Origin of the sequence: Williamsia sp. DF01-3 (assembly GCF_023051145.1) — a bacterium.
In the GTDB taxonomy this organism is placed as follows: domain Bacteria; phylum Actinomycetota; class Actinomycetes; order Mycobacteriales; family Mycobacteriaceae; genus Williamsia.
In genome coordinates this window covers 3,733,220-3,790,208 of record NZ_JALKFS010000005.1, presented here as the reverse complement: position 1 = coordinate 3,790,208, position 56,989 = coordinate 3,733,220, and the positions used below count along the sequence as shown (strand labels likewise).

General features: G+C 62.8%; 59 protein-coding genes, 1 tRNA gene and 2 pseudogenes (2 of these 62 cut by a window edge). 33 read left to right on the top strand and 29 right to left on the bottom strand.

Annotation, left to right across the window (positions count from 1 at the left end; genetic code table 11):
• The 6 genes from MVA47_RS19930 to aceE form a co-directional block, all read right to left on the bottom strand.
• Positions 1–60, bottom strand: the 5' end (the start) of a protein-coding gene (locus tag MVA47_RS19930; protein WP_023953901.1) for an acyl-CoA carboxylase subunit beta. It extends 1,392 nt beyond the left edge of the window; 60 of the gene's 1,452 nt are visible here — the first part of the coding sequence; the start codon lies at positions 58–60; its stop codon lies beyond the left edge, outside the window.
• A 60-nt stretch (positions 61–120) separates the two neighbouring features.
• The gene (locus tag MVA47_RS19925) at positions 121–1,386 is read right to left on the bottom strand and encodes a KasA/KasB family beta-ketoacyl-ACP synthase (protein ID WP_030171718.1); all 1,266 of its coding nucleotides are present in this window, start codon (positions 1,384–1,386) and stop codon (positions 121–123) included.
• A 6-nt stretch (positions 1,387–1,392) separates the two neighbouring features.
• A complete protein-coding gene (acpM, locus tag MVA47_RS19920; protein WP_247209506.1) occupies positions 1,393–1,704 on the bottom strand; it encodes a meromycolate extension acyl carrier protein AcpM in 312 nt (103 codons plus the stop codon).
• Positions 1,705–1,835: 131 nt separating this feature from the next.
• On the bottom strand, positions 1,836–2,744 hold the full coding sequence (locus MVA47_RS19915) for an ACP S-malonyltransferase (protein WP_247209505.1): 909 nt from the start codon (positions 2,742–2,744) through the stop codon (positions 1,836–1,838).
• Positions 2,745–2,913: 169 nt separating this feature from the next.
• Positions 2,914–4,206: a CdaR family transcriptional regulator gene (locus tag MVA47_RS19910; protein ID WP_062799652.1), complete on the bottom strand. Its 1,293-nt coding sequence runs from the start codon at positions 4,204–4,206 to the stop codon at positions 2,914–2,916.
• A gap of 83 nt (positions 4,207–4,289) precedes the next feature.
• Positions 4,290–7,061: a pyruvate dehydrogenase (acetyl-transferring), homodimeric type gene (aceE, locus tag MVA47_RS19905; RefSeq protein ID WP_247209504.1), complete on the bottom strand. Its 2,772-nt coding sequence runs from the start codon at positions 7,059–7,061 to the stop codon at positions 4,290–4,292.
• 197 nt (positions 7,062–7,258) lie between these two features.
• Here aceE and MVA47_RS19900 point away from each other — a divergent pair, with 197 nt between their 5' ends.
• The 4 genes from MVA47_RS19900 to MVA47_RS19885 all read left to right on the top strand — a co-directional run bounded on the left by MVA47_RS19900 (position 7,259) and on the right by MVA47_RS19885 (position 8,973).
• The gene (locus tag MVA47_RS19900; protein ID WP_247209503.1) at positions 7,259–7,792 is read left to right on the top strand and encodes a hypothetical protein; all 534 of its coding nucleotides are present in this window, start codon (positions 7,259–7,261) and stop codon (positions 7,790–7,792) included.
• A 109-nt stretch (positions 7,793–7,901) separates the two neighbouring features.
• Positions 7,902–8,324: a DUF3052 domain-containing protein gene (locus MVA47_RS19895; protein WP_023953889.1), complete on the top strand. Its 423-nt coding sequence runs from the start codon at positions 7,902–7,904 to the stop codon at positions 8,322–8,324.
• Entirely contained in the window at positions 8,321–8,803 is a 483-nt protein-coding gene (locus MVA47_RS19890) for a peroxiredoxin (protein ID WP_247209501.1), read from the top strand. The genes MVA47_RS19895 and MVA47_RS19890 overlap by 4 nt, the downstream gene beginning before the upstream one ends.
• A 95-nt stretch (positions 8,804–8,898) precedes the next feature.
• Positions 8,899–8,973 (top strand) — tRNA-Val (locus MVA47_RS19885).
• Here the strand turns inward: MVA47_RS19885 and MVA47_RS27310 are convergent.
• A pseudogene (locus tag MVA47_RS27310) lies at positions 8,952–9,275 on the bottom strand (tyrosine-type recombinase/integrase); the annotation flags it as partial. The gene MVA47_RS19885 and the pseudogene MVA47_RS27310 overlap by 22 nt on opposite strands.
• Positions 9,276–9,927: 652 nt before the next feature.
• Positions 9,928–10,749: a hypothetical protein gene (locus MVA47_RS19880; protein ID WP_247209499.1), complete on the bottom strand. Its 822-nt coding sequence runs from the start codon at positions 10,747–10,749 to the stop codon at positions 9,928–9,930.
• Between the two features lie 1,409 nt (positions 10,750–12,158).
• Here MVA47_RS19880 and MVA47_RS19875 point away from each other — a divergent pair.
• Positions 12,159–12,356, top strand: a complete 198-nt coding sequence (locus MVA47_RS19875; protein ID WP_247209498.1) for a hypothetical protein — start codon at positions 12,159–12,161, stop codon at positions 12,354–12,356.
• Between the two features lie 256 nt (positions 12,357–12,612).
• The gene (locus MVA47_RS19870; RefSeq protein WP_247209495.1) at positions 12,613–13,035 is read left to right on the top strand and encodes a hypothetical protein; all 423 of its coding nucleotides are present in this window, start codon (positions 12,613–12,615) and stop codon (positions 13,033–13,035) included.
• 361 nt (positions 13,036–13,396) lie between these two features.
• Here the strand turns inward: MVA47_RS19870 and MVA47_RS19865 are convergent, their stop codons facing one another.
• A complete protein-coding gene (locus MVA47_RS19865; protein WP_247209494.1) occupies positions 13,397–13,534 on the bottom strand; it encodes a hypothetical protein in 138 nt (45 codons plus the stop codon).
• Between MVA47_RS19865 and MVA47_RS19860 the strand changes: the two genes are divergently transcribed.
• The 5 genes from MVA47_RS19860 to MVA47_RS19840 all read left to right on the top strand — a co-directional run bounded on the left by MVA47_RS19860 (position 13,533) and on the right by MVA47_RS19840 (position 16,069).
• Positions 13,533–13,748 carry a hypothetical protein gene (locus MVA47_RS19860; protein WP_247209493.1) on the top strand — a complete coding sequence of 72 codons (216 nt, stop codon included), beginning with the start codon at positions 13,533–13,535 and terminating at the stop codon, positions 13,746–13,748. The two genes, MVA47_RS19865 and MVA47_RS19860, sit on opposite strands and share 2 nt — an antisense overlap.
• On the top strand, positions 13,745–13,906 hold the full coding sequence (locus MVA47_RS19855) for a hypothetical protein (protein WP_247209491.1): 162 nt from the start codon (positions 13,745–13,747) through the stop codon (positions 13,904–13,906). Before MVA47_RS19860 ends, MVA47_RS19855 begins: the two co-directional genes overlap by 4 nt.
• A 104-nt stretch (positions 13,907–14,010) precedes the next feature.
• The gene (locus MVA47_RS19850; RefSeq protein ID WP_247209490.1) at positions 14,011–14,949 is read left to right on the top strand and encodes a nucleoside 2-deoxyribosyltransferase; all 939 of its coding nucleotides are present in this window, start codon (positions 14,011–14,013) and stop codon (positions 14,947–14,949) included.
• Between the two features lie 134 nt (positions 14,950–15,083).
• The gene (locus MVA47_RS19845; protein WP_247209489.1) at positions 15,084–15,422 is read left to right on the top strand and encodes a hypothetical protein; all 339 of its coding nucleotides are present in this window, start codon (positions 15,084–15,086) and stop codon (positions 15,420–15,422) included.
• 11 nt (positions 15,423–15,433) lie between these two features.
• Positions 15,434–16,069: a hypothetical protein gene (locus MVA47_RS19840; RefSeq protein WP_247209488.1), complete on the top strand. Its 636-nt coding sequence runs from the start codon at positions 15,434–15,436 to the stop codon at positions 16,067–16,069.
• 328 nt (positions 16,070–16,397) lie between these two features.
• Here the strand turns inward: MVA47_RS19840 and MVA47_RS19835 are convergent.
• Positions 16,398–17,542, bottom strand: a protein-coding gene (locus MVA47_RS19835; RefSeq protein WP_247207003.1) for an IS3 family transposase whose coding sequence is annotated in 2 segments (ribosomal slippage) — positions 16,398–17,275 and positions 17,275–17,542 — 1,146 coding nt in all. Because the reading frame shifts where the segments join, the coding sequence is not laid out codon by codon here.
• A gap of 98 nt (positions 17,543–17,640) precedes the next feature.
• Here MVA47_RS19835 and MVA47_RS19830 point away from each other — a divergent pair.
• From MVA47_RS19830 to MVA47_RS19805, 7 genes are all read left to right on the top strand, one after another.
• Positions 17,641–18,129 carry a hypothetical protein gene (locus MVA47_RS19830; protein WP_247209486.1) on the top strand — a complete coding sequence of 163 codons (489 nt, stop codon included), beginning with the start codon at positions 17,641–17,643 and terminating at the stop codon, positions 18,127–18,129.
• Positions 18,130–18,354: 225 nt separating this feature from the next.
• Positions 18,355–19,203, top strand: coding sequence for a hypothetical protein (locus MVA47_RS19825; RefSeq protein ID WP_247209484.1), 849 nt, complete (start codon positions 18,355–18,357; stop codon positions 19,201–19,203).
• A gap of 126 nt (positions 19,204–19,329) precedes the next feature.
• Complete coding sequence (locus MVA47_RS26800) at positions 19,330–19,461, top strand: hypothetical protein (RefSeq protein WP_281504823.1); 132 nt, start codon at positions 19,330–19,332, stop codon at positions 19,459–19,461.
• An 85-nt stretch (positions 19,462–19,546) separates the two neighbouring features.
• Positions 19,547–20,275, top strand: a complete 729-nt coding sequence (locus MVA47_RS19820; RefSeq protein WP_247209483.1) for a hypothetical protein — start codon at positions 19,547–19,549, stop codon at positions 20,273–20,275.
• A gap of 151 nt (positions 20,276–20,426) precedes the next feature.
• Positions 20,427–21,620, top strand: a complete 1,194-nt coding sequence (locus MVA47_RS19815) for a hypothetical protein (RefSeq protein ID WP_247209481.1) — start codon at positions 20,427–20,429, stop codon at positions 21,618–21,620.
• Between the two features lie 187 nt (positions 21,621–21,807).
• Positions 21,808–22,923 (top strand): hypothetical protein, encoded by a 1,116-nt coding sequence (locus MVA47_RS19810; protein WP_247209479.1) that lies wholly within the window; start codon positions 21,808–21,810, stop codon positions 22,921–22,923.
• Between the two features lie 233 nt (positions 22,924–23,156).
• Positions 23,157–23,447 carry a hypothetical protein gene (locus tag MVA47_RS19805; protein WP_247209478.1) on the top strand — a complete coding sequence of 97 codons (291 nt, stop codon included), beginning with the start codon at positions 23,157–23,159 and terminating at the stop codon, positions 23,445–23,447.
• A gap of 273 nt (positions 23,448–23,720) precedes the next feature.
• On the opposite strand, the gene MVA47_RS19800 is transcribed toward MVA47_RS19805, so the two are convergent.
• From MVA47_RS19800 to MVA47_RS19780, 5 genes are read right to left on the bottom strand one after another with little or no spacing between them, the layout of a single operon-like run.
• Positions 23,721–24,704: an ornithine cyclodeaminase family protein gene (locus MVA47_RS19800; RefSeq protein WP_247209476.1), complete on the bottom strand. Its 984-nt coding sequence runs from the start codon at positions 24,702–24,704 to the stop codon at positions 23,721–23,723.
• Between the two features lie 23 nt (positions 24,705–24,727).
• Entirely contained in the window at positions 24,728–25,654 is a 927-nt protein-coding gene (locus MVA47_RS19795) for an ABC transporter permease (protein WP_247209474.1), read from the bottom strand.
• Complete coding sequence (locus MVA47_RS19790) at positions 25,651–26,790, bottom strand: ABC transporter permease (RefSeq protein WP_247210937.1); 1,140 nt, start codon at positions 26,788–26,790, stop codon at positions 25,651–25,653. The genes MVA47_RS19795 and MVA47_RS19790 overlap by 4 nt, the downstream gene beginning before the upstream one ends.
• A complete protein-coding gene (locus tag MVA47_RS19785) occupies positions 26,790–28,310 on the bottom strand; it encodes an ABC transporter ATP-binding protein (RefSeq protein ID WP_247209472.1) in 1,521 nt (506 codons plus the stop codon). The genes MVA47_RS19790 and MVA47_RS19785 overlap by 1 nt, the downstream gene beginning before the upstream one ends.
• Positions 28,311–28,323: 13 nt before the next feature.
• On the bottom strand, positions 28,324–29,322 hold the full coding sequence (locus MVA47_RS19780) for a BMP family protein (protein ID WP_247209471.1): 999 nt from the start codon (positions 29,320–29,322) through the stop codon (positions 28,324–28,326).
• Positions 29,323–29,491: 169 nt separating this feature from the next.
• Here MVA47_RS19780 and MVA47_RS19775 point away from each other — a divergent pair, with 169 nt between their 5' ends.
• On the top strand, positions 29,492–30,229 hold the full coding sequence (locus MVA47_RS19775) for a GntR family transcriptional regulator (protein WP_247209470.1): 738 nt from the start codon (positions 29,492–29,494) through the stop codon (positions 30,227–30,229).
• A 49-nt stretch (positions 30,230–30,278) separates the two neighbouring features.
• Here MVA47_RS19775 and MVA47_RS19770 read toward each other — a convergent pair whose 3' ends face one another.
• The 5 genes from MVA47_RS19770 to MVA47_RS19750 all read right to left on the bottom strand — a co-directional run bounded on the left by MVA47_RS19770 (position 30,279) and on the right by MVA47_RS19750 (position 34,550).
• Positions 30,279–30,758 carry a nucleoside deaminase gene (locus tag MVA47_RS19770; protein ID WP_247209469.1) on the bottom strand — a complete coding sequence of 160 codons (480 nt, stop codon included), beginning with the start codon at positions 30,756–30,758 and terminating at the stop codon, positions 30,279–30,281.
• Positions 30,759–31,547: 789 nt separating this feature from the next.
• Positions 31,548–31,781, bottom strand: a complete 234-nt coding sequence (locus MVA47_RS19765) for a three-helix bundle dimerization domain-containing protein (protein WP_247209467.1) — start codon at positions 31,779–31,781, stop codon at positions 31,548–31,550.
• 102 nt (positions 31,782–31,883) lie between these two features.
• Positions 31,884–32,126 carry a hypothetical protein gene (locus MVA47_RS19760; protein ID WP_152537945.1) on the bottom strand — a complete coding sequence of 81 codons (243 nt, stop codon included), beginning with the start codon at positions 32,124–32,126 and terminating at the stop codon, positions 31,884–31,886.
• Between the two features lie 172 nt (positions 32,127–32,298).
• A complete protein-coding gene (locus tag MVA47_RS19755) occupies positions 32,299–32,991 on the bottom strand; it encodes a response regulator (RefSeq protein WP_023953864.1) in 693 nt (230 codons plus the stop codon).
• Positions 32,988–34,550: a sensor histidine kinase gene (locus MVA47_RS19750; protein ID WP_247209465.1), complete on the bottom strand. Its 1,563-nt coding sequence runs from the start codon at positions 34,548–34,550 to the stop codon at positions 32,988–32,990. The genes MVA47_RS19755 and MVA47_RS19750 overlap by 4 nt, the downstream gene beginning before the upstream one ends.
• A 111-nt stretch (positions 34,551–34,661) precedes the next feature.
• Between MVA47_RS19750 and MVA47_RS19745 the strand changes: the two genes are divergently transcribed.
• The 4 genes from MVA47_RS19745 (at position 34,662) to MVA47_RS19730 (ending at position 39,439) form a co-directional block, all read left to right on the top strand.
• Positions 34,662–36,068, top strand: a complete 1,407-nt coding sequence (locus MVA47_RS19745; protein ID WP_247209463.1) for a cation:dicarboxylate symporter family transporter — start codon at positions 34,662–34,664, stop codon at positions 36,066–36,068.
• 155 nt (positions 36,069–36,223) lie between these two features.
• The gene (locus tag MVA47_RS19740; protein ID WP_374474277.1) at positions 36,224–37,042 is read left to right on the top strand and encodes an ion channel; all 819 of its coding nucleotides are present in this window, start codon (positions 36,224–36,226) and stop codon (positions 37,040–37,042) included.
• Positions 37,043–37,195: 153 nt separating this feature from the next.
• Positions 37,196–38,713, top strand: coding sequence for a catalase (locus MVA47_RS19735; protein ID WP_247209461.1), 1,518 nt, complete (start codon positions 37,196–37,198; stop codon positions 38,711–38,713).
• A 3-nt stretch (positions 38,714–38,716) separates the two neighbouring features.
• Positions 38,717–39,439, top strand: a complete 723-nt coding sequence (locus tag MVA47_RS19730) for an HAD family hydrolase (protein ID WP_247209460.1) — start codon at positions 38,717–38,719, stop codon at positions 39,437–39,439.
• On the opposite strand, the gene MVA47_RS19725 is transcribed toward MVA47_RS19730, so the two are convergent.
• Positions 39,436–40,401: a YafY family protein gene (locus MVA47_RS19725; protein ID WP_247209455.1), complete on the bottom strand. Its 966-nt coding sequence runs from the start codon at positions 40,399–40,401 to the stop codon at positions 39,436–39,438. The two genes, MVA47_RS19730 and MVA47_RS19725, sit on opposite strands and share 4 nt — an antisense overlap.
• Before the next feature lie 99 nt (positions 40,402–40,500).
• Between MVA47_RS19725 and MVA47_RS19720 the strand changes: the two genes are divergently transcribed.
• Both MVA47_RS19720 and MVA47_RS19715 read left to right on the top strand, forming a co-directional pair.
• Positions 40,501–41,484 (top strand): ABC transporter ATP-binding protein, encoded by a 984-nt coding sequence (locus MVA47_RS19720; RefSeq protein ID WP_247209453.1) that lies wholly within the window; start codon positions 40,501–40,503, stop codon positions 41,482–41,484.
• Positions 41,485–41,532: 48 nt separating this feature from the next.
• Positions 41,533–42,299 (top strand): annotated as a pseudogene (locus tag MVA47_RS19715) (ABC transporter permease).
• Between the two features lie 80 nt (positions 42,300–42,379).
• Here MVA47_RS19715 and MVA47_RS19705 read toward each other — a convergent pair.
• Positions 42,380–43,636: a VWA domain-containing protein gene (locus MVA47_RS19705; RefSeq protein ID WP_247209447.1), complete on the bottom strand. Its 1,257-nt coding sequence runs from the start codon at positions 43,634–43,636 to the stop codon at positions 42,380–42,382.
• A gap of 81 nt (positions 43,637–43,717) precedes the next feature.
• Entirely contained in the window at positions 43,718–44,170 is a 453-nt protein-coding gene (locus tag MVA47_RS19700) for a DUF4262 domain-containing protein (RefSeq protein WP_247209445.1), read from the bottom strand.
• 126 nt (positions 44,171–44,296) lie between these two features.
• On the opposite strand from MVA47_RS19700, the gene MVA47_RS19695 reads away from it, so the two are divergent.
• Positions 44,297–45,154 carry an SDR family NAD(P)-dependent oxidoreductase gene (locus MVA47_RS19695; RefSeq protein WP_247209444.1) on the top strand — a complete coding sequence of 286 codons (858 nt, stop codon included), beginning with the start codon at positions 44,297–44,299 and terminating at the stop codon, positions 45,152–45,154.
• A 9-nt stretch (positions 45,155–45,163) separates the two neighbouring features.
• Positions 45,164–45,631 carry a MerR family transcriptional regulator gene (locus MVA47_RS19690; protein WP_247209442.1) on the top strand — a complete coding sequence of 156 codons (468 nt, stop codon included), beginning with the start codon at positions 45,164–45,166 and terminating at the stop codon, positions 45,629–45,631.
• Positions 45,632–45,653: 22 nt separating this feature from the next.
• On the opposite strand, the gene MVA47_RS19685 is transcribed toward MVA47_RS19690, so the two are convergent.
• Positions 45,654–46,496, bottom strand: a complete 843-nt coding sequence (locus MVA47_RS19685) for a spermidine synthase (RefSeq protein WP_247209441.1) — start codon at positions 46,494–46,496, stop codon at positions 45,654–45,656.
• Between the two features lie 6 nt (positions 46,497–46,502).
• The gene (locus tag MVA47_RS19680) at positions 46,503–47,867 is read right to left on the bottom strand and encodes a sulfite reductase subunit alpha (RefSeq protein WP_247209440.1); all 1,365 of its coding nucleotides are present in this window, start codon (positions 47,865–47,867) and stop codon (positions 46,503–46,505) included.
• 148 nt (positions 47,868–48,015) lie between these two features.
• On the opposite strand from MVA47_RS19680, the gene MVA47_RS19675 reads away from it, so the two are divergent.
• Positions 48,016–48,939, top strand: a complete 924-nt coding sequence (locus tag MVA47_RS19675) for a cobalamin biosynthesis protein (protein WP_247209439.1) — start codon at positions 48,016–48,018, stop codon at positions 48,937–48,939.
• Here MVA47_RS19675 and MVA47_RS19670 read toward each other — a convergent pair.
• Complete coding sequence (locus MVA47_RS19670) at positions 48,886–49,791, bottom strand: SURF1 family protein (protein WP_247209437.1); 906 nt, start codon at positions 49,789–49,791, stop codon at positions 48,886–48,888. The genes MVA47_RS19675 and MVA47_RS19670 overlap by 54 nt on opposite strands.
• Before the next feature lie 187 nt (positions 49,792–49,978).
• Here MVA47_RS19670 and MVA47_RS19665 point away from each other — a divergent pair, with 187 nt between their 5' ends.
• Entirely contained in the window at positions 49,979–51,022 is a 1,044-nt protein-coding gene (locus tag MVA47_RS19665; RefSeq protein WP_247209436.1) for a putative zinc-binding metallopeptidase, read from the top strand.
• A 15-nt stretch (positions 51,023–51,037) separates the two neighbouring features.
• Here MVA47_RS19665 and MVA47_RS19660 read toward each other — a convergent pair whose 3' ends face one another.
• Together MVA47_RS19660 and MVA47_RS19655 are read right to left on the bottom strand one after the other, a co-directional pair.
• The gene (locus tag MVA47_RS19660; RefSeq protein ID WP_247209434.1) at positions 51,038–51,502 is read right to left on the bottom strand and encodes a low molecular weight protein-tyrosine-phosphatase; all 465 of its coding nucleotides are present in this window, start codon (positions 51,500–51,502) and stop codon (positions 51,038–51,040) included.
• Complete coding sequence (locus MVA47_RS19655; RefSeq protein ID WP_374474275.1) at positions 51,495–52,199, bottom strand: HAD-IA family hydrolase; 705 nt, start codon at positions 52,197–52,199, stop codon at positions 51,495–51,497. The genes MVA47_RS19660 and MVA47_RS19655 overlap by 8 nt, the downstream gene beginning before the upstream one ends.
• A 30-nt stretch (positions 52,200–52,229) precedes the next feature.
• On the opposite strand from MVA47_RS19655, the gene cobC reads away from it, so the two are divergent.
• From cobC to MVA47_RS19635, 4 genes are all read left to right on the top strand, one after another.
• A complete protein-coding gene (cobC, locus tag MVA47_RS19650; protein ID WP_247209432.1) occupies positions 52,230–53,297 on the top strand; it encodes an Rv2231c family pyridoxal phosphate-dependent protein CobC in 1,068 nt (355 codons plus the stop codon).
• Positions 53,297–54,427 carry a Nif3-like dinuclear metal center hexameric protein gene (locus tag MVA47_RS19645; protein ID WP_247209430.1) on the top strand — a complete coding sequence of 377 codons (1,131 nt, stop codon included), beginning with the start codon at positions 53,297–53,299 and terminating at the stop codon, positions 54,425–54,427. The genes cobC and MVA47_RS19645 overlap by 1 nt, the downstream gene beginning before the upstream one ends.
• A 79-nt stretch (positions 54,428–54,506) precedes the next feature.
• Entirely contained in the window at positions 54,507–55,253 is a 747-nt protein-coding gene (locus MVA47_RS19640) for a zinc ribbon domain-containing protein (protein WP_247209423.1), read from the top strand.
• A 72-nt stretch (positions 55,254–55,325) separates the two neighbouring features.
• Complete coding sequence (locus MVA47_RS19635; protein WP_247209421.1) at positions 55,326–56,453, top strand: bifunctional RNase H/acid phosphatase; 1,128 nt, start codon at positions 55,326–55,328, stop codon at positions 56,451–56,453.
• 1 nt (position 56,454) lies between these two features.
• Here MVA47_RS19635 and MVA47_RS19630 read toward each other — a convergent pair whose 3' ends face one another.
• Positions 56,455–56,989, bottom strand: the end of a protein-coding gene (locus tag MVA47_RS19630) for an NAD(P)/FAD-dependent oxidoreductase (protein WP_247209419.1). It continues 779 nt past the right edge of the window; only the last 535 of its 1,314 coding nucleotides appear in the window; the start codon falls outside the window, past its right edge; its stop codon occupies positions 56,455–56,457.

The following is a 56,989-nucleotide window of genomic DNA, read 5'->3' as shown; positions in this document are numbered from 1 at the left end:
CAATGGATCTCGCGGATCGACCGACTCTTCGTGCTTGGTGATCGGGGCCATGGTGGTCATGGAATCTCCTTACAGGTAGATCTTCAAGCGCCCTGTCGTGAAGGAACAGGGGGCAACGGGTCAGTAGCGCCCAAAGGCGAGCGCGACATTGTGCCCACCGAATCCGAACGAGTTGTTGATGGCGTATTCGATCTGGCCGTAACGGGGTTCACCGTGAACCACGTCGAGGTTGATTTCCGGATCCTGATTGTCGAGGTTCAAGGTCGGAGGGATGACTCCCTCTTCGATGGCCTTGATCGTCAGAACCGATTCGAGTGCCCCCACGGCACCGATGGAGTGCCCGAGGGCAGACTTCGGTGCGTAGACCGCGGCATGATCGCCGACGGCCGCGTTGATCGCGAACGCTTCAGCCGTATCGCCCACCGAGGTGGACGTGGCGTGGGCGTTGACGTGGGTGATGTCCGATGCACTCAGCCCAGCTGTCGACATCGCGCGTTTCATTGCCCGCGCGGCGCCGGTTCCCTCCGGGTCGGGTGCGACCAGGTGGTAGCCGTCGGACGTGATGCCCGCACCGAGCACGCGCGCGTGGATGTGCGCGCCACGAGCACGGGCGTGGTCCTCACGCTCGATGACCATGAGTGCAGCGGCTTCGCCGAAGACGAAGCCGTCGCGGTCCTTGTCGAACGGGCGCGAGGCTGCGGCGGGGTCCTCGTTGCGGGTGCTCATCGCACGCATCATCGCGAAGCTCGCGATGGGCACCGAGTCGATGTGACCTTCGACGCCACCGGTGACGACGATGTCGGCGTCACCCATGACGATCTGACGCCACGCGTGAGCGATGGCCTCAGATCCCGAGGAGCAGGCGGAGATCGGCGTGATGACGCCGGCCTTGGCCCCGATCTCGAGGCCGACGACCGCGGCGGGCCCGTTGGGCATCGACATGGGTACAGCCAGCGGGGACACCTTGCGGTAGTTGCCCGTGGTCTTCATGACCCTGTCGGCCTCGATGAGAGCGTCGCCGCCACCGAGTCCGGTGCCGATGACAACACCGAGACGATCTTTCTCGACGTCGGGCTCGCCGGCATGCACCCAGAGACGCTTGCCCATCACGTAGGCGATCCGCTCGACGTAGGCCATGCGGCGGGCCTGGACCCGCGAGACCTCGTCGGTCGGATCTTTGACAAGCCGCCCACCGAACCGGACCGGGAGGTCGTACTCCTCGACCCAGTCGTCGGTGAGCGTTTTGATGCCACTCTCTCCGGCGAGAAGACCCTTCCACGTGGAATCGAGGTCTTCGCCGACGGAAGTGGTGGCAACCATCGATGTCACGACGACGTTCGGGAAATTCCCGCCGAGGGTGGAGTAATCGCGAAGAGAGTTAGTCACTGATAATCACTCACCGGTGGTCTTGTCGGCCTCGATCTTGGCGCGGATCGCGTCAGCGGCGTCGGAGTTCTCGGACTCGAGCTTCTGGATGTACGACACGGCGTCACCGACGGTGCGCAGTCCGGCCAGATCCTCGTCCGGGATCTTCACGCCGTACTTGTCTTCGGTCTGCACTGCGATCTCGACCATCGACAGCGAGTCGATGTCAAGGTCGTCGACGAACGACTTCTCCACAGTCACCTCAGAGGGCTCAATGCCGGTGACCTCCTCGATGATCTCAGCGAGTCCGGCAATGATTTCTTCCTGTGCGGCGGCCACTATGTGGCTCCCTTCTTCTTCGTATTGCGGGTGTCTTCCGGACGGCGTGCGAACGCCGCGTTGGACTGTGACGACCTACGTGCGTGGTCTGTCACTTTCCGGGGATGGAGACGCGAGGTGCGTCGCCACCGCTATCCAAGATCGGTGAGTCCCTCGAGGTCGTCGGGGGTCTTGAGGGCCCGGGTGGGAGTTCCCTTGAGTTCGCGCTTGGCGATTCCGGTGAGTGTGCCGGCGGGCGGCAACTCGATGAGCGCGGTGGTGGCTTTCTCGCGCATCGTGGCCGAGCACAGGTCCCACCGCACCGGGCTGGTGACCTGGGCGACCAGTTTGTCGAGCGCATCGCGCCCGGAGGTGACGGGCTGGCCGTCGGAATTGGAGAGCAGCGTCCTGTTCGGGTCTTGCGGGACGATGTCCGCGGCAGCTTGGGCCACCGCTTGCTGCGCAGACTCCATGTATTTGGTGTGGAAGGCGCCGGCGACCGCGAGCTTACGGATGCGCGCCTTCTCCGGCGGGTTGGCGATCAACTCGTCGATGGCCGCGACTGTGCCCGCAGCGACGATCTGTCCCGCCGCGTTGCGGTTGGCCGGAACCAGGTCGAGTTCTTCGAGACGGGCCAGGACGGCAGCTTCGTCGCCACCGAGCACCGCAGCCATGGTGGTGGGTTCGAGCGCACATGCTTGTGCCATCGCGGCGCCGCGAACAGCAGCCAGGGCCACGGCCTCATCGGCAGTCAGTACGCCGGCGATGGCGGCTGCGGCCAACTCGCCCACAGAGTGCCCGGCGACGAGAGCGTCGGCCGGCAGGGGAGAGCGTTTGGAGAGTTCGTCGAATGCGAGCAGTGCGGACACCACGACCAGCGGCTGGGTGACGGCGGTATCGGTGATCTCGTCGGCCGTCGCGGTGGTGCCGAGTCGTGCGATGTCGAGCTTCGTCATCTTCGACCAGGTCGAAACCTGGTCGCGGGCGCCGGGCAGCTCGAGCCAAGGGGTGAGCATACCGACGGTCTGGGAACCCTGTCCGGGCGCAAGCAAGGAGAGCACGTGACAAGAGAACACCCTATTGGCGTGTGGTGAGGGTGTCGGACGCGATGAACCTTGAGCAAGGCCTTTGTGGGGTTCCCACAAATGACCACATCAGCGTGCCTGCATCGTCACCACATCGATATGCGTTAGCCAAATGTGAAGTGATGCACAATTGTCACCTTGGTCCTCAGTGTCCTGTTGCCCGTGTGACTGAAGAGAAAACTGTGCGCATGTCGTGTCGAACTCGTGCCAATCTCCCGACAGTTGTGGCAACCCTAAGTACGTACGCATCTCGTGGGTTCATCGGATCGCGGCCAGTTATGTCCGAAATCCGCTTTAGTCGATATCTGACAGTATTTGGATGGACAAAGAGTTCGCGGGCGCAGGACTCCACCGACCCTCCGGAGTCGAGGTAGGCGTCCAACGTGACGGTCAAAGTGTCGCCGCCTTTGGTCAGCGGGGTGATCAGGGAGTCGTTGAGGGTGGTCATGGCGGTCTGATCGCCGAGCAATGCCCGCTCGGGCAGCAGCTCCCAGGAATGCACCGGCCGCGGAGCGCTGGGCCAGCCCGCCACTGCCTCGATACCGGCGAGGGCGTCGATGGCGCTGGTGTGCGCGGCCCCCAGATTGGGTGTTGTCGGGCCGATCACCACCGGGCCCTCGGCGAAAAGATTCAGCAGATCGATGACAAACGGCTCGCTCACGGCCACCGGCCCGCTGACTATGGCAACCAGCAGGCTGCCCTGGACTACGGACAGCGCCGCGCGGTCGTGCTGGCGTGCGGTGTTGTGCACCGCCAGGGGAACCGACACGTTGCGCTCGGGTGGCGGCATGCCCACCAGCACCGTCGCGGTGGCTTCGGTATCCCAATTCAGCGCGGCCGCCCGCGACAACAAGGTGGGTCCGGAGTCGCCGCGCACCACGGCGTCGACGACCAGTGCTTCGAGCCGCGAATCCCACGCACCGCGTGATTCGGCTGCGGATGCGTAGATGGATGCCGCCGCGAACCCGATCTCGCGCCCGTAGCGCAGCACCGATTCGGTGAGTGCACGGAGCTGGGCGTCGTTTCTGGCAAGAAGCGGCAGCCACTTCTCGAAGAACTCCATGGCCACCCGGACCATCTCGACGGTTTGCAGCAAGCTGATCCGCCGCGCCAGATCCTGCGGCACCACCTGGAACGCCTGCACCGTGAACTTCACGTTGCCTTCGGGATCCTGAAGCCACTCGACGAAGTTGACCACTGCGGTCTGCACGACCAGCTGCACACTGGCTCGCTGACCTGCCTCGAGGTCGGCGAAATACGGCAGTTGGTCTTGCATCGAGTGGACGGCCTCGGTGGCCAACCGACCGCTGTATTGCTTCACCCGGCGGAGCAGCGTGTCCGGCAGTGCGTCGTGCACGTTGGCCGGGGCGGGCACATGGGCACCCCTCGGCCCGAAGAGATCGCCGGCGGGTTGCTCGACCGCACGTGACTCGTCCATCTGACCAATCTATGTCAGCGGGACGGTTTCAGGTCGGACGCTGCCTGCAGGCGATCCCCTCGACGGGCGGAGTGGGACTCGGCCTAGGCGCCGGGACCCGGGTCGCTCGTCTGCTTCGGCGCTGCGAGTACGTCGTCGATCTTGTACTTCGCGGCGGCCTCGGCAGCGACCTTGGCCTCGATGTGGCCATCGCGGGCCAGCGCCGACAGCACACCCACCGCGATCGACTCACCGTCGACGTTGAAGAACCGACGCGCGGCCGGCCGGGTGTCGGAGAAACCGAATCCGTCGGTACCGAGGGTGAGGTAGGTACCGGGAACCCAGGCACGGATGAGTTCGGGAACCCCACGCATGAAATCGCTGGCCGCGACGAACGGTCCGGCGGCCTCGGTGAGCGCTTCGGTCACGTACGGCTGCTGGTGCTCACCGTCGGGATCGCGGAGCGACGCCTTCTCGTACTCCACACCATCGCGCGACAGCTCGTTCCACGACGTCACCGAGTACACGTTTGCGCCCACGTTCCATTCCTCGGCCAGCAACTCCTGTGCTTTGAGGGCACTGGGCATGGTGATGCCGGAGACCAGGATGTTCGCCGGGAACTCCTTGCCTTCAGGAGCTTCGGCGTAGCGGTAGATGCCCTTGAGCAGTCCGGCGACGTCGAGGTTGTCGGGCTGCGCCGGCTGGCTGATCGGCTCGTTGTAGATGGTGATGTAGTAGTAGATGTTCTCGGGATCTTCTCCGTACATCCGGCGCAGGCCGTCGGCGATGATGTGCCCGAGCTCGTATCCGAACGCCGGGTCATAGGCCACCACTGCGGGGTTCGACGCCGCGAGCAGCAGCGAATGCCCGTCTGCGTGCTGCAGACCTTCACCCGTGAGTGTGGTGCGACCGGCGGTGGCTCCCAGGACAAATCCTCGTGCCATCTGATCTGCTGCCGCCCACAGTCCATCGCCCGTGCGCTGGAAGCCGAACATCGAATAGAAGATGTACAGCGGGATCATCGGCTCGTCGTGTGTTGCATACGACGTACCGACAGCGGTGAACGATGCCGTGGAACCGGCTTCGTTGATGCCCTCGTGCAGGATCTGCCCGACCGAGCTCTCCTTGTACGCGAGCATCAGCTCGGCGTCGACGGAGGTGTAGAGCTGACCGTTGCGGTTGTAGATCTTGAGCGACGGGAACCACGAGTCCATACCGAAGGTGCGGGCTTCGTCGGGGATGATCGGCACGAGGCGCTTGCCGACTTCCTTGTCGCGCATCAGTTCCTTGAAGATGCGGACGACGGCCATGGTCGTGGCGACCTGCTGCTTGCCCGAACCTTTCGCGGCCAGTTTCAGTGCCGGCGCGGTATCCGGCTTGAGCACCTTGCTCTTGGTGCGCCGAGCGGGGAGGAAACCGCCGAGCGCCTTTCGGCGATCGAGCATGTACTGGATCTCGGGTGCGTCGTTGCCGGGGTGGTAGTACGGCGGCAGGTAAGGATCCTTTTCGAGCTCGGCGTCACTGATCGGGATGCGCGTGCTGTCGCGGAAGTCCTTGAGATCGTCGAGGGTCAGCTTCTTCATCTGGTGCGTGGCATTACGGCCCTCGAAGTGCTTGCCGAGTGTGTAGCCCTTGATGGTGTGCGCCAGGATCACCGTCGGCTGGCCCTTGTGCGCCAGCGCCGAGGCGTAGGCCGCGTGCACTTTCTTGTAGTCGTGGCCGCCGCGCTTGAGGTTCCAGATGTCGGCATCGCTGAGGTCTTTGACGAGTTCCTTGGTTCGCGGGTCGCGACCGAAGAAGTGGTCGCGGACGTAGGCGCCGTCGTTGGCTTTGTACGTCTGGAAGTCGCCATCGGGAGTGCTGTTCATCAGGTTCACGAGGGCGCCGTCGCGGTCCTTGTGGAGGAGTTCGTCCCACTCGCGACCCCAGACGACCTTGATGACGTTCCAGCCGGCGCCGCGGAAGAACGACTCGAGTTCCTGGATGATCTTGCCGTTGCCGCGCACCGGGCCGTCGAGGCGCTGCAGGTTGCAGTTGATGACAAACGTCAGGTTGTCGAGGCCTTCGGTTGCGGCGACGTGCGCCAGGCCGCGTGACTCCGGCTCGTCCATCTCGCCGTCGCCCAGGAATGCCCAGACGTGCTGATCGCTGGTGTCCTTGATGCCGCGGTCGTCCAGGTAGTGGTTGAACCGTGCCTGGTAGATCGCGTTCATCGGCCCCAGACCCATGGAGACGGTCGGGAACTGCCAGAAGTCGGGCATCAGGCGAGGGTGGGGGTATGACGGCAAACCGCCGCCCTCTCCGGCATGGGAGTGCTCCTGGCGGAACCCGTCCATCCGCTTCTCGTCGATGCGACCTTCGAGGTATGCGCGTGCATAGATGCCGGGGGAGGCGTGACCTTGGATGAAGATCTGGTCGCCGCCACCGGCATGGTCCTGCCCACGGAAGAAGTGGTTGAAGCCGACCTCGTACAGCGCGGCCGACGAGGCATAGGTGGAGATGTGGCCGCCGACGCCGACGCCGGGACGCTGTGCGCGGTGCACCATGATTGCGGCATTCCAGCGGATGAAAGCGCGGAAGCGGCGTTCGACTTCTTCGTCACCGGGGAACCAGGGTTCGCTCTCGGTGGGAATGGTGTTGACGTAGTCGGTGGAGGTGAGGGCTGGGATCGAGACCCGCTTCTCCCCGGCGCGCTCGAGCAGGCGAAGCATCAGGTACCGGGCCCGGCCGGGGCCGGCGTTCTCGAGAAGACCGTCGAAGGACTCCAGCCATTCAGTGGTCTCATCCGGGTCGATGTCCGGAAGGTAGGACGCGACTCCCTCTCGGATGACGCGAACCCGCTGCTGGTTCTTCGGTGCTTTCGTGCTGTCAGTCACTACGCTGGTCTTCTCCTCGAGTCGTCCGGCAGGGTGACTGCCAGAAACCAAATGTGGCGCTGGACCCTGGTGAGGTCCTCGGCGTTCTCTCAATCGTGCCGCATGTGATGTTCGTTGGCATCGGAGGACGGCAAACTAGCCGAACCTACATGTGTTGCTCTGGATGTTCGAGCGGTACATGGGGCAGTATCTGCTCTGTGAAGTCCAGGTGGGTGGCCGGCGTTGTGGTGGCCGCGGCGCTTTTCACCGGATGTGCCACCACTGTCGACGGTTCCAGTGGCGTAGACCCCAGCGATGTGCGTGCCTATCAGAGCGACGTGTCGGTCGCGGCGGAGCAATCGAAGATCGCAGAATCGTCGAGGGCCGCCGAGGCTGCGCGCACGCTGACGGTCGGCCTCTGCGCGCAATTCACCACCACCGTGGTGACCATGCTCAACGGCTACAACGAGTTCGTCACCAAACTCAATGACGTGCAGTCCTATTCGCAGATGGGTGACAGCAGTCGGGTGGTGATCGACCAGCTCACCGCCGGTGAGCAGGCAATTACCGCGAAACTGGTGGGCGGCGTCGAGCAGCCCGTGCAGACTCTCGTACGGAATTTCCTCGACCGCAACCGGGAGTTGGTCACCGCGGTGAGGAACGAATATCGGGCCGGCCTCAACGATCCGGCGGACAAGTGGATCGACGCCAGGAACAAGGCTGTGGACGCGTGCGGGAAAGTTGCCGGTTGAAAAAGGTGCCATTCGGCTTGCAACTTGGGGGTTTACCCTGTTCGCTTGAGTCATCGAAGCGGACACAGACAGTGTTCGCCTATTTTTCTACTGACAGGAGGTCGTCGCGTTGGTTGCCGCTTCAGATGGTGATCGCGCCCAGAAGCTGGGAGTGACAGCGGGCATGATCGTGCAGGAGCTGGGGTGGGACGAGGACACCGACGACGACCTGCGTGCCGACATCGAGGATGCCATCGACGCCGAGATGGTGGACGACGACTCCGACGAGGTCGTCGACATGGTGGTGCTGTGGTGGCGGGACGGTGACGGCGATCTGGTCGACGCCCTGATGGATGCCATCACGCCGCTCGCCGACGACGGATTCGTGTGGGTGTTGTCGCCGAAGACCGGAAGCGACGGTTACGTCGACCCCAGTGAGGTCGCCGAAGCCGCGCCGACCGCGGGCCTCACCCAGACCAGTGCCGTAAGTTTCGGTGACTGGCTGGGATCTCGTCTGGTTCAACCGAAGACGCGAGCCGGCAAGAAGGCATGACCGACTCCGCTCATCAGGAGCTCGCGGTGGGAACCGCGGCTCCTGACTTCACGTTGCGTGATCAGAACAATCAGGACATCACCCTCTCCAACTATTTCGGTAAGAAGAACGTGCTGTTGGTGTTCTTCCCGATGGCGTTCACCGGCACCTGTGAAGGTGAGCTGAGCATGGTGCGCGACCGGCTGCCGGACTTCGAGAACGACACCTCGGCGTTCATCGCGGTGTCGGTGGGTACATCGCCCACCCACAAGGTGTGGTCGGCGGCCCAGGGGTATCTCTTCCCGATCCTCGCGGACTTCTGGCCCCACGGCCGCGTCGCTCAGCTGTACGGCGTCTTCAACGAGGACAAGGGCTACGCCAACCGCGGCACCTTCGTCATCGACAAGACCGGACACATCGCATTCTCCGAGCAGATGGCCGCCGGGCAGGTCCGTGACCAGTCGCTTTGGGAGAAAGCCCTGGCCGCGCTAGATTCTTGAAGGTGTCTGACGCCCTCGGGTGTCGGACGGGCGGCGAGTCCATGTTTTCTCTCGCCGTCGCGGCCGGTCGAACTCGCCTTCGGTTCGGTCGCCCCGCGCGTATAGCTCAGCGGTAGAGCTCTGGTCTTACACACCAGCGGTCGGGGGTTCAAATCCCTCTGCGCGCACCAGTTCTGAGGGGTTGTTTCTGCACTTGGACGGCGTTGTCACTGGAGTTCCCATCTCCCAATAACTCTGCGTCAACGTCACGCTGCGTTGTCACGAGACCGGCCAACGTGGTGGCCGCCCTATGAGTGCCTGGAGCTGGTTGTGCATGTAGCGCGCCATCGTGAACGACGGCGGTTGCATGTCCGAGCCTGGCGAAAACGGTCGGGATCGGGACGCCATTAAGGATCATCCGCGTGGCGCAGGTGTGTCGCTCGTCGTGCAGATTGATCACTGGAACCTTCGCTCGCTTGCAGGCGGACTTCCAACGGTCAGTGAAGAAGTCGGGGTAGTACGCCTCCCAAGGGGATCGACGAGGTACTTAGCCGCTGTCTTGATGCTTCGTTCCGGCTTACTCACGCTTACGGCGTTCGGCTCGCACATGGAGGAGCGAGGTGCACACAGGGTCGGAGATCGGGAGCATCCGCTATAAACGCTCGGCCTCCGGCGCACCGATGATGACCTTGCCGTCCGCGATGGACGGGCAGCTAGCGGCGGTTTATGAATATCAAATTGAGTGCGATGAGCGGCGTGGCTACGACGAGCAAGACGATCGCCAGCGCGTACCGGACAGCGTTACCCACGCTTCTCCCGGTCTTGCGCTCGATAATTGCGCGACTCGAATGTGTGCGTTGGCCTTTGACTCGGCCCGTTCATCCTTGGCAGCGAGTTGCTGGCGCTTCGCTCGTCGGTGTAAGCCGATGGTCTACGGAACGCAATCGACGTGTGTTTTTCGAACTGCATCGTAAATATCTCGGGTGCTCTTTGCCTGCAGCCCTAACTTGCTCGGCGGCTTCTCTTTCGAGTTGCTGTGTGGTTTTTATTATTGTGTTCATGTTTCCCCCCTGCGAAAGACTGCGAGCCATTTGGTCTTTCATTGCAAGAGGAATCTTTTCCATATGTGGAAAAGACCTTGAGTTTCAGTCACTACTTTGCATTGCTAGTGCAATGCCTGCGGCGCCGAGAAATGAGCCGGCAAACGTTGTGTAGTAACCCGCAACCGGCAGAAGACCCGGGGCGAAAACGTAGAGGACGATTGAGAGAACCGCGGCAGCGACAAGTGCAATGACACAGGCAAGGAGCCGTTTATCTGAGACCCATGACAGCCGTTCTTTTAGCTTATTGACTACATTGCGACGCTTGTCTTTAAAGATTGGATAGAGTTCCCCGATTTGCTCGGCCGCTTCTTCCTGCACGGCCGTCATATCCTTGGCCATGGCCTCAAGAATTGTGATGTCCTCGTCTGAGGGTTCTGTCGAAAGACCGTCAAGTAGTTGCTCGGCTACAGGCGTGAAGACATCTTCGCGGAACTCTTCGACCACCTCGGTCGGAACTGGCATGGGCTCGACAGCGTTAGTTACCGGTTCGCCCGTAGTGGCGCCATACCGTGTGTTCAGATCGTCCATGAATCGCTTAACCAGTACCGGGTTGGCCGAGTCTGTGAGGTGGAAGAACTTCGATGGATCAGCGGTCTTTGTGTGGGCGGCCAGGAACCGAGACAGGTCAACCGGTTCCGTTGTCTTAGTCAATGCGTCCATGAAGTTGCTCATGTTGATCTGACTGGCCAACTGCTTCGTAGCGCTTGGCCCGGTAACGAGATCGCTAAGGCTCTTCTCGACCGCTGCGCTCAGGTTGATCTTGACTCGACGTGGCACCGGGGAACCTGGAACTAGGTTTGCGCTAGTGTGCTTGACGGCTGGCTCGCTGGACTTGGAGTTCGTGGTTGGTTTGTCTGTTGACACAGGTCTAGCTCCTTCTTGAAGCCGAGAGTGAAAGTTTACCGAGATCGGCAGACAGTCCCTGGCCCGTGACTTGAGTGCGTCCGAGGTCCCAGGGAAGCAGGGAGTAATTCCCTCTATTAATAGACTGAGACACTTTCGGGTGGTCCGCAAGGTTATTCGGTCATGCTGCTGACCTGGTCATTCACCACATCAACCGAGCCAGGATCTGCAGCAGGCACAGGAAAGTCAACGTGACGGTCATAGAAATAGATCCACCGCGCCCCTGGATTGGACCGCTCGAACCCCGCGACCTCCACCGAGTGGGCGACCACGACGACCTGGGAGTGGTTTGGCAAGGTGACGTACACGATCCCCACGAAGGATCGGCAGGAGACGGTGACTCATTGGGTGTCGGCGTTGGTGTTGAAGCGGGTCGAGTAGAGAAATTAATCATTGTTTGGAGGCCTCGCCCACTCGCTGGTGTCGCCCGTCGGGGGCGGAACGACAGGAGGTGAAGGCGGTGGGGGCTGCGGCTGGGGCGGCGCTGCGTCGTCAGGAGGTTCGTTACGTCCAAACCTGCGCCGGATGGGCGGTAGAGCTAACCATGCGATGACAACGCCTGCTATGCCAATTAGTATCCCGCTGATCAGCTGGGTTCGGTTTAGGTATAAGTCGAACTTCGACTGCGATTCCTTTCCACTTTCCTTCTGGGTGACGCTTGTTTCGACTGTGATTTCGGGATTTCTTGGCGTAATTTCCACGCCCGCGCCGTCGAAAATTAGCAGATCTATGGTGACTACCAGGGGCCCTGCCCGCGATGACTTTACAACCCAGGTCCAATTGTTTGCCTGGGACGCGCTGATCGGTTGACGACTCTGCGCTCTGTCAATGACCTGAACATCGAGGTTTGGCGATTTGGCGTGCGCTTCGACAGACGTAGCATCACCGTGTGAGCTGCCCCCGAGCACACGTTCGTCGGGAGCGAAACCGGTGCACGTTTCCACGCTAACTCGGAGATCGATCAGCACTTCTTCGTTCGGTTCTATCGCGGCGTCGTTCGGCGCGCCAACAGCGGCGCATCCGTTGAATGCGAGTCGGAGGGAGCCCATATCGCCGTCAGCCGCTCTGAATGCCAGGACGCTCGTGACTGTTAAGAGTGAAACAAGTAGAAGGATCGTCGCTACAACGCCCAGCACCCGCGTTTCCCTCACTCGTGTCTCCCATCAACAGATCGACAATGAGGTGATCGTAGCCCGGATGTGGGCCTGAGTGCTCGACAAAATCGCCCTGACGTGCATAAATAGTCGCACACAAACGAAGCCCTCGAACCACCATCACTAGTCCGAGAGACAGAAGAGGCCGGCCGAATCGACGAGAATTACCGCCAGGTGTACGTGCTTGGCGAGGTGGGTCGCAACGAAGGCCAGATCATGACCAACTGGATTCACATCGATGCGGTCGCTGAAGACGCTCGGTTCATGCGACGTAGTCTGGACTGGGGCTACACCAACGACCCGACCGCGATCTTCGATGTCTACGAATACAACGGTGGCTACGTCCTGGACGAGGTCTGCTACGAGAAGAGTATGGGGAACGGTCAGATTGCTGACCGATGCCAAAGCTGCTGAAGACGCAGCCGATTGGAAGCCAGCGCCAAGGGTGTCAGCATCACCGCTGACCGCTGACCGCTGACCGCCTCGCAGAGCCAGAAGCTATTGCTCAAGCAGGTCGTCAAGCGATGGCTGAACTCGAGCGCAAGAAAGCGAGCGAGATCGTCGCTGCCAGCATCAAAGCTGGTCAGATCAAGAGCGGCGACAAGGATAAGTGAGTAGGTCAGCTGCTCAAGCCAGCTCCGTCAGCGCAGACTTCCGCAAGGAAACCGAAGTGCTGATCGCAGCGCTTCCGAAGAACGAGATGCTCGGCAAAGAGCTTGGCGACAAGGGCCTGCTGACGGACACGAGCATCATCACGCAGAACACCACACTGTCTGGCAGGAGCCAGTGGAGCGACTACGGCAACTCAAATCTGTTCAAAGACATCAAAACAGCCGTTCTACAAGCTCGAGCTGCCTCATTCAAGGCGCCGAACACCATCACGTTCAGCCAGGACGTGTGGCTCCAGCTTGTCGATCACCCAGACTTCCTCGACCGCATCAAATGGTCGAACCTCGGTGTCGTCACTGAAGCTGACTTCCTCCGCCTGTTCGCGCCATACGGCATCGCCCGCGTGCTCGTCGGTAGGCGATGCGTGACAGCGCCGTCGAAGGTCAGACGGCCGTCGTTGGCTCGGTCTGGGGCAAGAACGTGATCCTTGGCTACACCACACCAACTCCGGGCCTACGCAAAAGTCAACGGTGGCTACACACTCTGTCTGCGCGAAGGCAAGTACATCGACAAGTGGGATGAGAAAGATCCAAAGGGTACGTGGGTTCCGCAACAACGACTACTAAGGCCAGATGCTGTTCGCGAGCGAGCTGTTCTTCCTGATTCGAAATGCAGTGGCGTAGGGGGTAACTCAGATGACAGCACCGAAAAGGATTCAAGAACGCGAAGCTGGTTGGGGCGAAGCTTGACCTGGCCTCCAACATCTCGATCAAAACCGTCACTATGACCGCTGGCCAGACCAGCGGCGCGGCGACAGTCACGAGCGGTTCAACGGTGCTCGGCTGCTACCGGCCGGCAACCAGGACCAGTTCGTCGACAACGTCGCGATCAGCGGGACGACGCTCACCGTCACCCTCGCTGCTGCCGCGACTGCCAACAACGTCTTTAAAGCCACGGTCTTCGAACCGTAAGGAGGTACCCATGACCGAAATGAAACTACTGAGCGCGCTTAGCCACGACGGCGTCCGCTACGAACCGGGCGCGACCTTCGAGGGAGACTCGGAAACAGTTGCGGATCTGATCAGGGCTGGCGTTGCCCGCGATCCGAAGGCCGAAGTCGAGCGAAACGAGATCGCGTCGACTGACGCGGAAGCGAAAGCCGCACGGTTGTCCAGGCAGCGGAACAGCAGCTCGTGAAGTCCAAAGCTGACGCAGAGAAGATCCGCTCAGACGCCAAAGCCGAGGCGAAGAAGACTGTCGACGCTCCCGAAGCTGACGCAGAGAAGATCGTCGAGGCTGCTCAGGACGCCGCCAAGACGGCTCCCGAGACCAAGACGCCACCTGCTGCCAAGTAGTTCGATCGAACACACAGAGCGCACGAGACCGCCTGCATGGGCGGTCTCCTTGGTATATAAGAGGGTTCGGCCGTAACGTGCGGCTCGCTTAGTTGGAGGTTCCTGTGTCGTTCAGTGGTTTGATCGTCCAAATCGTAATTTCCAGCCCATCAGACCTGCCAAACGAACATCGCGAAATCATTGCGCGCACCATGCGCCGTTGGAACACGCTGCACGGACGCATTTACGGTATCCACTTCAGCCCTACCGACTCTGAGGAGGGTGGTGCGCCCGCGTTCGGGGAATACGCTCAGAACGTGGTCAACGAGCAGATCATAGATGATTCAGACATGGTCCTTGCCGTATTTACTGACCGGCTGGGGACAGCGACACCTGGTCATCCGTCTGGCACCGCGGAGGAGATCAACCGGGCATTGGCCCAGGGCAAGGAAGTCGCGGTACTCCAGAACAACTGCCAGCGCTCTCCGGCAAGGGGTGCCGACTCCGCTGAACAGCAGGTGAAACTGAATGAGTACATCGCATCAATCCGACCGAAGGCTTTCCTCGCGAGTTACGATTCCATTGGTCGTTTAGCGGAAATCGTCGAGCAGATTTTGTCGCGACTCGCCAGCAAATATCGACGCGACGCGAACAGCGCGCTTCTCGAAGTCGCCGCATCTACGTCAGCGTCAGCTGATGTCGACGACAGCCCAGAGGCTTCCTACGGGATCTGGCCACGGGTTGAGGTCACGGAAAGCGTCAAAACAGACAGCAAAGGACGAATTAGAACTTCTAAGAACTGGTATTTGGTCTTAGAGAGCACGCTCTGGTACCCGGCACACGACGTCAGCTTCACTTACCTAGATGACAAGGGTGATCCTATGCCGGAGTTCGACCTCTTCGGCGACCGTCATGACAGTATTTCGATATTGGCCCCTGCGGGCACGGCCAGGTATCCGATTGCGCAATCTTTCGGGTCACCACAGTCGGCTCAGTGCCGAGTGGAGTGGACCGATGAGAACGGCGAGCTGAAATCGACGACCGCCACGGTCCGCGCGGTTTGAGGCGTTGACCAGTACCTTTAGCACGGGAGATGTGTTTAATAGAATTAGATGCAGTTCGACGCGCACGCCAACTTACTGATCGGCACGTCCAGATCGCACCGTCTCCGTCAACCACAGGGGACACGCTGACCCTGATGCCCGGTGATGGCAACGGTTTCGAACAAAACAGGCCGATCACGATGCTCGCTCCGACCGTGGACATGCCCACCCGCCACACAGCCGAGATCCGTTACGTAACAGCGGTTGAAGGGGATGACCTCACGCTCAACCGCCACACCGAAGACAGCGTCCCCATGCAAGTCAAACCGGGCTGGCGGGTCATGGCGAGTGCGACGGCTAAGACGTTCAGTAACATCGAACAGGCAATCGGGCTCAAGGCAGACACCGCGGACATCCCCGACGTCGCCGGGAAGGCCGACACCACTACGTCGACGCTCGCATCGCTACCCTCCAGGCAGCCATTGATGAGCTAGCGACTGTCGCTGTGACGGGCGAGTACGCAGATCTTCTGAACAAGCCGAACAATCCGGCTCACTTGGTTTACGACGTCAAACTCGGGGTCACTGTTGACGGGGTCAAGTATCGGGCGAGCGGCGACGGTACAACAGATGACGCTCCAGCTCTGCGCATGATCATGGACTACATCAATGCCAATGATGGTGGGGTCATGCGCTTCTCGCCGGGTACGTACAGGTGCCGCGCACATGTTTGGATTCGGAACTGGGTGACTGGTGACGGTGTTCCCAACGCAGCGCATCTCACCTCCGATGTCGAAGGCTTGCTTGGCATCTTGCGCTCCGACCAGACACATGTGATACCTGACGGTTTCGTCTGTCAGAAGGTTTCCTTCCTCGGGACAGTGACAAGCTTCCGGACAGTTCCAACGTCTGATCGCACCCGAACGCCCGGTCCATTTTACGGCATCAAGATCAACGGCAGCTTCGCTCCAGAAGTGCAAGACGAGTTCGGACTACCAACGTCTGGCCCGTTGATCCGCAGCATCTACCTGAACAACATCAAAGAGAAGAACATGGCGAGCCTTCCGATCACGATCTTCGGTGTGAGTGGCCGCCATGTCACATCGAACTGCGAGTTTGAGTACACGAAGGATGCAGGCTAGGTCTTTAACGAAGAGGTCATCCTTATCGGTAGCGGTCGTACGGATCGAACGACAACGGGTTCTCTCTGAACCGCGGCATCGCAAGGTCGTTTGCGTTGGCAACACGGTAGAAAATGCAGCGCTGTATGGCATTTGGCTACCTGGCTAAAACTCGAGTATTGGGCCGACAGAGTTCACCTGCACCGGTAACACGATCATCGACACGGGACGCGCGTGCCTCAACCTCGACTTCGGTCCTTCGTACGGGATCATCGCCGACAACTACCCCAGCCAGGGGTACTGGCAGGTCCCCGATAGTCGGGCCACGTGGTTGTAGAGCCACGGGTAATTAGTCGATCTCGCATTCCACGGGATGATGCCGGTGGGTGCATTGGGCAGCATACTCGGCCGGTGTTCGGTAGCCGAGCGATGAGTGCCGGTGTCGGTGGTTATGGTCGTCTTTGAAGTCTTCGATGACCACGCGTGCCTCGAGCAGGTTGGTCCAGTGGTTGCGGTTCAGGCATTCCTTCCGTAGGCGATTGTTGAACGATTCGATGTGCCCGTTGTTCCACGGCGTGCCCGGAGGGATGTAAGAGATACCTACCTTCTTGTCGCAGAACTGTTGCAGCGCATGGGAAATGAACTCCGGTCCGTTGTCCATTCGCAGCACTTGCGGCGGCCCACCCCACAGCGCGAACGCTTTGCCCAGCTCGACGACCAACCGGTCGCTCGTGATCGATCGCTCGACGATGTTCAGGACCGACAGTCGGGTGTGTTCGTCGATCATCGACGCGATCTTGACCGCTTTGCCGTCGATGGTGGAATCGAACTGAAAGTCCAGTGCCCACACCACCTTCGGTGCATCTGCGTCCACGAATGGAACCGAGGATTGGCCGGCCCGTTTGCGGGGATGGTGGATGCGGACCTGCAGGCCTTCTTCCTTCCAGAGGCGGTGCACTTTCTTCTTGTTCACCTCACGGTGCTCGTCGAAGCGCAACGCCGCCCAGGCCCGCCGGAACCCGTGCAGCGGGTGTTTGGTGGCGTATGTGCGCAACCAGCCACGCAGTTCGGCGTCCGGGTCGGCTGTGGTTTGCGCGATCGGGGTACGACTGTAGGTAGAGCGGGCAAGCCCAACAGCTTTGCACGCCAACCGCTTCGACACGCCCAGTGTTTCCACGAGCATGTCGACGGCGCGGCGTTTGGCAGCTGGGCTCAGAATTTTCCCTTGGCCACCTCACGCAGCGCGTCCTTCTCGAGCTCGGCGTCGGCGAGCAGACGTTTGAGTCGGCTGTTCTGCTCGCGGAGCTCTTTGAGCTCCTTGGCCGCGTCGGTGTCCATACCGCCGTACTGGCGGCGCCAGTTGAACAGCGTTGCCACCGACACCTCGAGTTCGGCAGCGATCTCCTCAGAGGTCTTTCCGGCCGCCTCCAGCTCGTCGCCCTGGCGCAACTTGCGCACGATCTGCTCCGCGGAGTGCCGTTTCCGTCCAGCCATGATGTTCATCGTCCTTCCAACCCCAGGTCGGGGCAACAAAGACTCTAAAACCTCGTGGACTCATCTACCGGGGACACGCCAGTACCACCGTGGCCCAGTTGGGCACGTCGGTGACATTGGGACAGATGGCATTTCAATCTCAGGTGCGTGGAAACGTCCACGCGACCGGGTTACTGGTGACCAACAACATCATCAAGAATGCTGCACGCAACGGCATCGGCACCAAAGAGCTTGACAATGCCCTCATCTCTCGCAGCCACATCATCAACCCGGGCATGCAGTACCGCGCAAACGGTACAGAGATCCTGGCAACCGACACAGACTCGAACCACGGCATCTCAATGAACACTCCTGGCACGTACAGCAATGTCCGCGTCATGGGGAACAACATGGTTGAGTCGCGATCTACGCCGATCGGCAACCTGCCAATCTACCGTCCGAACACATCTGGCACACAGATGACACGCAACGAAGCGACGGGCGCGTGGCGGGCGAAGAACAACACCCTGACGATCAACGACGCCGTCATGCCAGGTAGTCCGGTAGTGCTACAGGTGGCCGGCGACGACACGTCCGTAGAGGTGTAGTGGAACATGCGGGGGAGCGAAAGTTCGCACTTCGTAATGCTGACGGTAGTGTCTGAACCTCCACAGCACGAGTACATCGAACGCGGCCAAGGCGACCATGCTCATGAGCGCTGGCGCAGATGACACGAACTACATCGGGGCGATTACCGCAAGTAGGAACGGCGACTCAACCAGCTCTACGGTGGCGATCCGACCGTTCAGGAACAATCTGCTGGCCGCACCGTTTTGGGTGAAGGGGATGCCATCAAACAGCAGGGGATTATTGGGTTAGGTGGTGGTCAGGTCAACTGGCGCACAGCTGTCGACAACACGGCCTACACAGCGAACGCCAACCACTACTTGATCGCCTGGACCAATCTCACCGCTGGCAGAACGCTTACCCTCAAGGATGCGTCGACCCTCGACGCCGGGCAGACGTACATCGTTGCTGACGACTCAGGGCTGGCTAGCACGCACAACATCACGATCGCACCGCTGGTTGGAACCATTAAAGGCGCAGCGAATGTGAAGCTCGCTTCAAACTACGGTCAATTGCTCGTGTGGTCTGACTGCACCAACTGGCACTCATCATCTGACCTGTCTGGGAAGGTCGACGTGGTCGCGGGCAAAGGTCTATCGACCAACAACTACACGACGATCGAGCAGACCAAGCTCACAGGCATCGCCGCTGGAGCTACACAAAACGCGACTGACGCTGATCTGCGGGACAGAACGACACATACTGGCAGTCAAGCAATTACGACCGTCACAGGGCTCCAAGCCGCCCTAGATGGAAGACTCTCGAAGTCTCTGTGTGACACAATTGCGGACGCCGTCAACTACACACTGGCACGACGACGGGGAACCCAGTTCGGTACTGCCACCAGTCAGAGAATCGGGTTCTTCAACGCAACGCCAGTAGTACAGTCGACCGCGACTACCGATCTTGGAACAGCTCTAGCAAATGTCGGGCTCCGTGCGAGTGGAAGCGCCTACCCGATCAGCACATCGGGAACCGGAGCTTTCACTGGCGTCCATTCGCTCACGGAAACCAACGTGCGGTCGGGATCGTTCGAAACGCCGCAGTTACCCTGACCACCGTCTCAGCGACGAACAACGAGTGCGACGCTACGACAGCATCTTTCACGTCACGCTGCCCGCCGCGTCTGGCAGCGCGGGCATAATTTCGAGTTCATCAAGACAGACGCAACAGCCAACACAGTGACGATCGACGCCAACGGGTCTGAGACCATCAAGGGCTCACTCACCTACGCCCTGTCTGCCCAGTACAAGTACGTCAAGATCCGAGTCAACGCGGGCGGGACATCGTGGCTCGTCGTTGCTAGCAATTAGTCCGCATCCGGCAAGGAGACGCGGGTGCTGACGGGTTTTCCGGGAGCATAGCGGGTAATGGCGAGGAGCTAGTACGGTCACCCTCATGACGGACACGCCGACGTTGTTCCCCGATGGCGATGTTCCAGGGCGAGACTGGCCGCTGGGCCAGACCCTTCGCTTTGATCCGGTCTACTTGAGGTCGAAGCTTCCTAGTGAGTCGATGTGGCCGGCGGAGCTTGATTCCCTGCCCTGCGGTGCGGGGAAGTATCGGCTCCTCAGCCGGCAGGATGTCTTCAACATCGCCGATCGTGCTGCGGTGGAGGTTGATCCTGCAAGTGCCGCTCAGCTGCATGTCGCGATCGTCGCTTGGGGCGCTGGTGAGAAGGCGCAACGCATCGTTCGGGGTCTGTTTCCGCTCCACGAACCAGGTGCACCAGAAAAGCTGTCGACGGCCTTAAAGCTGGTGCGAGGACAAGGGGCACTCAGTGGCTACCGCGCTCTCTACAAGGGCGGAAGTCTGAAGATCAATCGGCTTGCTGCCGGATTCTTCACCAAGTTCCTCTACTTCGCCGGGTACGACGCAAAACCTGCTGTTGGTCGGCCCCTCATTTACGACAGTCGCGTGGTCAGAGGTTTGAACCGCGTGACCGACGGCGAGTGGCTTGAGGACGGACCTGTCGACATGTACGGCCGGTACATCGACCTCGCCGCTGACTGTGCGCGGGAGCTTAAGACCCCCCGGACGTCATCGAGCGTCGACTGTTCGAACTGGGCGGACAGTTTCGCGAGTCGGTCGATTGAGACCACGATCGCGACGGTGATATTGGTTTGATCGGATTCTACGCCTAGCGCTATCCAGTCTTAGAACGGGTTTCGTTACTAAGCGCCACGAACCGTTAGATTTCTTTGTTCTAAGTGCCAATGCGACATCCAGGTGCAACGATGTTCTCCAACTGCGTCACTCTTAAAATAGGGGAAGCATCATGACAGACGAGCAGCCCGACGAGTCTGATCAGTTTGAGCCGGAAAACCAACCTGATCCTGACATCAATATTGCGGTTACCATGACCAAGGAAGAGCCAGACGGGCCAACCCCACAGGCGTCATTCTTTAACCAGCAAAAGGATTACGCGGAGAAGGTTTCGGAACGCGCCGTTGCAGCGCTAGATGGAGCGCGGGGCAGGGGCGATATCTGGGGGAAGTCCGTCCTCGCACTCGGTACTACATTGGTGACGGGACTAGGCGTTGGTACTTTGGTCACAATATTTCCAATCAAAGATTGGTACGGAGTTGGTGGTGTCGTTGTTGCGATCGTAGCGTTCGCTGTCGCTGTTTGGGGCGTTATTACAGTTGGCAATGCGGTAACTTCGATCGGTGAGCCCATTGTAATGGAAACCGACATGGATACCTCACCCGAGTACGGCGGTCAAGTACAAGTAAAGAAGATATACGATCGCTTTGCCAAGGTTAATGGGGCGACTACGCTGGATGAATATTCGCGAGAGGCTTTGGTTATCGAGCGGATCAGGACGGAGCTAGAGAAGCATGGGGACGACTGGGAGTTTCCTGAGGAGCTCAAACGGACGATAATCAGAAACATCTGGAAAGTTGCGCGTAAGAAGCCAATACCAAGAACAGTGCGAGACCAGTACGACCAGTTGCACGCTGAGGTTACCAATAAAGAAACACGCGACGACGCTTTGAAGCGCGCGGCTGCCATACGTGCAGAGGTTAGGGCAACCATGAACTCTGCGTCGGTTGCCCTGGCACGACATAAAGTCGTTAGCACCATCAAAGAACCCCTGACAATTGTCGCTCTTGCTGCTATTCCGCTCGGACTAGTTGTTGCACTCATGGCGGCCGACTTCGTTAGATCAAACGGTACGGGGCCTAAGGAGCTAATTGAAAGCAACAAAGCTTGCGTTGAGCTAGTAGAGGCGGCGCGGAAGCAAGGCATGGTTGTGAGTGACGGCTGTAAGAAGGTCGAGCTACCGCCGACACAGACACCGCCGTCGAAACCACAGCCAGCCGATCCCGTCCAGGAGGCACGTTCCAAGGCGTTGGCATCGCTCGTTGATCAGTACAACAAGTGCATTACCAATCCAGAATTGACGCCTCCCGACAGGTTGAACTGCGACAACATACTCAACCTGCAGGTCGCTGTCCCAGCCCGCTAGTCTCCGGAACCAGCGAACGGGCGGCTACGTCTAACGGAGGTTGACGAGCTTCCCGAGATCGCACGCCAGGCCATTGTGGCTGCGCTGGACATGGTGCGGTGGGATGTGGAGGTCGCGCAGATACAGTTCAACAGGACCGTCGGTGTCTCCAACTCGCACGACGCCGCTAGCGAATGGGGTAGAGCCGATGGGCTCGGAGAAGTCTCACAAAGAGAGTCAGGCACAGATTGAGTCCGCTGTACTGGACCTCCTCCTCACCCGAACACCTGTCGATCCAGGAATAGTCGAACGTGCAGGCCAGATCATCCTTGGCCTCAGGGGTCTGCTCGATCGCTCTGAACTAATGCCGCGCGATTCGGCGGAACTTGCAATTAAGATCTACGACGTGCTAACAGAGTTTAGCAGCCAGCTGAATTCGGACATCTCTTTCAATAATGTCGATGACGGCGAGTCTTCTGCAATTGTAATTTCGACTTTGAAGTTTATCTACTTGTTTGACTCAGACTCAGTCGCGAAGATTCACGAACGCACTAAAGCTCTGGTTGAGGTGAACTCTGACGCCGACGTGTCGGATGAGTACAAAGGTATTAGGTTAGAGGAATACGTCTCAGAGGTAGTGTCGTGGATGCAGGAGTTATATCCGCCAATCCTGGATAGCCTCCTCGACATAAGGCGAAACTATCGTCAGTACAGCGTCCGCATGGACGAGCCTGTACTGAACCTGATCGTAGAACGACAGATAGCGCGTCTATCTACTCTCGAGAACGTGGCACGCCGGTCAATTGATAACATTCGCACGTCGAGCATTGGCATAGGCACGGAGCGTCAAGCGCAGTCTTTCGCTAGTAGGGGCAAGGCGGAGACTCAGCGGGCGTTCTGGTGGACGATCGCAGTATTCGTCTTTATCGCATTGGGTATACTCTTGCCTGTTATAGCACTGTCAGTTGAGACGGAAGTTTTCAGTTCGGTGTCGGGGTTGACGGGCACCGTCGTTAAAGCCCTTATCGCATTGCCACTCTTCGGCGCAGCCGCATACTGTGGTCGCATTGCCGCTCAGCATCGCGAGTTCGGACGTCACATGAACTTGTTGACTGTGCAGATGGATACGGTTGGCTCCTTCACAGAACAGCTATCAGAGGAAGAGCGATCGGAGATACTCATGCTCTTGGGTCGTCGAATCTTCTCAGCTGTTGTACTAGAAACGAAGGACGACGGCAAAGTAAGCGTGGTTCCGCAGGAGCTGGTCCCGATCTTGGACAAAGCTATGGACATCGCTAAGGATGCTACGGCGAAGAGAAGTTGACGGAATCAACGAATGGATGGCGGCCGTTAACCCAGGTGGGCGAGCCTCTGAGATCGCGCCGAGCCATCGCCGCTGGGCTCGATATAGTGCGGCGGACGAGGAGTCCGGCGACTCTCGGGCCGGGCAAGGGGACATGCGACTTACACGGCGTTCCGCTCGACATGGCCCAGTATCACTTGGACGTGCTTGTGAAAACTCCTCAAAGTCTCGAACAGGTCACGACCCTCGCCTCGGTGAGTGAAGTGCGGTCTCGGAGTCATCTCGGCGACTGTATTTACGGGTGCCAGAGGCTTCGGGCTGTCGATCTCGACCAGGAGGCCGCCTGTTTGAAGGTCTATCTCGTGCTGTTGAACCTTCAACTGAGCAAGCTCACTCTCAGTCCAGATGACTGGACGGCTGAGACTGACGAGGTCAACCTCAGTGAGAAGAAGGTCCGTGACGTCGTTAAAGCCAGAGAGCCAGAGATTGGCGGTTTACAAGCCAATGACGCTGAACATGGCACTGCTGAATCAGTTTACGGTTGATGGGCTGGAGCTAAATCAGAACATGACGTTCGCGCTGGGGACATTGCCCCGGGCAGACGAACTCGTGACGGGGGAAGGCACCTGACCATCAATCTGATGTACCTGGTTCCGAACGCTTGGCAGGAACAGTTCGGCGAGTGCGCCCTCCAACGTGGTTCGGGATTGGCCCGCGAGGTTGGTGTTTGAGAATGATTCGAAGTAAATGTTTGCCGCCCGGAAATGCTCCTGTATTACCGGCCCAACTGGCGCGCACCAGCATCAAAATCGCATCAGTCACGCATTCAACCGCACACTCGCGCCAACACCCTGTTGCATCGCCACGTCGACCAACGTCCGGGCGGTCACCAGATCCTGAAGACCGATTCCGACGGAGTTGAACAGGGTGATGTCGTCGTCGCTTTGGCGGCCGAGGGCGGGGTTCACGATAACGTCACCGAGTTCGACGTCAACGTCCTGCGTCTGAAGGTGGCCATCGGCGATCGCCAACAGGACATCTCCCGATTTGGTGAGCGCGGTCGGGACGCTGTCGACGATCAGCTGGCTGCTGCCGATCCCAGGGCCGTCGATCTCACGGTGGTCCGCGCGAGGAGGAGCGCCGACGGCGTTCAGGTGCAGGCCCGGGCGGAACCAGGCGCCCTCGACGATCGGTTCGCGCGACGGCGTCAGTGTGCAGACGATGTCGGCGGAGGCGAGGATCGACCGAGGGGATTCCGCGTATTCGATCTGGATGTCGAGATCGGCTGTCCGACGGCGGAAGCTGTCGACGGTCGACGCCGACCGCGACCACACCAGAACCTTCTCGATGTTCCGGATGCGGCAGATGGCGCGGGCGTGCTCCACTGCGAGTGTTCCGGCACCGATGAGTCCCAGAATCGAGCTCCGTTGCGTGGCAAGGTGAGCCGTCGCCACAGCGCTCGCCGCAGCGGTACGGACGGCTGTGATGAGGCGGCCGTCGAGTACTGCTTCGCACTCGCCGGTCTGTGCCGACATCAGCAGGATGGTCGATCGCTGACTCGGGAGCCCGCGGCCGACATTGGCCGGCATGTCCGACAACATTTTGACGACGCTGGCGCCTAAGGGTTCTGAGGACGCCACCATCGGGAGCGCAGTGCCGTCGTCGGCGATAGGCAACTGAGGGGGAGCGGGGTTACTCGCAGCCCCTGATGTCAGATCAGCGTGAGCCTGCTCCACGGCGCGGTAGACCGAAGTCCGGTCGATGAGCGCGTCGATGTCGGAGTGGGTGAGGATGAGGGTCATGTCGCCTTCCGGGGCAAAGAGGTTCAGGAACGGCCGGCGTACGGCACGGTGAGGCACGACGGGGCTCGGCGGCCACCGACCACGCCGCTGATCGCGACTATGGCGATGACGTACGGCAGCATGAGCAGAATCGCGTAAGGGATGTCGACTCCGACGGCAGGCAAGGCAAACTGAAGCGATCGGGCGATCCCGAAGAACAGGCACGCCCACACGATTCCGATCACTTTCCAGCGCCCCGCGATCACTGCGACCACGGCGAGGTACCCGAGGCCGGCAGTCATGTTCTCGCTGAACGACTGCACTTCCGACAGGGCCAGTTGAGATCCTGCGAGACCGCCCGTTGCGGCAGCGAGCAAGACGCATGCAGCTCGAATCTTGTTGACGGACAATCCTGTCCAGCCGGCCGATGTGGCGTCCTCGCCGACGGCGTCCACGCGGATGCCCGCCATGGTCTTGCCGGAGAACAGCAGCGCCAGCGCGATCACCACGAGCACGCAGAGGTAGCCGAGGACTGATTGGCCGAACAGGGCCGGACCGACGATCGGTATGTCGGTCAGCAGGGGGATGTCGACGCCGTCGAAGCCGGGCACACCCTGGCCTTTGCCGTCCTCGAGGAAGATGCGGGCACCGTAGGTGGTCAACCCCAGAGCCAAAGCGTTACCGGCGATTCCGACAACGATCTGGTCGGCTCGGAACCGCACCGTCAGCAACGCCTGGATGATGCCGAAGATGAGCGCCGCAAGCACGCCGCTGACGAGGCCGAGCACTGCCGAATCAAGTGTGGCCGAGGCCAACACGCTTGCGAACGCACCGGTGAGCATGATGCCCTCCATGCTGAGGTTGAGCACGCCCGCACGTTCGCTGATCGATTCACCTGCTGCGGCCACGATGAGCAGGATCGCGAAGGCCACCCCGCTGGTGAGGACCTGGGTGAGCATGTCGATGTTCATGACGTCGCCTTTGCGGGGGCTGTGATGGCGGGTGCCGAAGCGGCCTCGGGGGGCGCCACTGATCTCGACCGGGTGGTCCACAAGGCAGCGCCCGCGATCAAGATGATCAGCACGCTCTGCACCACGGTCACGGTGGACGACGGCACTCCCGCGGCCAACTGCAGATTGATACCGCCGGCAACCAGGAATCCCAGGAACAGCGACACCCCGGCAACTGCTGTCATCGACCCGCGGGCAAGCAGACCGACCACAAGTCCGGTGAAACCGAAGCCCGACGAGAACCCTTCGGCCAAGACGAACGGGGCGGACGTGACAAGGATTCCGCCGGCAAGCCCCGAGAACCCACCTGCGGTGGAGAGCCCCAGGAAACGAACGCGATCTACCGGGACACCTAGTCGAGCCGACGCGGTCGGTGACAGTCCCGCCGAGCGGAGCCGCAGTCCGATTGCGCTGTGCCGCAGGACCACTCCGACGGCCGTGATGGAAAGTAGTGCAATGACGATGGCCACGGTGGCCGGCGATTTGGTCAATCCCAATAGCGGGAGGTGGCTCGTTTCGCTCAGCGACTCCGACTGGGGGAGCGTCTCCGACGAGGTCATCGGCTGCCGGAGCAAGCTCGGCTCCTGGACCATCAACACAACCAGCGCCAGGCCGACAAAGTTGAGCAGCAGGGTGGTGATGATCTCGCTGGTACCGCGCCGAACATAGAGCCACGCCGCGACGGCCGCCCAACATGCGCCGGCCAATACGGCAGCCACCAGCGCCAAGGTGACTCCAACAAAGAGCGGCATGGAGTCGGGGATGGTCACGCCCACCGCGGTGGCAGCAATGCCGCCGACACAGATCTGGCCTTCGCCTCCGACGTTCACCAGACCGGCCCGATAAGCGACGGTGAAGCCCGCCGCGATGAACATGATGATGGCAGCGCTGTTCAGCGAGGTGCCGACGGCAAAGGGCGAGCCGAATGTTCCCTGGATGAGGGCGTCGATGACCTCGGCGGGCCCGGCCCCAGCGCCTGCGGCCAGCAACAGTCCAACGCCTGTGGCGATCACCAGGGCCACGACAGCGACCACAAGCGGACTGTGGGCCCAATTGCCTTGCCGCAGTTTGGTGCGGAGCAGCCCAGCCGTCTGCATCATCCTGCCACCCCCATCATGAGCTCGCCGATGTCGTTTGTGGCAGAGGAAGACTCGGAGTCGACAGACCCGCGGATGGTGCCGCGGTAGGCGACGACGATGCGTGAGCAGAGTGTGACGAGCTCGTCGATTTCGCTGGAGATCACCAACACTGCGGCGCCAGACGCCGCGGCGTCCCGAAGGCGGTCGAGCACAAAACTGACGGCACCGACGTCGAGCCCGCGGGTGGGTTGAGCCGCGACGACAACACGCAGCCCCGGGGTAGACAATTCCCGGGCCAGCACAACCTTCTGCTGGTTGCCGCCGGACAATGATCCGATAGGGATGTCGGGACCATCGGCGCGGATCGAGTACTCCGTGATGGCCTGCGCGGCATCAGCTCTCATGCGCCGGCGATCCAGGAGGCCCCAGCGCCGGTAGTCACTCAATCGGCCGAGTGCATAGTTCTCGGCGAGTGATAGTTCAGCGATCATGCCCTCGGCATGCCGGTCTTCGGGGATGACACCCATCCCCGCACGGGTGCGCTGCGCCGGAGTGTGTTCGGTGATGTCGCGTCCGTCGACACTGACTGTTCCGCGATCAGCGGCGACGGACCCGGACAACACTGCCGCCAGTTCCGACTGGCCATTGCCTTCGACACCTGCGATGCCGACGATCTCTCCTGAGTGGACAGTCAAATCGACGTCTGCCAGGGCAGTGCTGCCGTCTGGGCGGGACAGCGTGACGCCCCTGACTTCCAAGCAGGGTGCTGCGTGATGGGGTGGCGATGGCGGGCGTCGTTCGGACGCAGCAGGTTGCGCGCCACCGAGCATCAGGTCGAGCAGAGAATCCAGCGGTGTCTGCGATAGTCGACCTCCGCCGACGACCGTCCCGCCGCGAAGCACGGTTGCCGCGTCGGCCACGCGGGCGACCTCCCCGAGTTTGTGGGTGATCAGGACAACCGACTTGCCGTCGGCGGCAAGCGCATTACAGGTCTCGATCAGCGAGTCGATCTCGCCGGGGTCGAGCACGGCAGTCGGTTCATCGAGCAGGATGAGGTCTGGCCTGCGAAGCAGGGCTTTGACGATCTCCACCCGCTGTCGTGCGCCGATCGGAAGGTCACTGACGCGGGCAGTGCGGTCCACGGTCAATCCGTACGAATCGGCGATGCGCGCCAGGCCCCGCTCCACCTCATCGTGTGGCTGGCGAAACCCTCGCCGGCCCAACAGCAGGTTGTCCTCCACCGTCATCGTGGGGATGAGTGAGAAATGCTGATGCACCATGGCGACGCCGGACTCGAGTGCCGCTGCCGGTGTCGAAGGGCGATACGGGGTTCCGTCGATGGTCATACTGCCCTGGTCCGCTGAGACCGTTCCGTACACGACGTTGCACAGTGTCGACTTGCCTGCGCCGTTCTCTCCGAGGATGCAGTGCACCGTGCCGCGTTCGACGGCCAGGGTGACATCGTCGAGCGCGCGAACACTGCCATACGACTTACCGATTCGGTCGAGCGTCAACAGCGGGCTGGTTGCTGGGGGCATCGCGTCGGCCGTTTCAGTATGCCGCGACAGAGCCGGATGTCAGCGCCGCCTTTGCGTCGGTCAGCGCCTTGGTGGCGGCGGGGTCTTCCGAGCAGAGAATGAAGTCGCTGCCACCCTTGTCTGTTGTCAGACCGAACGGAACTTGTGCAGCCTCCCACGAGCCGTCGAGCGTTGAAGAGACGGCGTATTCGATCTCGGTCCCGATGTCGGTGCGGACAAAACCTGCGTACACCGGGTTTGCGCAATCTCCGGGAATCGGTCCGCCGACCATACGATTGCCCGAGTCGCGTGCAGCTTGCTCGATGCCTTGTTTGCCGAGGTTGACGATCTGACCGAGGATGTTGGCACCTCCCGCGTAGGCGGTGCCCGCAGCCTGTTTGGCTTTGGCGGGATCGTTGAAGTCGCCGACATATTGGGGGCTGAGAACCTTGACGTCGGGTCGGACAAACGTTGCCCCGTTCGAAAACGCCTTGGCCGCATTGACGATGGCCGGCAACTCGACGCCTCCGACGAATCCGACCGTTCCGGTGGTCGATGATGCCGCTGCCACTGCGCCGGAAAGGAATTCGGCCTCGGCCTGTTGCGGATCGTAGTAAGCGAGGTTGTCCATCGGTTCGGCGTCGGAAGGTCCACCGATTTCGACGAACTTCACGTCCGGGAACTGAGGGGCGATCTTGCGCACGTCGGCGTCGGTCTGGCCGCCGACCGAGATGACCAATTCGTTCTCAGATGCGAAGCGCTGCAATGCCTGCTGGTAGTCGGCTGGTGCAACTTGCTCGACATAGCTGAGGTCCACCTGATCACCGAGTGCCTGTTCGACCCTCTGGTATCCGAGGTAGCCCGACTCCATGAACCCGGTGTCGGTGACGGAGCCGGGGAAGAAGACTCCGACGGACAGGCTCCCGTCGTTGGCGTCGGCACCCGATGTGCCGCACCCTGACATTCCTACCGCAATGGCTCCAGCCGCGAGCAGCGCCACCGGTACGCGGACGGTTGTGGATCGAAATCTCATCGTGTCTCCTGATCGTCGGCCGCTGTGGTTTAGCGGTATACCGTTACGAGAAGAGTGGGGGCTGAGTGTTTCCATCCGATTACGAGGCGGTTAGTTATTGGTATACCGCTAAGTGGGTCTGGCTAGACTCGGCTGAACGAGGCGAAATCCGCGAGAGGACTTGGTGCTCATGCCTGCGGTAGAAGAGCTGACGGGTTCGGAAAACGATCGAAAGTCTTTGCGCCAGCACGCGTATGAGGAGATTCGGCGTCAGATCGTGGATCTGCGGCTGGCGCCCGGGTCGAGGCTGGTGGAGCGCGATCTCGCCGCGGAACTCGATGTCTCGCGTATCCCGCTGCGCGAGGCATTGCAGTTGCTGCAGCAGGACGGACTGGTGGTTCTGGTGCCGAGACAGGGTGCGATCGTGTCGCCGTTCAGCGAGAACGATGTCCGAGACCTGTTCGACGTCCGCGAGAGCCTCGAAGTCCTTGCCGCCCGGCTGGCTGCCGAGCGCGCCGACGAGGAAGGTCTCGCCCGGTTGTCGGAGCAACTCGAAGCCGCTCGTACCGCGACCCTGAAGCGGGACCGCCCAGCGATCGCAGCGGCCAATGCCAAGTTTCACCAAATGATCGTCGACCTGTCCGCGAACCCTCTGCTGGAGTCGCTGCTGCGCCCTCTGGAGGCGCGCACGCAGTGGCTCTTTCATCTGACAAAAGACCGGGATCCGGGCCGTCAATGCCACGAGCACGAGGAAATTCTTGCCGCCATCGCGGCCCACGACGCCGACCGTGCAGCCGAATCAGCGTTCCATCACGTTCATTCGGGCCGAGAGGCAAGTCTTGCCATGGCTGCCGAATGGTCGGGCGGGTTGATCGATCCGGTGGAGGCCACGAAAGGACGTCGGCGGGCGAGATCTGAACCGACATGAGCGGTAGGTGCTACGCGCCGCCGGTCGGAGAGCGCGACAAGGGTTCCGGCTAAACGCCGAATCGCTGTGCGTGCAGGGCCCGCATCTCGTCGACCAGAGCATCTGCTGGTCCGTCTACCGGCAACTGGGGTGCAACGGTGTTGATAGGCAGCCCGGCGACCGGTGAGGGAGGAGCATTCCATTCCGCGAGCCACTCCGACAATTGAGACGATGACACCGCATAGGCAATTCGACCCAGCCCCACCCAAGCGTGCGCGGCGGCGCACATCGGGCAATGCTCTCCGGAGGTGTACACCGTGGCCGCGGCCCGCGCGGCCGGCTCCATGTTCTCCACTGCCCACAACGCGATCGTCAGCTCGGGATGTCTGGTGTTGTCGCCGTCTTTGACGCGGTTGCGGTCTTCGAAAAGTGTTCGGCCGTCTGCGCTCACGAGCACCGAACCGAAGGGTTCATCGCCGGCCGCCAGTGCTTCACGTGCCAGATCCACGCATCGCCGTAGGTGCTGTACATCGTCGTTCGTTATGCCCACAGGTGCGAGCGTACGACACCCTGACTCGGTGAGCCGGTGTCTCCACGGTGGGGGTGCTCGACGGACCCGCGATTGCCACAGGCCTGTTTCGAACCGCCAGAATGATGAAACTAATTGTTCAATCGGCTTTGTCGGTAAACATCAATTCGAGTCGGTTGCCATTCGTTCGCAAAACCAATTCAACCCGCTTAGCAAGGGTTCGCAATTGAATCGCTCGACGTGGTCGGTCGGGCAATGCGCGATGGCGAGACGAATGAACCCGACGGCTACACCGCCACGCTCCGGCTCTGGAAAGCCACGGCGAGGTGACCCGAGGAGTCTCGCGGAACCGCACACCGGCCCGGTGCCGCACGCAAGACGGCCCGCTGGTCTGCGGCTCACCAGCCAGGTGCAACGTTGCTAGAAGGCTGTCGTGGTGGGACGATCACGGTGGGAACAGGCCGTGAATCTGATTCGACATTGTTCGAACAGGTTTTGAAATCCGACGGTTGTGATCGTCAGAATCATAAACTCTGATCGTGACGATCAATTCGAAATTACTTCTAAAAGAACAGTTTCCCAATTCGGGATAGTGGGCCATACTTTCGACGTGTTCTTATGGATAGGCGTCGCCGTAGCCGCTTGGGTATTGATCTCGATCTTTGTCGCCTTGGTGATGGCGCGCGTGATCAGTCACGCAGATCTCGAAGCCGAGGCCGCAGACCTTCGTGCTCTGCAGTCTGCGGGTCGGCCAAAGGAGACTGCGGGAAGCGCGTGATGTCGCTTCCCGCTTCCGCGACGTAGTGGCCCTCAGCTCGATTCTTCGAGGGACTCAGGCGTGGCGACCGGGTTTCCGCCGAGCTCTTCTTCTGCCCGGCGTTCGGCGAGAAGCGGGACGAAGTCGCGGATGGGTTGGCCATCGAACTTCCGGTACGCGTCCTCGACGACCTCGGCGACAGCTTCCGTCGGCACATCCGCGTGCTTGTCCGCGAGTTTGTCGGCGATCTGCTCGATCTGCTGCTGCTCTTGATCCTCGGGGTTCATACCTTTGACCGTACGGCGCGCACGTCCGACCCTCTAGTTTGTTCACGGCCTGTTGGCCCTACCGCCATCCGCTATTCGAGTGCGCTGTGACGCGTCCGGCGATCAGGCGCCGAGCTTGGCAATCCGGTCATCAAGGAGCGCCGCGATGGACGTCAGTTCCTCGTCGTTGACATGCGCGACGTCATGGCTCTCGCGCAATTCGCGCGCGGTGGCGACCACCAGCGCCGACTCATCCTTCTCCGCACTGGCCCCGTCGATGACCGACAGCTGGCCCATCTCCAAGATCAGATGCGCATCCTCGTATGAACTCTCGAGAAGCTCCCGGACGTGTGTTTCCGACACCATCGGTTGTCCTTTCACTGATACGACCATGATCTGACTCGATCCGGCAGATACCCGTTGATCACGGACGGCAAACTCCGCGGAATGGCCGGCCACAGCAACATTGCAACGCGGACAAGAGCAGGCGGGGGAAGCCAGCTATAACTCATAGCTTGCGCCAAATAGGTTCTGACCCTCAGCGCCGCCACTGGTAACGGATCTTGGGCCGACCGGCATTGCCGTAGTCCGTGTGGCGAGAGAGGGTTCCCTCGTCGGCCAGGCGTTCGAGATAACGCCAGGCGGTCACCCTCGACACCCCTACCTGGTTGGCGGCTTCGGCGGCGGTGAGACCTTCGGGACTGTCGCGGATCCGACGGGCTATTTCGTCGGTGGTGCCGGGCGCCGCGCCTTTCGGGGCCGCAGATTTGTCTGTCGTGCCACGTAATTCGGCGATCGCCCGGTCGACCTCTATCTGGCTGGCCGCGTCGGTACCCGCGGGCAAGGCCTGTCGATAACGCTGGTACCGCTCGAGTCGGTCGCGAAAAGCGGCGAACGTGAACGGTTTGAGCAGGTACGCCAGCGCCCCGTGTGCCACGGCGGCGCGCACCATCTCCAGATCGCGTTCGGACGTGATGGCGATGATGTCGGGAGCCGGGCGTAGCCCTGACAGTGCCGATGCCAGGTCGATGCCGCTGGCGTCGGGTAGTCCCAGATCGAGGAGTACGAGGTCGATGGGTGTTGTCGTTGTCGCGGCCTCTGCGGCCGATCGCATGGCATCCTGCGCCGTATGCACCACGGCGACAACGGAAAAGCCGTCGATCCGACCAAGATATGTGCGGTGGGCTTCGGCGATCAACGGTTCGTCTTCGACGACGAGAACGTTGATCATGCCGGCGGCCCGAAGGTGACGGTGACAACGGACCCGTAGGTCACCTCGGCGGTGAGGGTGCCTTCATGGCGATCGACAACCTGGGACACGAGCGCCAAACCCAGTCCACGCCTGCCGGATTCACCACCGGACTTGGTGGAGTATCCGCGCTGCCTCGCCCTGCTGAACTCCTCGGCATCCATGCCCGGGCCGCTGTCGGCGACCTGGATCAGCAGATGTTCGCCATCTTGTCGTACAGTCACCTCCACCCAGGGGTCGGACCGGTCGCATGCGTCCAAGGCGTTGTCGACAAGGTTGCCCACCACGGTGACGAGTTCTTGGCCCGACAACACAGCGTGTTCGTTGTCCGAGGGAATCACGGTCTCGTCGGTGATCGTCAACTCGATGCCCCGTTCATCGGCCTGAGCGCTCTTGCCCAGCAACAGGGCGGCCAGTGCGGGTTCGCCGACCGATTCGGACAACCGGTCCACCAGTTGCTGTGACAACTCCAGTTCGGTCGTGGCGAAGCGGACGGCCTCGTCGCCGCGTCCCATCTCCACCAGCGTCACGATGGTGTGCAGGCGGTTCGCCGATTCGTGAGCCTGCGATCGCAGCGATTCGGTGAACACCTTCATCGAGTCGAGTTCGCCCAGGGCGCCCTGCAATTCGGTCCGATCACGAATGGTCACCACCTCGGTCTCCGGCGACCGATTGCCGGGAACGCGAGACCTGTTGACCACCAGTACCCGGTCACCCGTGACGTGGACCTCATCGCGTGCGCCGGGGGAGTACGACCGGAGAAATGCAGGCAGGCTCTCTTTGTCCACGTCGCCGGCGGGCAATGCCAGCAGGCGCCGGGCTTCGTCGTTGGCCAGGGCCACGCCATGTCGATCCAGCACGATCAGTCCTTCCGACACCGAGTGGAGGATGGCGTCGTGATGTTCATACATCACCTGCAGTTCGGTGGGAGCCAACCCATGTGTCTGCCGCAGCAGGCGACGGCGGATTGCCCAGATCCCGATGAGGGACACGAGTAACGCGCCGGCGGCGATCAGCAGGATCTGCGGCAACTGCTGCTGCCAGCGCGAGAACAGCGTCTGCTGGGTGATCCCGGCCGACACCAGTCCGACGACCTCGCCGGACGACGAGCGCACCGGCGCGACGGCGCGGATCGACGGACCGAGAGTGCCGGTGTAGACCTCGGTGAAGGTGCGGCCCTGCAACGCCGGCTCGATGGTTCCGATGTACGGCCGGCCGATGAGTTCGGGATTCGTGTGGGTGAATCGTGTCCGGTCGGGCGCCATGATCGTGATGAACGCGATCTGGGTATCTGCCCGAACCCGTTCGGTCACCGGCTGCAGCACCGCGGTCGCGGTCCCGGATTCGATGGCCGCTGCGGTCGCCGGCGATTCGGCCAGCGCGCCGGCGATGCCGGTGACCTGTAACCGCGCCGCGGCGTCACCGTCGCGTCTCGCGTCGACGATCGCCAGCGCGCTCCCGCCCAGGACCATCACCGCGATCACGACCAGTTGCAGCACAAACGTTTGGCCGGCAAGTGAACGGGGCACCAACCTGGCCATGAAACCTCTCCGTCGATTGAACGTAATGAACTAAATAGTGACCTGGCTCACCCCCGTGGAACACCATCCTTGCAGACCTGTTGTTGCCACCAGTCAGAAGGAAGTCCGATCATGACAACCACACACGATCGTCAGACCGACGGGGACGCCGCCGTTCCGAAACGACGCGATCGAACGCACTGGCTGTACATCGCGGTGATCGTGGCCGTGATTGCCGGTGTCCTGGTCGGCATCCTGGCTCCCGGGGTCGGCAAAGACCTCGGAGTCCTCGGCACGATGTTCGTCAGCCTGATCAAGATGATGATCAGCCCGGTCATCTTCTGCACCATCGTCCTCGGTATCGGGTCGGTGCGCGCAGCCGCCACAGTCGGAAAGGTGGGCGGCCTGGCTTTCGCCTACTTCCTGGGTATGTCGACGGTCGCGCTGGCGATCGGACTCGTGGTCGGCAATCTGCTCAAGCCCGGTGATGGCCTGACCCTCGACCCCTCGGCGATGGGCAAAGGCACCGAACTCGCCGACAAGGCCCACGAATCGGGCGGCACGCTGGACTTCATCCAGTCGATCATCCCGACGTCGATGCTCTCGGCTCTGACCGAAGGCAGTGTGCTGCAGACCCTGTTCATCGCACTGCTGGTCGGCTTCGCCATCCAGAGTCTGGGCAAGTCGGGCGAATCCGCGCTGCGAGCCATCGAGACGCTGCAGAAGATCGTGTTCAAGGTGCTCGCCATGGTGCTGTGGCTCGCCCCGATCGGCGCTTTCGGCGCAATCGCGAACGTCGTCGGCCAAACCGGTTGGAGTGCGGTCACCGAACTGCTGACGTTGATGCTCGGCTTCTACGTCACCTGCGTGATCTTCGTCTTCGGGATCCTCGGACTGCTGCTCCGCTTTGTCGCCGGCGTCTCGATCTTCAAGTTGGTGCGTTACCTCGCCCGCGAATATCTCCTGATCTTCGCCACCTCCTCGTCGGAGTCGGCGTTGCCGCGCCTGATCGCCAAGATGGAGCACCTCGGTGTCGAACGCACCACTGTCGGAGTTGTTGTCCCGACCGGCTATTCGTTCAACCTCGACGGCACGGCGATCTACCTGACCATGGCCTCGCTGTTCGTGGCCGATGCCATGGGTCAGCCACTCTCGCTGGGGGAGCAGATCTCGCTGCTGGTCTTCATGATCGTTGCCTCCAAGGGTGCGGCCGGCGTCAGCGGCGCGGGCCTGGCCACGCTCGCGGGCGGTCTGCAGAGCCACCGCCCCGAACTCCTCGACGGCGTCGGGATCATCGTCGGAATCGACCGGTTCATGTCCGAAGCGCGTGCGGTGACCAATTTCTCCGGCAACGCCGTGGCAACCATGCTGGTCGGTTCCTGGACCAAGACGATCGACAAGGATCAGGTCGACAGCGTGCTGCGCGGTGACGATCCTTTCGACGAGCTGACGATGGTCGACGACGGCCACGACAGCTGGGACAAAGACGACGACTCCGGCACGAAGGTGGACACCACGAAGAAGCCGGTGACTGCCTGAGTCTCACTTCTGGCAATGCTGTGCCGCGGACCGCTGGTCCGCGGCACAGCTGTTTTCATGCGGTGACCGTCGACAATTTGCTGAAATGGGCGAATCGAACAGCCCCGCGCGGGGCCACACCCGTCGGGAGGGTGTTCGCGACGTGAGGGGACCAGGTGGCCACAGAGGTCGACGATGGCGTGCACAGTCCTGCGATCTCACAGCAGGAGCGGTGGATCCATCTGACCGAGTGGCCGCTGGCCATCGCCGGGGTCGTGTTCGTACTCTGCTATGCGGTTGAAGTACTCGCCCAACCGGGTGGAACGGCGGAGGACCTCCTCGAGGCGGTCATCTTCATCACCTGGGTCAGCTTTGTCATCGACTATCTCGTGCGGCTCGGTCTCGCGGGTGAACGACTTCGCTGGTTCGTTCGTCACCTACCCGAACTGCTGATCGTCGCGTTACCCGTCTTGCGCCCGCTACGTCTGTTGCGTCTGCTCGCGGTACTCGCCGTCCTCCATCGCGTTGCTGGTCAGGCAATCCGCGGAAGGGTGCTGGCGTACACGGTGGTTGCCTGCCTGATGCTGATCTTCGTCGCATCGCTGGCCATCCTCGACACCGAGCGGGGTAGCAACGACGCCACCATCCGCAACTTCGAAGACGCGTTGTGGTGGTCCATCACCACGGTCACCACCATCGGCTACGGCGACTACGCCCCGACGACGCTCACCGGGAGGATGATCGCGGTCGGCCTGATGATCGGCGGCATCAGCTTGATCGGCGTTGTCACGGCCAGCATCGCCACCTGGATTGTCGAACGCGTCAACGAGACCGATGAGGCCAATCTCGCCGCCACCAAGCGTCAGATCGACGCGTTGCACGACGAGGTCCGAGACCTGCGGGCGGACATCGCCCGACTCGCAGCGCAGCCGCACCCGGCACCGGCGACCGATGCGGCGGTCGTCGGCTCCTCCGACTCCGAAGGTCGGTCGTGACCCGGGCGGAGAAGCACCTGGTCGCAGCGCGTATGAGTGATTCCACGACAACCGAAGCAATGAAAAGCAGTAGGCCAGTCGCTAGGCTACGAAGAGTCGGCCTGTAGACCCTGGGCCGATCGACCGATCGAACAGCAGGCCCTGGAGGCGCGCATGGCAGACGAACGGTTCAACACGACAACGGATTCCGGTGCGCCGGTCACCAGCGATGAGCACTCGCTGACAGTGGGCGCCGGTGGTCCCATCGTGTTGCACGATCACTACCTGATCGAGCAGATGGCCCAGTTCAACCGCGAGCGCGTGCCCGAAAGGCAGCCCCACGCAAAGGGCAGTGGCGCGTTCGGATCGTTCGAGGTCACCGCTGATGTGTCCGAATACACCTGCGCTGCGGTCTTCCAGCCGGGCACCGTCACCGAGATGGCCGCGAGGTTCTCCACTGTGGCGGGCGAGCGTGGAAGCCCCGACACCTGGCGGGACCCCCGTGGTTTCGCGCTCAAGTTCTACACGAGCGAGGGCGTCTATGACATGGTCGGCAACAACACGCCGGTCTTCTTCATCAAGGACCCGCTGAAGTTCCAGCACTTCATCCGGTCGCAGAAACGGCGAGCGGACAACAACTTACGTGACCACGACATGCAGTGGGACTTCTGGACCCTGTCCCCGGAGTCGGCGCATCAGGTCACCTGGCTGATGGGTGACCGCGGGATTCCGCGGACCTGGCGGCACATGAACGGTTACAGCTCCCACACCTACCTGTGGGTGAACAGCTCCGGTGCGAAGCACTGGGTGAAGTACCACTTCAAGACCGATCAGGGCATCGAGACATTCACCCAGGACGAGGCCGACCAGATGGCCTCTGCGGACACCGATTACCACACCCGTGATCTGTACGAGGCGATCGATGCCGGCGACTTCCCGACGTGGACCATGAAGGTGCAGCTGATGCCGTTCGACGATGCCACGTCGTATCGGTTCAATCCGTTCGACCTGACCAAGGTCTGGCCGCACGATGACTATCCGCTGATCGAGGTCGGCCGGATGAAGCTGGACCGGAACCCCACCGACCACCACACCGAGATCGAGCAGGCTGCATTCGAGCCCAACAACCTGGTTCCCGGAATCGGACTGAGCCCGGACCGCATGTTGCTGGCGCGTTCGTTTGCGTACGCGGATGCACACCGCTACCGAATCGGCGTGAACTACAAGCAGATCCCGGTCAACGCCTCCAAGTATCCGGTGCACAGCTACTCCAAAGACGGCGCGATGCGGGTCACCAACGTGTCCGATCCGGTGTACGCACCAAACTCCAAAGGCGGCCCTGCCGCGCGTAATGACTTCCAGGGTGAGCCGGGCTGGGCGGCCGATGGTGACATCGTGCGCACCGCGTACGTCGATCACCCACAGGACGACGACTTCGGTCAAGCGGGCACGCTCATCCGAGAGGTGATGGATCAGGACTCCCGAGATCGGCTGGTGGACAACGTCGTCGGCCATCTGCTGAACGGGGTGGAGGAGCCGGTGCTCAGCCGGGCCTTCGAGTACTGGCAGCGCATCGACCCCGGCGTCGGCAAGGCGATCCGGGACGGTGTGGAGGCCAAGGCCGAGGAAGCCGACCCCAAGGCCGCGGACCAAGGCAACCCGGCTCGCACCGGCATGCAGCAGAAGGCGTAGGGCATGGCGGAGATCGAAGGCGGAAAACTCGCTGTGCTGTTCGATATCGACGGCACTCTGGTGGACTCGGTGTACGCCCATGTCGCGGCCTGGCATGAGGCGCTGGCCGAGGTCGATCTCACCGTTCCCCACTGGGAGATCCACCGTCGCATCGGGATGGATGGGTCGCTGCTGGTGGACGAACTCCTGGACATTGCGGGAGTGGCCGCGGACGCGCCGGGGAGGTCGGATCTGGCCGATGCGGCGTCGAGCGGGCACACCGAGGCCTACCTCCGGCGTGCCGAGTCGCTGACCATCCTGCCCGGCGGCCGCGAAGTCGTGGTGCGTGCCAAAGAACTCGGATACGTTGTGGTCCTTGCGACCTCAGCGCCCGAGGACGAGTTGCAGATCTTGCGAGATCTTCTCGATGTCGAGGACCACATCGATGCGGTGACCTCCGGGGAAGACGTGGAGACCGCCAAACCTGACGCGACCGTGGTGAAGATCGCGGTGGAGCGCGCCGGGGTGAGCGCCTCGAATGCGGTCATGGTCGGTGATGCCACCTGGGATGCCATCGCGGCAACAAAGGTGGGGGTTCGTTCGGTGGCCGTGCTGACCGGCGGCATCGGCGGTGATGCCCTCCGTGGTGCCGGCGCCAAGCGGGTGTTCCAGGACGCGCGCCATCTCGCGGACGACCTCGCCAAGACCGTCGATGGGTTGTGTGCCTCGCCCGGAAGCCGGCGTTAGGCGTTGCGGTAACGCTCGGCAACCCGAAGGTGGTACTCGGCGAGTGACACACATTCGTCGCGCAATTCGGTGGGCGCCAGAACCGTGAAGTCGGCGTCGAACGCGTACAGCCACCGCGCGATCGACGCGACAGACTGGCCGTAGAGCTGTACCTCGCAGCTGTCGGCGTCGCCGGATTCCACCACGCCCCACTCGGCGTCGACCATGTCGGCCACCTTTTCGACGGGACTGTGGATCTGCACCCGCGCATTGGCCTGGCGGTACACGGACCCCAGGCTGCGCGCGATGAATGCCGCGGCGCCGCCTTCGGGCAGTGGCCGAGGTGAAAAGCGCGGGCCCGTCGGTATTTTCGGGGTGAGACGGTCGAGGCGGAACGATCGCCAGTCATCTCGGCCGAGGTCCCACGCGAGCAGGTACCACCGCGCGCCGCTGCGAACCAGGCGGTAGGGCTCCACTTCACGCCTGCTCTCCGCGCCGTCACGGGCCTTGTAGTCGAACCGCAGTCGCTCGTGCCGGTGACAGACCGCCGCGACGTCGGCGAGAACGCCGGCATCCACCGCCACCCGGGTTCGGGTGGGGGTGGCGTCGACCTGCAGCGAATCGAGCCGGTGCCGGAGCCGCGACGGCATCACCTGACGCAACTTCGACATCGCGCGCACCGACGCCTCATCGAGGCCCGTGACCGAGTTGGCTGCGCCGGCGCCCAGACTCAGTGCCACCGCCAGCACCTCGTGATCGTCGAGGAGCAGCGGTGGCATCTCGGCTCCGGCGCCGAGCTGGTATCCGCCGCCGACTCCCACACTTGCGTCCACCGGATACCCGAGCTCGCGTAACCGGTCGATGTCGCGGCGCACGGTGCGGGTGGTGATGCCGAGCCGTTCCGCCAGATCCGCTCCCGACCAGTCTTTACGGGTCTGAAGCAGGCTCAGGAGCCGGAGTAGTCGCGCTGATGTATCCAACATGTTTTTCACCATGCCAGATATTGCGGACCGTTACTGTCCGCAATGGGTCATAGGTTCTCCTCATCGCAGTTCGCGACTCATTCCGGGAGGACAACAAAGATGACTCAGACACACGACATGCCGGCCATCGAGATGGTGGGCCTGACCAAGACCTTCAAGCAGGGCAAGAGCACCGTCGAAGCAGTCAAGGGCATCGATCTGGCCGTGAAGGAAGGGGAGCTCGTCGCATTCCTCGGGCCCAACGGGGCGGGTAAGTCCACCACATTGCGGATGATCACCACGCTGTTGCGGCCCACGTCCGGCTCGGCGTGGCTGGCCGGCCACAACATCGCCGACGAGCCCGATGCGGTCCGGCGCAAGATCGGCTACGTGGGCCAGGGCAACGGTGGCGGCAACAACCAGCGCGTGCGTGAAGAACTCATCACCCAGGGTCTGTGCTACGGATTCGGCAAATCCGAGAGTTCGCTTCGCGCAGACGAATTGATCGCGGCTCTCGACCTCACGGGGATGGAGAACCGAAAGGTGAGCACTCTCTCGGGAGGTCAGCGTCGCCGACTCGACATCGCACTTGGCATCGTGCACCGGCCTCCGGTGATCTTCCTCGATGAACCGACCACGGGCATGGATCCGCAAAGCCGGGCCAACCTGTGGACACACATCCAGCGGTTGCGCGCGGAGACCGGTGCCACGATCGTGCTGACCACGCACTACCTCGACGAGGCCGACGCGATGGCCGAGCGAGTGGTCGTCATCGACAAGGGCACGGTCATCGCCGACGACTCCGCGGCAGCGCTCAAGGACACTCTTGCCGGCGACAGCATCAGCCTCACCGCCGACTCCTCCGACGGTGCCGCAGAACTGGCCCGGATCGCCACCTCGATCGATGCGGTACGCAGCGCCGAGGTGATCGGCGAGTCCGTCGAACTGCAGGTTGTCGGTGCCGACAAGGTGCTGCCCCAGGTGATCACCGCAGCTGCGGCCAGGACAGTTGCGGTACGCAGTGCATCCTCGACGCGCCCGACCCTCGACGACGTCTTCCTCTCACTCACCGGACGAAGCCTGCGCGAAACCGCAGCCGTCTGAACACCTTTCCCTCAAACCCCCTATTTGCCAAGTCTTCAGGAGAAACCGATGACAACATCAATCATCCGCGACAGTTCCATCGTTCTGACCCGTGAATTGCGGCCGACGGTCCGGGATCCGTTCACCGTGATCTTCAGTCTCGTGCAGCCTCTGATCCTGCTTGCCCTGTTCGGCCCGCTTCTGAAAGATGTTCCGGGTGCCGGTGATTCGGGCAATGTGTGGAACTGGTTCATTCCGGGTGTGCTGGCGATGATCGCGATCTTCGGCACGTCGATGACCGGCTCCAACCTGATGGACGAGATCCACTCGGGCAGTCATGAGCGGATGCTCGTCACGCCATTGAGCCGCAGCTCGTTGCTGATCGGACGCGCGTTGAAGGAAATGGTGCCGCTCGCAGCGCAGGCCGTGATCATCTTGCTGGTCGGTCTGCCGTTGGGCTTCGACATCAACCTCGGGGAGCGGCCATCGGAATCCTCATCCTCGGTGTGTTCGGCGTCGGACTCGGAGCCCTGTCGTACACGTTGGCTCTTGCTGTGCGAGAACAGGACTGGGTGTTCTGGACGGTACAGCAGACGCTGATGTTCCCGATGTTGATCCTGTCGGGCACCATGCTCCCGCTCGATGACGCGCCGGGATGGATGAAGGTGTTGGTGAACATCAATCCGTTGCATTACGTGGTGGAGGCAGAGCGCGCGCTGTTCGTCGGCGACTTCGACACCAAGACAGTGCTATCCGGTGTGATCGCGGCCCTCATCGTGGCCGTCGGTGGAATTGCCGCAGGTGTGCGGGCGATCAGTGCGGCGTCGCGCAGCTGATCCCATCACCAGATGTGGCCTTGTCGCGCGCTAACTCCTCGGCGGAGTGCGTGACAAGGCCACAGTGTGGTTTGGATTCTCTAGGGGAGGATGGATGCGGTCTTGGCAGCCCGCATCCAATCAGGGAATTCCGAGAGCAGACGCTGGTACAGATCGTCATCGGACACCTGATCGATGTCGTCGAGAGCAAAGAAGCCGGCGTTGTCCACGACGCGGCCCTCCATGTCGTCGAGTCGTTCGAGGACTCCGTAGTTGGCCCTGCCGATCCCGACGAACTGCCAGAACACCGGAGCGCTCGACGCGGCACGCATCAGCTCGCTGATCGGTCCCTTTTTCCGGAAACCGCCGTCGGTGAAGAACAGGACAAGGACCGGCCGTCCGGGGACAACCGTGTTCAGGATTTCGTTCATGATCGGCAGTTCATCGTTCGAGGCTCCTATCGCGTCGTAGTCGATGCCCCCGTGAACACCCGACAAGTGGAGGAACTCCTCGGTCCACGACTCGACGTTTGTCACACTGATGTCGGGGACACGCGCGAAACCACGGGCGTACATGTACGGCTCCAACTGGCCGTCGTCGTCGATCTGGGTTGCCACCGCCAGCATCCGTTCGACCACCCGGTGCACCACCCGGCTGGAGTATTGCCTGGACATACTCCCCGTCTTGTCGATGACTAGGATCACCCGGGCTCGGACGCCGGTCGCGTTCTTGCTGAGCAGTACCTTGTGCACCTCACGCTTTCGCATGTCGAGCCGCTGGCGCTTTTCGAGGGATAGTTTCTCCTCGCCCGCAACAGATCTCACCGCCGGGACCTCTGGGGCGGGCGATGTGGCCGCGGGTTCGTCGTCGACCTCCACACCGTGTTCCCGAACCAGATCCGCGAAGCCGCGATCCCATCCGGCGCTGACATTGCGGATCTTCCACTCACCGCCCCGCCGATAGATCTCGCTCAACACCGCGGCACGTTCGGTACTCAACCCGGCTGCGGGTAGCTCGATCTGGAACCCGGTGCCGCTGGCAGAGGCCGCCAGAGCGGGTAGCGCCGACAGGGGAGACGGATACCCCTCGTCGCAGGCGACCGCAACGGCAACAGTGTGGACGTCGGCAGGCACCCTCGCGAGGTCGACCGTCAGGGTGGTGCCACCCGACAGCACAACCGCGCCGTCGACCGACTGCGGCTGGTTGAAGAAGATGAAATCCGAATCGGTTCGCGTCTTGTGGTTGTCGCCGAGAAGAAACGCCATCACGTCAACCGTGCCGGGCGCTGCTCCGGTGACCGCGACAGTGAGAACGCCGGAAGAGATGGTTGTGTTAGCGCCTCGCGACAGGGTGACCATGGCGCTCAGTATCGACGATGGTGCGCCGAACACGCATCTGATGTCGGCCCATCAGCCGATCCGATCCGATCCGATCCGAGGTCATGCAGCAGGTAGGCCCGCCAGAGGCTGAACGGTCTTGGCGATGCCGTAGCCGGCACTCCACGGGTAGAGCCCTGCCGAATCCGGCCAGACCAGTTGCCACGCCGACACGCTGCCGTAGACGCGGTTCGCGACGCGCAGATCCGACGTGGTGAGTGCTTCGATCGCCACCAGGTCCAGGTCGTTGTCGAAGAAACCCGACAGGCGTTCACCGGCGGTGAGTCTGCCTCCGGCTCTTGCGATGCGGTGTCCGACAGTGTTCAGGATGGATCCGGCGGTGCCCGGTTCGAGTCCGTAGATGATCAGCTCGGGGTGTGCCAGCGAGGTCAGCCCGGTGGTGTAGGCGAGCGACGGGAATCCGACCTGGACGGCCGCCCGTACCGCGGTGACCGTCCAATAGCGCTTGGCAATCGCGCGGTGGGCGAAATCGACCGGATCGGATTGCTGACGCATGGCGTCCTCCTTGGCTGTCTGGCTGGTGCAGATCGTTGTGCCGGGAGGTTAACGTCGGCCTCTGACAAGTCGGCCTTCTGACAGAGGGTTGCGTTCGAGTGCGCTCGAAGACCTAGCGTCGCCACCATGGCAAAGAACTGGATCATCACCGGCGCATCCTCGGGTATCGGACGGGCCCTCACCGAAGCGGCGTTGACAGCAGGGGACCGCGTGGTGGCCGCGATGCGACGACCCGAGCGGATCGCCGATCTGCTGACCATCTACCCCGACTCGCTGCTGGCGGTTCGCCACGACGTGCGCGACACGGGGTCTGCGGCCCACCTCGTCGCCGGCGCCGTGGAGCGGTTCGGTGCCATCGACGTGTTGGTCAACAACGGTGGAGTCGGGCAGATCGGAGCAGCCGAGGAGATCGACGACCGGCAATTGCGAGACATGCTCGACCAGCACCTGTTCGGTCCTGCGGCACTGGTGCGGGCGGTACTGCCCGGAATGCGAGAGCAGGGCAAAGGAACAATCGTGCAGATCAGCAGCCAAGGCGGACGCGTGTCATTCCCGGGTGCCGGGTCCTACTCCGCGGGCAAGTTCGCGCTCGAAGGGTGGTCTGAAGCGTTGGCCGGCGAGGTGGAACCATTCGGCATCAGAGTTCTCATCGTCGAGCCGAGCCGCTTCCGAACGGGTTTCAACGCACCCGACGTACTCAAACTCGCAACGCCATCGAAGACCTATGGCGCTCTGCTGGCTGCGGTGCGCGCCGACATGCTGGCCGTGGACGGGAAGCAGGAGGGCGATCCCGCTCGCGCGGCGGACATCATCCGGTCGTTGGTCGACGCCGAGAGCGCGCCGTTGCGTGTCCCCCTTGGACGTGAAGCGGTACGTCGGCTCGCCGCCGCCCACCGACGTGGTCTCGAGGAGCTCGACAAGATCGCCGCACTGTCCGAGAGCGCAGATTTTCCGGGTGTCCCGGAATCGGTTCGACCGGTCTAGCGTTGGATCATGGCGACCCGAGATCTGATGAGTCGAGCGCTCGAGGCGCTGCAGGGCGGCGACGAGTCGATGACCGTCGATGTGGTTCACGGCCTGGTCGACGCCGGCAACGTGGACGGCCCGCTGGGCATCGCTGACGTGGCCGAACTCCTCGGCGTGTCTGCGCACACACTTCGCTACTACGAGCGAGCCGGCCTGGTCACGGTGCCGCGAGATCTTGCCGGCCGCCGTGTCTACGACGGCGCCGCCCTTCGGCGGCTGGTCTTCATCTCCCGAATGCGCTTGTCGGGCATGCCGATGCGGGAGCTACAGCACTATGTGGAACTGGTCGACCAAGGGGAGCAGACGGTTGCCGAGCGCCTCGACATCATGGTGGAGCAGCGCAACACGATCACTCGGCGCATCCGCGAACTGGAGCTGTCGCTGGCGGCCACCGAGTACAAGATCGCGACCTACGGCGGCAACATCGGGCCATGATCACACCCTCGTGGTGCTGGTGTCACCCGGTCTGATCGTGCAGAACGCGGCCACCCGTGGCGAAGGAACGCACCTTCGGGTCGAGCCAGATGTGCGCCGGAACGCCGCCACCGAGGAGTGTCCGGGCAACTGCGGGGGACTCGCCGAGCGGGGTGTCGGCGGCAGCGATCACGATGTTGCCGTAACGACGGCCCTTGAGCATCGCAGGGTCGGCGATGATCGCGAGGTGCTCGAACAAGGTCCCCATGGTGGCAGCCTCTGATCGGGCGAGTGAAAGGTCGCGGGTGTCACCACAATTGACCATGTAGACACCGCCAGGGGCCAGCACCCGACGAACCTGAGCGGTGAACTCGGCGGTGGTCAGTGCCGGTGGGGTGACGGCGGCGGAGAAGACGTCACGAATGATCAGATCACGGCTGTTATCGGTGAGTGATTCGGTGACCTCGCGCGCGTCACCCACCCGCAGTCGGAGCAGGGGAGCCCGAGGCAGATCGAACCATTCCCGGACCAATCGAGCCAGTGTGTCGTCGATGTCGACCGCGACCTGCCGGGCCTGCGGATAGTTCGCAGCGAGATGGCGGGCCATCGAGCAGGCGCCGGCGCCGAGGTGGAGAACGCGCAGTCGGCTCGAAGCCGGCCAGCGGTCAGCGATGAGCGCGGCCATCCACTGCATGTACTCGAAGTCGAGCTGGGTGGGGTCGGAGAGGTTGATGTGAGAACTCTGCACGCCGTTGACGTTCAGTATCCAACCGTCGGTGAGGTGGTCACGAACCAGTTCACAACTGCCGGTGTCGATCGGGTACACGCCGGGCTGTGGCCCGCCGAAATCGTTGCGGGCTTTGGGTTGTCGCGATGCGCGGCCCATCAGAGGTCAGTACACATCTCGCAGATACCGCTTCTCCCGCTTGAGGGTGTTGACGTAGTCCTCCGCGGTCTCGGCATCGAACCCGCCGTGCTCGGCGACCACGTCATGAAGAGCCGAATCCACATCTTTCGCCATCTGCGAGGCGTCGCCGCACACGTAGAAGTGGGCACCGTCCTCCAGCCAGGTGAACAGGTCGGCGCCGTTCTCCCGCATCCGGTCCTGCACGTAGACCTTCTGCTCCTGGTCCCGTGAGAACGCCAGATCAAGCCGGTCGAGGACGCCGTCGCGGCGGAACTGCACGATCTCGTCCTCGTACATGAAGTCTGTTGCCCGATACTGGTCCCCGAAGAAGAGCCAGTTGCGTCCCCGAGCGGCCCTGGCCTTGCGTTCGTAAAGGAAGGAGCGGAACGGGGCAACTCCTGTACCCGGGCCCACCATGATCACCGGTACCGAGTCGTCGTCGGGCAGGCGGAACGAGCGGTTCTTCGACAAGAAGACACCGGCCGTGTCGCCCGCCTTGAGCCGGTCGGCGAGGTAGGTCGAGCACTGCCCTCGGCGGTCGCGCTGCGCCGAGCGATACCGAACCGCGGACACGGTCAGATGCACCATGCCCTTGTGAGTCAGTGGGCTCGACGAGATCGAGTACACCCGATGGGTCAGCGGTCTGAGGAGTTCGAGCAGCTCGGTCGCGGATATCTCGAGCGCGGGTTCGAGGTCGAGCAGGTCGAGGACGTCCTTGCCCCACAACCATCCTTCGAGAGCCTCCCGTTCCTCGGTGGACAGAACGTGATCGAGTTCGGCATCGCGCGACCGTTCGACCATGAAGTCGATCAGGTCGCGGGTCGGCAGAGAGATCTCGTACTCGTGTGTCAACGCGTCCACCAGGGTGAACTCGCCGGCGCGGGTGGTGATCACCTGATGCGGATCTGCCCCGATCCTGGTGATCAGCGCCGACACCAGGTGCGGATCGTTGACCGGCCGGATGCCGAGGCCGTCGCCCGCTTCGTAGTCGATGTCGCTGTCGCCGAGATCGAACACCACATGACGGACGTCTTTGGTCGAGTCAGACCCGCGCAGTGGTCGATTGGCGACAAGCGTGGCGGCATAGGGGTTCTTGCGGGTCCACGGCGACCTTTTCGGCTTGGCCGGGCGGTCTGCGGCGATCTCCTCGGCGCCGGGTATCTCCGGGGCCGACACCCCGCTGTCGAGCTCGGCGAGTGCCGCTCGGGCGGCGGCCAGAACTGCGTCGCGGTCGGCTGCGACGGCGCCATCGGTCGTCGAGCCGGCGTCGAAACCGGCCAGGAAACCCGACAACCACAATCGCTGGTCGCCGGTATGGTCAAGGTCGTCTGGCAGGTTGGTAGTTCTCATCAGCTCACCATTGTTCGTGATGTCGGAAGCAGTGCCCCGGGTGGGCCGGGCACCGCTGCGTCGTTGAAGCGGCACCAAGCAGGATGAGGGTACCCTCACTTGCTCTCGTCGCTGGGCGCGCCTCACCAAGTCCTAGGATGAGCACACCATGGTGACTGCTGGCTGGGACCGCGCCCTCGGGCTGACCGCGGGATATCTCCTCGACCGCATCTTCGGCGACCCGACGCGCTATCACCCCGTGGCCGGCATGGGTATCGCAGCGGGAAGGCTCGAGGGCGTCCTGTATCGCGACTCACGTTGGGCCGGAACCATGTTCACCCTCACGTGCGTGGGAGTGGTCACCGGTGCGGGCGTGATGGGCCGCCGCAGCGGGGTGCTGCCGACGGCGCTGATCACCTGGGCGACCTTGGGTGGCACCTCCCTGACGTCGGTGGGCGAGCGTCTGGCCGACTCGCTGGCGTCCGACGACCTCGAAGGCGCCCGCGCGTTGATACCCAGTCTGTGCGGGCGTGACCCGAACAGTCTCGACGCAGACGGGATGGCACGCGCCGCGCTCGAGTCCGTCGCCGAGAACACCTCGGATGCAGCAGTGGGTCCGCTGGTCTGGGGAGCGATCGCCGGGATCCCGGGACTGCTGGCGTACCGGATGATCAACACGCTCGATGCGATGGTCGGATATCGCAACAGCAGGTATACCAACTTCGGCTGGGCAAGCGCTCGACTCGACGACGTGGCGAACTTCCTGCCCGCCCGCCTGACCGCCCTCCTGGTGGTGGCGCTCGGCGACGACCAGGCCGGGGCGGCCACTGCTGTGCGTCGGGACGCATCGGCACACCCCAGTCCCAATGCGGGTGTGGTCGAGGCCTCGTTCGCGGGAGCACTCGGCGTGGAGCTCGGCGGTGTCACGGTCTACCGGCACCGGACCGAGATTCGCCCGACGCTGGGCGACGGTCGCGCTCCCACCGGCCGCGACCTGTACCGCGCCGCGGCGTTGTCCCGGCGGGTGCAGATCGGCGCCTTAGCGACCGTAGCGGTCGGACAGCTTGTCGTCCGGCGCGCTCGTCGGTCCTGAGCCGATCGGCCCACGCGCCTCCGAATGGACCACTGTGCCGGTGGACGACGCGGCCAGTGCCTCCCGCGTCCGGCGGCCCCGCTCGCGTGGCTTCTTGGGTATCGGGGCGCCGGTCTTCGCAGCTTTCCGCTGCTTGACCTCCGACCACACGAAGTAGCCCAGCCCCAACGGCGCCATCACGCCGAAGGCAAGCCATTGCAACCCATAGGAGAGGTACGGGCCTGAATCGAGCTGCGGGAGATCGATGACGCCGAGTCCACCGGGCTGGTCGTCGGTCAGCTGGAGGTATCCGGCGGCCAAAGGCACGTCGACGGCACGGCCGAGGACCACCGGGTCGATGGAATAGACCTGTGTGGCCCCGGCCTCGGTGCGCGGCTCACGCCCCGGACTGGTTCCCTCCGCCGCACGGATGCGGGCGACCAGCGTGACCTGCTCGGACGGCGGCGAGATGATCGGAGGCAAGGCCGTGCCCTGAACAGGCTTCACGTATCCGCGGTTGACCAGGTAGGTGTCGCCGGAGTTCGCCGCGAACGGGGTGAGCACCTCGTAGGCGGGCGACCCTTCGATGGAGCGCAGCCGTACCACCGCCTGCTTGTCCGGCAGGTACCTGCCGGTGACCGAGACACGGCTCCATTCGGCGTCCTCGACCGGGCGACCATCTTGATAGAGGTCTCCGATCGGAACGGGCTGGGACGACTCGGCTCGTTCGATGAGGTCGTTCTGATGCTCGGTGCGTGAGTTCTTACCCAATTGCCACGGGGCCAGCACCCAGAAGCACGCGACGGCGAACGCGATCACCACGATGGCAAGCGCGATCCATCCGGGACGCAGGAAGTTTCGCAGGACACGCACATCACCACGGTACCGAGTCCACCCACCAGGTCCGACACGGTGTCGCGTCCGATTCCCAGATCGGCCATGTCCGACGCGGCCGGACCAGCGACTACGCTCAACGCAGTGGGACGGTGCAAAAACTGCGGTCCGCCCGGCGACGGGCCGGCATCACGCCGTCATCATCACCACGAGGGGAGCGTCACCCATGCGCGATCTGGTCTGCCGTAAGTGTGGTCAGCGACTGTCGTTCGAGAACACGTTGTGCCTGAACTGCAAGAGCCCGCTCGGATTCCACATGCCGACCCGCACCATGTACGTCCTCGACGACGAGGCGACCACCGAACTCGACGGACAAAAGCTGGTGCGATGCACCAACTTCGCACTCATCTCCTGCAACTGGGTCATCCCCGAAGTCGAACCCGGCGCGAAAACACCTGCAGGCGAACCGAATCCGTCGACTCTGTGCGAGTCATGCCGGCTCACCCGAACGCGGCCCGCCGACACCGACACCACCGCGATGGAGGCGTTCGGGGTTGCCGAGACCAACAAACGCCGGGTGATCCTCGAACTGGACGAATTGGGGCTTCCCATCCGGGGCCGCGACGTGGACCCCGACACGGGCCTCGCGTTCGATCTGCTGTCCAGCGCCGAGAACCCGGTCATCACCGGCCACGCCAGCGGGGTGGTGACCCTCGACCTCGCAGAGGGCGACGATGTGCACCGCGAGCAGTTGCGGGTGTCGATGGACGAGCCCTATCGCACCCTGATCGGACACTTCCGTCACGAGATCGGGCACTACTACCAAATGGTCCTGGTCGGCTCAGGCGAACACCGGGCACGGTTCGAGGAACTGTTCGGAGACCCGGACGAGGACTACCAGGCCGCACTCGACCGCCATTACGGCGAGGGACCCCCGACGAACTGGCGCCGCAACTACGTCTCCTCCTACGCCACGATGCACCCCGCCGAGGACTGGGCGGAGACGTTCGCGCACTACCTGCACATCCGCGACACCCTCGACACCGCTGCTGCATTCGCGATGGCGCCGGCAGGAGCCACCCTCGACAGCGTGTTGCTCGGCGATGTGGGATTCGACCAGATCATCGACCTGTGGCTCCCGCTGACGTGGGCGCTCAACCAGATCAACCGATCGATGGGGCATCAGGATCTGTACCCGTTTGTACTCCCGCAACAGGTGTTGTCGAAAATGCGCTTCATCCACGGACTGATCGCACCGGCCGTGCTCTGACCGCGGGGGTCCGGGTCAGTGGCGTTCGCGCACCCACGCCAGGAGCCCCGGGACGGCGGCCTCGATCTGCTGACGAACGGTGGCGAAACCGTCGTCCGATCCGTAGTACGGGTCGGCGACATCCGGCCCATCGGCGTCGGGGTCGAAGCTGCGCAACAGCCGTGCTCGTTCGCCGACGCCCTGTTCCTGCAGCGCACGCAGATGCCCGCTGTCCATCGCCAGCAACAAGTCTGCTCCGAGGTGCTCGGGTCCGATCTGGGCTGCGGTGTGGTCGTCGTCGTACCCGGCCGAGGTCAATTCGGTACGGGCCCTGAGGTCGGCGGGATCGCCGACATGCCAGTGGCCCGTACCGCAACTGGTCACCCGGACCTGCTCCGCGAGCCCGGCCTCGTCGAGCGCATGCCGGAAGATGTTCTGCCCCATGGGTGAGCGGCAGATGTTCCCGGTGCAGACGAAGGTGACGTGCAGGCGTTCAGGCATGGAGCAACCCGCGGAGCTGGTCCACCGATTCCACAGCCCACGCCGCGTCGGTGTGCTCGTCGGACACCGCATATCCCCACCGCACGAACACTGCGGGAATGCCGAACTCGGCCGAACCGTGGACGTCATGCGAACGGTCGCCGATCATCACCACAGCGTGATCGGAGACGTCGGTGATGCCCAGGGAGGCCAGTGCGTGCCCGATCACGTCGGATTTGCTGCGGCGTGAACCGTCATCGGATGCCCCCGCGATGTACTCGAAGTGCTTGTCGAGCCCGAAGTGCTCGAGGATCCGCCGGGCGGTGGCCTGATTCTTGGAGGTCGCCACCGCGAGCCTGCGGCCGGACGCGGACAGGTCGGCGAGGAGTCCGTCCATACCGTCGAACACCGAGTTCTCCAGCCAGCCGACGCTGACGTACCGCTCGCGGTACGCCTTCATCGCGGCATCGACGGTGGGTTCATCGAGGTCGAGCCGCCGAAGGCTGTCGATCATCGGTGGCCCCGCGATCCCGGCCACCACCGACTCATCGGGTTGAGGTGCGCCCACGGTGTCGAGGGCATGGCGGAAACTCTTCTCGATTCCTGCGAACGAATCGGTGATGGTGCCGTCGAGGTCGAACAGGAGCACCGTCGACGCGGCGGCCGGGTCGGGTAGATCGGCGGGGTCGGGGAGGCTGGTGTCGATGCGCGAACTCACCAGTCCATCCTGCCCGTAGGCTCGACAACTGTGAAATCGCCGAGCGTACCGACCGGGGGAGAACACCGAGTTCCTGCGGGGCAGCTGCTCACGGACCTTGCTCGTCACGGCGACCGTGACGCCGAGCCCGGACTCGTCGACTTCGCGGTCAACGTGCGCGGCACCACCCCCGACTTCCTACTGCGAGCGCTGAACGCCCGCATCGGTGACCTCGCCCGCTATCCCGGGGTCGACGATGAGCGACGGGCCGTGGAGGCCATCGCCAGGCATCACCGCCGCGACCCGTCCGAGGTCTTGTTGCTGGCCGGGGCTGCCGAGGGTTTCGCGCTGCTTCCGCAGTTGCAGCCCCGGCTGGCGGCTCTTCTGCAACCCTCGTTCACCGAACCCGAGCGCGCCTTGCGCTCAGCGGACGTCGCGATCGAGCAGGTGGTGCTCCCGCCGCCATGGAACCTCGACCCCGATCTCGTGCCCGAGTCCGCCGACCTGGTGGTGCTGGGCAACCCCACCAATCCCACGTCCGTGCTCCACCCCCGCGCCGCGATCGACGCCCTGCGACGTCCCGGTCGCGTCGTCGTGGTGGATGAGGCGTTCGCCGACATCGTGCCCGGGGAGCCGGAGAGCCTCGCGGGTGATCGTCTCGACGGTGTGGTGGTTCTGCGGAGCATCACGAAGACATTTGCACTCGCGGGGCTGCGCGCCGGTTACCTCCTGGGCGACCCCTTGTTGCTGCGCCGGCTGGCCCGGGCCCGACCGCACTGGCCACTGGGGACGTTGCAGCTGGTCGCGCTCGAAGTGTGTGCGGGCCCCGAGGGTGCTGCGTACGCGGCGGCGCAGGCTGCCGAGGTACAGGCGCATCGCGCCTCGATGATCGCGGCACTGCGGGGAGCAGGTGTCGAGGTGATGGGACGACCTTCGGCTTCGTTTGTCACGATCGCGGTCCCGAACGGCACTGCGTTCAAAGAACGGCTGCGCGATCATGGTTATGCGGTGCGCAGCTGCGCCAACTTCGTCGGGATGGGGCCGGACATGCTCCGGCTCGCGGTCCGCGACGAGAGCATTGTCTCCGGGTTGATCGATGCGATCGGAAAGGTGGGCTGATGACCGGCCTTGCAGACGTGATCGAAGTACTCGAACGGGCATACCCGGTACGGCTCGCCGAGGACTGGGACTCGGTGGGTCTGGTGTGTGGTGACCCCGTCGAGACGGTTGGTTCGGTGCTCTGCTGCGTGGACGTGACCGACGCGGTGGTCGACCTCGCCGTGGCCGGAGGGGTCGACCTCATCGTGGCCCACCACCCTCTGCTCCTCCGTGGCGTCGACACGGTGGGCGCCCATACCCCCAAAGGCCGGCTCATCCACCGGCTGATCCGGAACGGGTGCGCGCTGTACACCGCACACACCAACGCGGACTCAGCATCCCCGGGGGTGTCGGACGCGTTGGCCGGCGCGCTCGGGCTGATCGACCTGCGGCCGCTCGATCCGAAACCTGCTGCGGCCATGGACAAGTGGTCGGTGTTCGTTCCCGCCGCCGAAGCCGCCTCCGTACGGGAAGCGATGTTCGCTGCGGGAGCCGGCCAGATCGGGGAGTACAGCCACTGCTGCTGGAGTACGTCCGGAACCGGACAATTCCTTCCCAGCGCAGATGCGGACCCGGCGGTCGGTGCGCGCGGTGAGCTGACCCAGGTTGCCGAAGACCGTGTCGAGATGGTTGCACGCACATCGGTGCGCGCAGCCGTTCTCGGCGCGCTGCGAGCAGCCCATCCTTACGAGGAACCGGCCTTCGATCTCATCGAGATGGCCGCAGGGATCAGTGGGGAGGGACTCGGCCGGGTCGGTGAGCTCGCCGGACCGCTGACGCTGGGCGCGTTCACCAAGCTCGTCGCCGACGCCCTGCCCGTGTCGACGTCAGGGGTACGCGCCGCCGGTGATCCCGAACAGGTGGTCCGGACCGTTGCAGTCTGCGGTGGAGCGGGCGATTCGCTGCTCAGAGCCGCGCGGGCCGCCGGAGCGGACGTCTACGTGACAGGGGATCTACGCCATCACCCGGTCGACGAACATCTGCGCGGGGGTGGTCCGGCGCTCATCGACGCCGGTCACTGGAGCACCGAGTTCCCTTGGTGCGAGCAGGTTGTCGATCTCCTGGATGCCGAGCTGCCGGGGCTCTCGGCCACCGTGTTCGCCAACCCGACTGATCCGTGGACCGTTCACCGAGGGGGTCACGGCGGATGAGGGCGGCGGGAGCTGAACCGAGTGGGTCGTCGCAGACCGCGTACGGTTGCACATCCATGCATCAAACGAAAGGGCACTGGTGAAAGCAGACCCGGCCAGCCAACGACTCATGTTGGACATCGCCGACATCGATGCCGAATTGCACCGCATCGCGCATCGGCGGGCAGTCCTCCCAGAGAACGCCGAGTTGAGCAGGCTTGCCGAACAGCTGCAGACCCAGCGCGACGAGGCAATCCGCGCCCAGATCGCCGCCGAAGACCTGCTGCGGGAATCGCGCCGGCTCGACAACGAGATCAACTCGATGTCGATGCGCGAGGCCAAGGACAACCAGCAGTTGGCGGCAGGCAATCTGCCTGCCAAGGCACTGACCGAACTCGAGCACGAGGTCGCCGGGCTGATCCGTCGACGGTCCAATCTCGAGGACGAGATGCTCGAGGTGATGGAGCAGCAGGAAGCGGTCAGCGCGGACGAGCAGCGCGCATCGGCGATGACGGCCCACACCCAACGGCTGATCGACGACGCCACGGCCCGCCGCGAGGTCGCGTTGGCCGAGATCGCGGAGACAGAGGCTGCCGCGCAGACCAAGCGTGACGCGATGCTCGAACACGCCGACGCCGATCTCATGGCGATCTACGACCGGCAGACGAAAGCTGGAAGGGTCGGAGCCGGCTTGCTCCGGGCCGGCCGATGCGGCGGATGCCGCATGGAGTTCGACCGCGGTCTGCTCGGCCGCATCGCCGCCACCCCGGCCGACGAGGTCGTCCGATGCGACGAGTGTGGCGCAATCCTGGTACGCACCAACGAATCCGGTCTGACCCGGCAATGACCGCGGCGTCTGTGCGCTCGACGACATCGCACGCGACGACAGTGCACCGTCGGCACGAAGGGTGAGGGACCGGTGAAGGTGATAGCGGAGGCAGACGGGGGCTCACGCGGCAACCCCGGTCCGGCCGGTTACGGGGCGGTGGTGTTCGACGCCGACCACTCTGCGGTTCTCGCGGAACGCAAAGAGGCGCTCGGGGTGACCACCAACAACGTGGCCGAATACCGGGGTCTCATCGCGGCGCTCACAGCTGCTGCCGAGCTCGGGGCCGCTGACGTCACGATGCGGATGGATTCCAAACTTGTTGTCGAGCAGATGTCGGGCCGCTGGAAGATCAAGCATCCGGACATGATCCCGCTGGCTCGCGAGGCCAAGAGATTGACCGAACGGTTCGACAACGTCGAGTTCGTCTGGATACCGCGCAACCAGAACGGGCACGCAGATCGACTGGCGAATGAAGCGATGGACGCCGCTGCAGGTCTGACGCCTGCCGCGTCGCCTGCATCCGACACCGACACCGACACCGGCACAACGGAAAAAGCGCCGGCGACGTCGCCGGGGTGGACAGGCGCGCGCGGCGCTCCCACACGTCTGTTGCTGTTGCGGCACGGCCAGACAGCGCTGTCGGTCGAGCGTCGCTACTCGGGTAGGGGTAACCCTGAACTGACCGAATTGGGCCGCGAACAAGCAGCACTGGCCGCCAAGCGGCTGGCCTCGCGGACCCCCTCGGACGTCAGTGCTGTGATCAGCTCTCCGTTGGGCCGGGCCAGGGAGACCGCCGAATCAGCCGCCACCGCATTGGGTTTGCCGGTCACGGTGCACGACGGTCTGATCGAGACCGACTTCGGGGCGTGGGAGGGTCTGACGTTCCGAGAGGCCGCAGAGCGCGATCCCGAGCTCTTCAAGACCTGGCTCGGTGACACCAGCGTCGCTCCGCCCGGGGGCGAGAGTTTCGACACCGTCACCGAACGAGTGCTGCAGGCGCGGTCAGAGATCGTCGCAGACAACGGGTCGTCGACTGTTCTGGTGGTATCCCATGTGACACCCATCAAGGTGTTGCTGCGTTCAGCGCTCGATGTGGGTCCGTCGATTCTCTATCGACTGCACCTGGATCTGGCATCGTTGAGCCTCGCCGAGTTCTATCCCGACGGCGGTGCGTCGGTGCGACTGGTGAACGACACCAACCACCTCGGCGAGATCTGACTCAACTGGCCTTGCGGCGACGTTGCTTCTCCGCCGGCATCCGGTCGGCCTGATCGAATCCGGGGCGGTTGCTGCCCACGAAGGCGAAGAGCCACGAGGCGATGGCCGCGAACCGGTTACGGAACCCCACCAGGTAGAACAGGTGCACTGCCAGCCACGTCAGCCAGGCGATGAAGCCGCCGAACCGGATTCGCTCGTTGATGGCCACCACCGCGCTGAAGCGGTTGATCACCGACATGCTGCCCTTGTCGAAGTATTGGAACGGGGTGCCCGGCTGCTTCTTTCGGCTGATGATGTCCGCAGCGTGGCGCGCCTCCTGCATGGCGACCGGGCTCTGACCGGGGTAGCCGTTCAACGACGTCATGTCGCCGATGGCGAATACGTTCGCGTAGCCACCGACCGTCAGGTCGGGGTTGATCAACAGCCTGCCGGCGCGGTCGATCGCGCTTCCGGTGACCTCGGCGAGTACGCCCGCGAAGGCGCTTGCCTGCACTCCGGCCGACCACACGATGGTGTCGGCTGCGATGCGGCGCGTT

Coding starts and splice junctions, on each gene's coding strand:
- MVA47_RS19730 (WP_247209460.1), top strand. CDS start 38,717: ATGGCGGAGATCGAAGGCGGAAAACTCGCTGTGCTGTTCGATATCGAC.
- MVA47_RS19820 (WP_247209483.1), top strand. CDS start 19,547: ATGACGGACACGCCGACGTTGTTCCCCGATGGCGATGTTCCAGGGCGA.
- MVA47_RS19695 (WP_247209444.1), top strand. CDS start 44,297: ATGGCAAAGAACTGGATCATCACCGGCGCATCCTCGGGTATCGGACGG.
- MVA47_RS19780 (WP_247209471.1), bottom strand. CDS start 29,322: ATGAGATTTCGATCCACAACCGTCCGCGTACCGGTGGCGCTGCTCGCG.
- MVA47_RS19645 (WP_247209430.1), top strand. CDS start 53,297: ATGACCGGCCTTGCAGACGTGATCGAAGTACTCGAACGGGCATACCCG.
- MVA47_RS19690 (WP_247209442.1), top strand. CDS start 45,164: ATGGCGACCCGAGATCTGATGAGTCGAGCGCTCGAGGCGCTGCAGGGC.
- MVA47_RS19810 (WP_247209479.1), top strand. CDS start 21,808: ATGGGCTCGGAGAAGTCTCACAAAGAGAGTCAGGCACAGATTGAGTCC.
- MVA47_RS19845 (WP_247209489.1), top strand. CDS start 15,084: ATGCCCGGTGATGGCAACGGTTTCGAACAAAACAGGCCGATCACGATG.
- MVA47_RS19875 (WP_247209498.1), top strand. CDS start 12,159: ATGACCAACTGGATTCACATCGATGCGGTCGCTGAAGACGCTCGGTTC.
- MVA47_RS19725 (WP_247209455.1), bottom strand. CDS start 40,401: ATGTTGGATACATCAGCGCGACTACTCCGGCTCCTGAGCCTGCTTCAG.
- MVA47_RS19865 (WP_247209494.1), bottom strand. CDS start 13,534: ATGGGTACCTCCTTACGGTTCGAAGACCGTGGCTTTAAAGACGTTGTT.
- MVA47_RS19785 (WP_247209472.1), bottom strand. CDS start 28,310: ATGCCCCCAGCAACCAGCCCGCTGTTGACGCTCGACCGAATCGGTAAG.
- MVA47_RS19750 (WP_247209465.1), bottom strand. CDS start 34,550: ATGGCCAGGTTGGTGCCCCGTTCACTTGCCGGCCAAACGTTTGTGCTG.
- MVA47_RS19910 (WP_062799652.1), bottom strand. CDS start 4,206: ATGGACGAGTCACGTGCGGTCGAGCAACCCGCCGGCGATCTCTTCGGG.
- MVA47_RS19790 (WP_247210937.1), bottom strand. CDS start 26,790: ATGCAGACGGCTGGGCTGCTCCGCACCAAACTGCGGCAAGGCAATTGG.
- MVA47_RS19700 (WP_247209445.1), bottom strand. CDS start 44,170: ATGCGTCAGCAATCCGATCCGGTCGATTTCGCCCACCGCGCGATTGCC.
- MVA47_RS19795 (WP_247209474.1), bottom strand. CDS start 25,654: ATGAACATCGACATGCTCACCCAGGTCCTCACCAGCGGGGTGGCCTTC.
- MVA47_RS19680 (WP_247209440.1), bottom strand. CDS start 47,867: ATGAGAACTACCAACCTGCCAGACGACCTTGACCATACCGGCGACCAG.
- MVA47_RS19760 (WP_152537945.1), bottom strand. CDS start 32,126: ATGGTGTCGGAAACACACGTCCGGGAGCTTCTCGAGAGTTCATACGAG.
- MVA47_RS19745 (WP_247209463.1), top strand. CDS start 34,662: ATGACAACCACACACGATCGTCAGACCGACGGGGACGCCGCCGTTCCG.
- MVA47_RS19665 (WP_247209436.1), top strand. CDS start 49,979: ATGCGCGATCTGGTCTGCCGTAAGTGTGGTCAGCGACTGTCGTTCGAG.
- MVA47_RS19815 (WP_247209481.1), top strand. CDS start 20,427: ATGACAGACGAGCAGCCCGACGAGTCTGATCAGTTTGAGCCGGAAAAC.
- MVA47_RS19860 (WP_247209493.1), top strand. CDS start 13,533: ATGACCGAAATGAAACTACTGAGCGCGCTTAGCCACGACGGCGTCCGC.
- MVA47_RS19685 (WP_247209441.1), bottom strand. CDS start 46,496: ATGGGCCGCGCATCGCGACAACCCAAAGCCCGCAACGATTTCGGCGGG.
- MVA47_RS19755 (WP_023953864.1), bottom strand. CDS start 32,991: ATGATCAACGTTCTCGTCGTCGAAGACGAACCGTTGATCGCCGAAGCC.
- MVA47_RS19675 (WP_247209439.1), top strand. CDS start 48,016: ATGGTGACTGCTGGCTGGGACCGCGCCCTCGGGCTGACCGCGGGATAT.
- MVA47_RS19890 (WP_247209501.1), top strand. CDS start 8,321: ATGACCGACTCCGCTCATCAGGAGCTCGCGGTGGGAACCGCGGCTCCT.
- MVA47_RS19765 (WP_247209467.1), bottom strand. CDS start 31,781: ATGAACCCCGAGGATCAAGAGCAGCAGCAGATCGAGCAGATCGCCGAC.
- MVA47_RS19775 (WP_247209470.1), top strand. CDS start 29,492: ATGCCTGCGGTAGAAGAGCTGACGGGTTCGGAAAACGATCGAAAGTCT.
- MVA47_RS19800 (WP_247209476.1), bottom strand. CDS start 24,704: ATGACCCTCATCCTCACCCACTCCGACATCGACGCGCTCATCGACCGG.
- MVA47_RS19720 (WP_247209453.1), top strand. CDS start 40,501: ATGACTCAGACACACGACATGCCGGCCATCGAGATGGTGGGCCTGACC.
- MVA47_RS19660 (WP_247209434.1), bottom strand. CDS start 51,502: ATGCCTGAACGCCTGCACGTCACCTTCGTCTGCACCGGGAACATCTGC.
- MVA47_RS19735 (WP_247209461.1), top strand. CDS start 37,196: ATGGCAGACGAACGGTTCAACACGACAACGGATTCCGGTGCGCCGGTC.
- MVA47_RS19705 (WP_247209447.1), bottom strand. CDS start 43,636: ATGGTCACCCTGTCGCGAGGCGCTAACACAACCATCTCTTCCGGCGTT.